Raw genomic sequence first — 57,671 nt, 5'->3', positions numbered from 1 at the left:
TCCCAACCTGTGTAGTATCAATCCAATCTGAGATCAGGTATTCGATCCTCCTGATTTCATTGATACAGCTATCGATGTTTTGTTCGGCAGTTAGAGAGTCTTTTGCAACAATCGATATGTCGAACGGTGCACCCATCAGTTGTACAGTACGGGTACGTAATGTCTGTGCTGATGTTGCGAATAAACAACCGGTAAAAATCGTCACCAGGAGAAATCTCATTTCATAAAATTAACCTTATCAAACAACGGACATCAATCATTATAAAAACATTGTCTATCCCCTTCTATGTGCTAATCATCATGTTGTCAGGTTAGTCATGTTGCCCCTATTCTAAACAACTTATCTAAGGCTTGTATTTCAGAAAATCGCCGTCGATAATCAGCAAGTTCACACCCTCTTCAGATATTGAACGATGTGAACTAAGTTCATCTGATACCACATAACTATCCCCGGCTGATAGTTCCAATGACTCACCGGTGCTTAACTCGCTTACAAATCTTCCTTGCAGGCAGTGCACGATGTGACCCTTCTGGCACCAATGATCGGCCACGTACCCCGTAGAATATTCGACTAAACGTATACGTAGCCCGGGGAACTGCATCGTCTGCCATATCGCAACACCACTTTCACCGATGTGTTCAGTTTTTGCTACACTGCTCCAATCAATTTTTTGAAATGAAATATTGCTCATAGTAATTTCAGCTTGATAATTGGATGTCTATAATTCGATGTTTATAATTCGATATCGATGGTTCCATAGCGATGATTACATAGCGATGATTACATTTTGATGATTCCACATTGACGATCGGGTTACAATCATTTTACTGTTATTTCTGTCAGCCCCGCATGTCCTTTCCCATCTTTCTTTAATTGACTTTCCGGCGTGGAAGGGTCAGCTGTCCACATCCCGTCTATGATATACTTATACAGATAGGTACCCTTCGGCAATTCGATCTTACATTCCCAACCATCTTTTGTTTTCATAAGGGGCGTTCCGAACATGTTCCAGTTGTTGAAATCACCAACAAGGTGTACTTCCGATGCCTGACTGAACCCTTTAAGCTCAAACTTCGTGTTGCCGTTCATAATCGGAACCGGGGAATTGAAATTTTTTCTCGGTAACAAATGATCAAGTTGGGCGACTGCATAAGCCATGTGCGCAATATAAACGGCATTGAACTGTTGATCTGTGGGTGGCACGTATTCGTAAACATCCATGTTGGTATGATGCAATGCATTCATGAGGTCAAGTGGATCCTGTATAAATTGAAAAGCAGGTATATTGTGAACGTCGAATATTTCGTGGTCCGTTTGATTTGCATTTTGTATCGTTAAGGTGTTATTTTCCGGAAAAACTCCGAGTAACCCTTTGAAGACCGGTTTGGCTTTTTCATTACCCATCAGGTAGAGTCCCCTGATCTTTCCTGCCCCGTTATCCAGGTTGAAGTACGCAGAAATCTTTTCTTTTTCACCTTTTGGTACAGCGGTTATGATATCGCCAACATTTTGAGAAACATAGGATGAAGATCCTGCGAAAACCTGTTCCTCTCCTCCCCAAAGTGCCAACCGGATCGTTCTCCTGGGCTTCAGACCAGATAGTCTGATAAGCCTCATGGCTTCAATCATTGCTGCGCTACCGGCTGCATTATCAGCAGCACCCGTACCTCCGTGCCAACTATCGAGATGCGCTCCGATGATTACCAGTTCATTTTTCAGTTTCGGGTCCGAACCTGCAATGTCAGCAATGAGGTTAACGTTGTATTTGGGCTCGGAATGGAATTTAACTTCCAGGTTTACTTTTAATCTCGGTTTAAATCCAAGATTGAAAAGCCTTACTATACGGCCAAAATGTTCATTTGCCATCACGAATGATGCAATCGGCCGGATGTCACTTTTCTTCATATAGGAAGGGATGTTACTGTTGCCATCAGCATGCAAAATGCCATAGGGAAAATCGCTGGGTTCCACTAAAGCCAACACGCCCTGTTCCCTGCAAAAATTGAAGAACGGTTCCTTTTGCTTTCTTCTTGAAAGCTGGCCAGCATACATTGCTTTTGTTGATCGCCTGCTATGATACCCGACGATAAGATCGTTGGGATCAGGGTTTTCCTCCGCTTGCTTCAAGGTGGCAGCTGTTAAACGCTCAGAGAAGGGTTGAGAGAAGTTGGTAACTTGCTGATAAGAAGAACCCAATAGCAATATCTTATTATTTAGTTGACCTTTTAAACTATACACGCTATCAAGGTTCTTCAGGTAGATAACCTCACCGGTTGCTTCTCCCCGGGTGGATGAAGTATATGCCAAGGGATATGCGTGGATAGGGCTAGTCACAGGGTCTGTCAACTCCATTTTATAACTAACCAACTCCCAGCCCAGGTGTCCATCATCGAAAGACTGCTTTTGAATGTTGGTTATCCCAGACTTTCTTAATTCCTCTTCAATCCATAATACGGAAGCATAATAGTTTGGCGTTCCCATCAACCTTGGCCCATATACATCGGTGAGCTGGCTAATGATTCTCATCACATGGGAATCAGCATCAGATGCTTTTTGGATACTCGCGAGGGCATCTGGATCCGGTTGTGCAAACACCCGTAGCGCTGAAATGATGAAAATAATTGCCGTCAGTGATCTTGCCATGAGTCTGATTTTAAATTAGAAACGCACTACCAGTTATTGCTGTTGTTTTCAAATAATTAAACTGACAAAGTTGTGCACGCCGTTCTCCTTATCTCAGTTGGATATGAATATGATCATCATGTCTCACAGCCTGGCAACCATGAAAGCGAATTTTTTCTGACTTTAGATTTAACCTTGCCTGCAAATGTGGCTCGATAAAAATTTTTCCAATGGTCTTCTGATCGGCGAAAAAATTTACCAGTGCCCGGGTTCTCCTTCCATCAAATGTATAATCGATGTCATTACCCTGTGGCATTATTTTTTTCATTACACTGTATTGCCAGTACCCTTGTTCTTCACAGAATGCAGCTGTATTATCTTCACCGATCGCAGGTTCTTCGCAAATTCCATAACCGATAAGTGAGGGGCACTCATTTGTTTGCTGATCATTTTTGTTGTCCGTGTAACAAAAAGCCAAGTCGAGCTTTTTGCCATCGTTATGGCTCAAATGGGGAAATAGCGGAAACTTATTCATGAACGGAAAGTTAGCATCCAGGTAATTCAATTTTGTACCAGGAAATCTTTCATTCATCTGCCTGGCTACTTCATAGGCTGTTTTACTTAGTTCCTCTTTGACATAATTGCGGTTCAGTAAACAGGTGACGATATTCAGGGGCTGGAGGTTATCTGTCGCCTTAAGTGGAAGGGCAACACGGCCAAAAGGTTTTGCAATGAAGGGCACAATGAAAATGGTTGTTAACAGGTAGATTGCCAGGAATGAACCCACTTTCAGTATCCGTTGATAAGCCCTCTTACCAGTCAATCTATTGAAAAATTTGTGGCAGAGCAAAGACAGCAGGAAGATGACACCACCTATCTGTGTAATAATAGTCAGCAACAAAAAAATCAAAACTATCAGGATCGTTTTCATACTTGTCGATGAAAGATAATCACAATCACAGTGGTCACCAACACAGAGGCCGGGGCGTCCGCCGGATATTCTATATAACCGTGTGAAATCAACACTTATGATCTTCCTGTTTTTACACTGGCGGCACGATTCTTTTGTTCTCTATGTAAAACGCAGTTATGGCAGACAACAATAATTCAATCGTCGTGGAGCCTACAAAGGAGTTTCATGTTCCTGGCGAAAAAGTATTTGATGCCGGGAATAGCGCTCCGGGTGAGCAACTAAAAAATGAAGCTGCAGAGCTCCAGCAAGAACCAGGAGAGGAAAACCAGATATCACCGGAAGGAGGGCAAGCAGCACGACCCGAAACGAAAACCGAAGGTTTGGAGTCTGGTGAGAGTGCTGAAGATCAGGCGCCACAATCAAAAGCTGAGGGAGAGCCAGAGATAAAAGACGAAAGCCCGATAACGGGTAAAGGGCCAAAACCTCTTGGCCCGAATCAACAAACCTGGGAAAATCCCAGGCCGGGCGACGAGTTAAAAAAGGAAATAGATGAACAGTTGAATAGGCTGAAGCAACTTGGCGAAAACCCGAGTGATCATAATCCCGAAACCGATAAACTGAATAAAGCGCAGGATATAGAAAGCAGGAGTGAAGGACCCGAACACTCAAAGAAATCAGAAAAAAGCACGCAGGAAGATTTCGACCCGGCTAAGCACAAATCCGACCCTCCAACACACTAACAGGAGATTATGAAGGCGGCTAATCTGTGTTTAACGACAGATCAAAAAACTGGCTTTCCACTACATATTTGTGAACCGCAAAAACCGCAGTCATCACTGCGGTTTTTTGTATAGTTATTACACTACGGGCGCCAACTTCTGCCCCAATTGTTGATAGAGATCTAAGAAATCATAGCTGTTCCAGGCCTCGGCAATTTTACCATCTGAGACCCTAATCATACACATCCCGGAAAATGTAACAGGCTTTCCGCTTTCTGTGTGTATAGCCGTCACTGTTGTGCGGCCTGATTCAATATCGTCCTGGGCTATCGCGTCTTCAACCTTTACATTTACATTATGAAACTGACTACGAAATTCATTAAAAAAAATCTTGAACCCATTCGGGCCCTTGGGCTGACTTTCAGGAACAATACCGTTGGCAGTTGCAGTTGGGCTTAACAATCTGTCAATTGCATTTTCATCATCCTTATTCCAAACTTCATCAAACCATCTGTAAAGTAGAGTTGTTTGCAGGTTACGCATAAAATAAAGTTTAATGATTGAAAGACTATTGTTTGTTGGTCCGGTTTATATTCAGTTTACCTATTTTTCTACTATCTTCCAAAAGGAGTTTTTGCTGATAATTTTGCCATCACGAAACTGCCAAAGGTCGCAGCCCCGGACATTCACACTAACTCCGGCTGTTGTCGTGCCGGTTAGTGTCCATTCAGAAACTCCGCGGTCTCCCGCCACCCAATGAATATCCTCGCCATAGTGAACGTCCGGAATGCCTTTGAACCGGCCTGCCAGTGCTTCACGCACCTGTTCCTTGCCTGCGTAACGTTTACCTATCGGATCAGGTCCGCGGGGCATATCCAGGATGCAGTCCTCTGAAAAAAATTCCATTATCGCATCAAGATCATGCCTGTTGAAGGCGTCAAGAACTTTTTTCATCGTGTCGACAGTAACGGTCATTTGTTGTGCGTTTACCTGAGGTTCTGGTGTACTGTTGCCCGGCTTATCTCTGCAGCCAAAAAATAACAGCATACCAGTAAATAGGCCAATTATTAGCTTATGAATTTTTATTGCCTTTTGAATTGATGGTTTCATTTAAGCTACAAAGTATTCGCCGAAAAAAAATCAAACCCCATGGGGGCTCAGGGCCTGCTTATTGATTTGAGGAAATTCATCTTGCCTCACGTAAGCTCCCACAGGCAATCCCATTTGTTCCATTGCTGCTATCCATTCATCATCATTGTTTGTTGAGTTAAACGTTAACGATATTGAGCCGGTATTTCGCAGGCATACGGGTAGAAGCAGAATTACAAAAAGTACCAGGAAGCAACTAATCGGGAGTCGAAGAATTATCTGAATTCAGCTTGTCTGATCGCTAAAATTCGTGGTATTGAATTTAACAAAAAAGATTGACAGATCCGGTTTTTATTTTGCCGCAGCCTGTGTTTCAAGATAAGCCTAACTGCTTTTTTATTTTAGCGGACAGCTTATCCTTAACGAGATCATATGACTGTTTCAGGTAGCGCTTCCAATCAGTTTTATTCATTTTATTGATATCGTCAATCAATACCCATTTATATTTAGCGACATAAGGAGCAGGTTTGAAACCGGGCAAACTACACATCTCCTCAAACTCTTCGTCATTCACTTTAAACGAAGCAGATGTGGGAGTCTGATCCAGCCCAACAACGCAAAACATTTTCCCACCAATTGAAAACACAAGATCATGCTCCCATTTGATGTCTTCGGTTACACCCGTCATCCCCCGGCAAATATTCTGCACGTCTTCAACATTCATAATGAATCAATTTTTTTGTGTTTAATCCCCGCGAACGGTCCGGCATGTGAAATTTACATATTCTTTATTATGGGAACAAGTTCAGTGTAATTTATTAAAAGTCGATATTTAAATGATACGAATTGAGCATTCAAGCCAGCGATATCTTTCCTTTAAAATTAAATCCTGATTACCTGTGCAACAAGGGACAGCAACCGGGAGGATCATTAATAAATAAATGGAATAAGTCTATAAGTTTTGTTTTTATAGTCTAAATATTCTGATCCAAAATGACGGATCAAAACCTTCTCCTCAATGTTTATCCGTTTGATCAACACAATGGAAATTGCTACAACTATCAATAAAAAAGATATCCAGTTGTTAAAGGTCCAACCCATTCCTACAAACGACATCAGGGGCCGTTAATATCAATGCAACGCATGCAATGTTCGCAAGATTCAGCATTTAAGTTGTTTGAAGGGTAATGTAAATGCCGCGCATCGAAGGGAATCGGCAAATGGAGGAATTACAGCGCTAATGTCCAAAAAAAAATAAATAGCCGGCCATATAAATACGGGCTATTTTAAAAGCCAGCTGACATGAGAAGTCCGGTTCCTGGCAGGAGCGTTGAATGTCACACCCTCAGATAAGGATTCTCCCTTTTCTCTACCCCGATAAACGTGACATCACCGTGTCCGCTATACACTTTGGTATGATCCGGCAAAGTCAACAGCTGCTCGCGGATGCTCCTGATCAAAGTATTAAAGTCACCTCCCGGCAAGTCGGTCCGGCCTATACTTCGCTGGAACAGCACGTCACCACTCAATACAAATTCGTCATCGGGGGAGTAAAAACTGAGATGGCCCGGAGAATGTCCCGGCGTGAATAAAACCTTAAGCCGGTCCTTCCCGATCATGATCTCATCACCGGCTTTCAACCAATGCAAGGGGCCAGTGTAGTTGTCAAATGGAATGCCCCAGCTTTTACCCGACACCGGTGCATATTCGAGCACCGGCTTCTCAAGTTCGTTCATGTACAGTTCGAGACCCCAGGTTTCAAAAACGAACTTGTTACCAAATACATGATCGAGATGACAGTGGGTGTTTAACAAATATTTAGGAAGAAGGCCATTTTTCTGTATAAAAGCTTTCAACTCATTATGTTCTGCAGGAAAATAACAACCGGGATCAACAATGACGCACTCACCCTCTCCGTTATAAACTACGTATGTATTTTCCTGTATGGGATTGAAGGTAAACTGCTTCACTGTCAACATATTCGTAACCTTTTTTAAGCTAATTTCAGATTTTACCGGTAGTCCGGATTGTTATAACTTTAAAACAATTAAAGATTGGGTATGCAATTTCAACAGTTTATGGGAAAGAGGAAAGATTTATTTGTTTTTGCTTTAGTTGTCCTATGTTTTCATTTTGAATCACTTGCTCAGGTTAATACCGTAGAATTTGGGAAAAACCGCGTACAATACAGAAAGTTCAAATGGCAATATTACCAGACGCCGAATTTCAATACCTACTTCTATGAAAACGGCCAGACCATCGCAAACTACGTCACACAGATCGCTGAAACTGAACTTCCACAAATAGAGCAGTTTGTCGAATATGGCCTGCAGCGCCGGACCAACATCGTAATTTACAATCACTTCAACGAACTGGAGCAGTCAAATATTGGTCTCAACCTCGATTGGCAAACCACGGGCGGCATTACGAAACTGGTGAATAACAAGATGATCGTTTACTTTAACAGTGATCACGAACATCTTCGTCGCCAGGTGCGCCAGGGGATAGCGCGGGTGCTGGTTGATAATATTCTTTTTGGGGATGACCTGGGTGAATTTGCTACAAACCAGGCCCTGCTCGATCTCCCAAAATGGCTCGTAGATGGATATGTCAACTACGTGGCGCTGGAATGGAACACAGAATTGGACGACCAGCTGAAATCTGCCGTTTTATCGGGTAGCTATAAAAATGTTTACCAGTTTGCGTATGCCAAACCATTGCTGGCCGGCCATGCCTTCTGGAATTATATAGCTGAAAAATACAAAAAGGAAAATGTCACCTATTTCCTTTATCTCGCCCGGGTTTATAGAAATCTGAATAGCGCTTCCAACCGGATCGCAAAAAAGAAGTTCAAGGACCTCGTCAAGGATTTCATGGCAGAGACTGAAGAAAAGTATTACCTCGATATCCGTGGCAGGAGAGATATCCCGAAAGGGACAGTTTCCATTGTTGAGGAACTGAAAAACAACCGGGACTTTATCCGATTCACTCCGAACCCTGCGCCAAGAAGCCAGACTTATGCCGTGGTTGAGTATGTAAAGGGGCAGTACTGTGTTGTTTTGTATGAAAATATGGTTGACCGGAAAGTTTTGCTGAGAACCGGTGTCAGGGTAAATGACAATGAGGTTAATCCTAACTATCCCCTGCTCGCCTGGGATCCCAAGGGGACAAGGCTCTCCTGTATATATTGGTCAGAAGGCAAGTCCAGGTTATTTGTTTATGACATGGTTCAGAAGTATAAACCAGTCAAGAACCAGGTTCTTGAGGATTTTGAACAGATACAGGATATGAAGTACATGCTGGACAACAATACCCTGTTGCTCAGTGCCGTGCGCAAAGGTCAGTCTGATATCTTTGTCTACAAGACTGAAAAGGGCACATTTGAGCAGATAACGAATGATTCTTATGCTGATCTTGATCCTACTTTTGTCGCGTTTCCAAACAGGACAGGAATATTGTTCTCTTCAAACCGCCCCAACGGTAACATCCGGGGAGGAGATACTGCCGTACCGCTTCAGCGCTACAACATTTTCCTAATAGATAACTGGAACAGGAGCGAATTCAAACAGATCTCCCAGCTCACAAATATGCGATATGGAACGGCCAGGTACCCGACTCCATACAACACTACTCACTTCACATTTATCAGTGATGACTTTGGAGTTGCCAATCGTTTCGCAGGCTTTTTCTCAACCCGCAGGGCGGGGCTTGACACCGTTTACCTGGTTGCCGACCAGGTACTTCGTAACCCTGAGCAGCGGGAGTTGGATTCGACGCTGGAAGTGTATGGTAAGAGCAAACCAGACTCTATTTTTTCGTTTTCAGTGACGCAGGATTCTGCTTACGTTTTTCCTATAACCAATTATCAAAGCGCCCTGCTGGAGACAAAAATTGCCGGAGATGCAGGCCTCGTAAGTGAAACAAGGCAACAGGGCAACCTGAAATTTCTCTATAAACTGAAGGTCGATGAAGCAGCCCTCCGAAAAAGGAATGTGAATCCGAAGCCTACCGATTACCGCAAGCGGACCATCACCGAAGATGTTATGTCAGGCGGCAGGGCGATTCAGTTCGACCAACCCTCCGCAGATACAACGGGTAAGCAAAATGCTTTTGAATCTGAATTTGAAAAAGAAGCAACGGATTCGACGCGGCCGGCAGAACCCGCAGTAACGCAGCCGGTGGAACCCGAAATCGAGTCTGTGCTGAAAAGGGCAAAACTATTCGACTATAAACTGAAATTTTCTGCCGATAACTTTTCCGGCTCTTTCAATAACGACATTCTTATCAACCGTTATGAGCCTTATACCGGCTCACTACCCGTCGTTCTTCAAAGCGGCGGAGCATTCAACGGTATGCTGAAAGCTTCGGTTTTCGATTTGTTTGAAGACATTCGTTTTACGGGCGCCCTCCGGTTACCGCTGATCAGCGGCGTGGGTAGCGGCGCATCAGTTGGTACTTCAGGCAGTGCTGCTTTTATACCGGTAAACCAGTCATTGTTTGACGGGGGCGGTGAGTGGTTCGCCAGGATTGATTATCTCAAACACCGACTCGATTACTCCGTGATTTATTACCGTAAAACTGAAATCGGTGGTGTGATTGGTGTGAATGGTACAAACCAGGTTTTTGAAGGCAAACAATTCACTAACCTCTTCCAGGGAGTTATCCGTTACCCATTCGACAGGGTCAGAAGTCTTCGCCTATCTGCGGGTCTCAGAACAGATAAGGTAGTGGTGAGAGCTACTAACTTCGATTCATCCTCACTGAAATCTCCTACTTTAAATAAACAGAATTTTGTAGTCACCCGTCTTGAATATGTATATGACAACACGATAATGAAGGCAACAAACATTATCAATGGTCTGCGTTATAAGATTTATAGTGACTTGAATGTCCAAATCAATAAACCATCGGAAGGCTTGCTTAAGCCGGGCCGTATGAATTGGAACGTCGGATTTGATGGCCGTTATTACCACCAGATCTTCCGCAATTTCATCTGGGCGGGAAGGGCAGCAGGAGATTTCTCATGGGGCAATCAAAAGACGCTGTACTATCTCGGGGGCATTGATGGATGGATGTTTCCAAAGTACAATGTAGAGCCAAGGCCATCGGAGAATAATGACTATCTCTACCAGTCGCTGGCTGTTAATATGAGAGGGTTCAACCAGAATGTTGCCAATGGCAATAATTCATTCGTGTTTAACAGCGAATTCAGGTTACCGGTGTTTTCATCGCTTTTTAATAAACCGATCAATAATGCTTTTCTCAGAAACTTCCAGTTGACACAGTTTTTTGACCTGGGAACTGCATGGACAGGGCCGGTTAAAAACATCGCACGCCCTTCCATAATTTATCCTAACGACGATGGAACGGTGCTTGTCAAATTGAAGGCCGGCGGTATCGGACCACTGGTTGGCGGTTATGGGTTTGGTGCGAGGAGTACCATCCTCGGCTATTTCCTGAAGCTTGACCTGGCCTGGGAAATGAATGGATTCTTTAAAGGAAAACCAATTCTGTATTTTGGTATGGGAATAGATTTCTAATCAACGCATCAAACTTCCTGAAAGGATTAAAACACTATAACCAAACATAAAAAGCGGCTGCCAGTTCTCAAACTGTCAGCCGCTTTTCATTTATACAATTACCTACGAAAATATCAGCCTTCACATATTAAATATCCCGGCAAATAACAATCACCTGCCAATAATTATAAAACCCACTGCTAACATCAGCAACAACTTTGACTCCACTTACCACCTCCAGTCACCCGCGATTGTAAGTGCTTCCTTCAGATTGTTATCAAGGAGAAATTGTTTTGTTTGTTCATCATTGAATTGAGCTGCCGGTAAGCTGGGCGCATTTCCCATCGCATAGATCATCATTGAACTGAATCTAACCTGGTTCACCATCCACTTTTTCTCGATGATGTCAATACCATCACAATCTGCATGATAGCAACGGCCGATGTCTTCGCTAAGTTCACCGGTTGACGTGGCAGTCGGTATGCCCTGTAACATAAATGGTTCGTGGTCGCTATGAAGCCCGGCCCTTCCGGCACCACTGCGGTTCCTGAATGAAGTATCAACGGCTTTTATTTCTTCGCCTGTTTGTTTGAAAAAGGCTTCAGCTTCCTTTCTTCCGCCCGCCGTAAAACCATTGGCATTGCCTGCCATATCAAAATTGAAGACATAACCGACCTGTTGTAATGTATTGGTTTTTTTTGCCTGGTCCACATAAGCATTGGAACCGAGTAAGCCCTGCTCTTCTCCCATAAATAATACAAACTCAATTGTGCGATCGCATTGCAGGTTCAGCTTTTTAAATGTGCGGGCCATATCTATAATCGAAAAAGATCCGATGCCATTATCAGCTGCACCTGTAGCAAGGTCCCAGCTATCAAGATGCCCACAGATCACAATCTTTTCGTTAGGAAATTTCTTTCCGGGTATTGAAGCAATAACATTCCTTGCCTTGATCTTCCCGCTGAAATTGCTCATCTCAATTTTCGCCGAAAATGTTCCGGCCTTCATCGCTTCCTTAATACGCATACCTTCCTCAAAACTGATACAAACGGCCGGGATTGGATTTAGCTTGCCCGTGACTGAAGCAGTACCGGTTAACAGAATGCCTCCTTTTACGCCATTAAATAAGATCACTCCCGTTGCACCATATTTTATAGCCAGCGCCGTTTTTTCTGAACGATGCAGATTTACCAATCCTGCTGGAGAGCCAGGCAACAATCCCAAAGAAGCAAAAACGATTTTACCTTTCGCCTTCCCCGGATCGGCAAGATATTCAGCTTCCAGGCCATTGCCCATGTCTGCCAACTCTGAGCTGATATTTACTTTGACAGGAGAATGCGCAAGCGCTACACATTTGATCTCCGAAGTTGCATTTTTAGAAGCATCAGTTAACTGAAGCCTGACTGTACCCCTGCTCCAACTTTCAACTTCAAAGGGTTGAAATCTCACATTATTATATCCATACGCTTTAAGCAGATCATATGAGTACTGTTCCGCTTTTTTACCATTTGCAGAACCAGTTAGGCGATGGCCGATCTTTTTACTCGCCCCACTCAACTTTTCATAAGCGGTGGAATTGGCGAGCACCTCATTATTTATTTGTTGAAAGACTGTCGCATTACTGGTAGACAGGTTATCTTTTAATGAGTGCTTAGCTGATGTGCCCGACAAAGAATTGCCGGTTCCAGAACCACTGATTGAGGGACTAATGTTTTGAGAATAAGCGAAGTTCGCAGCAATCGTAGCCGCGACTAACAATCCGGAGGACCTGATCAATGCCATAGCAGTTTTTGTTTTGGTAACGCTAAAAATAACCAATAATGAGCAAACGTACCCTCAATCATATCAGTTGCCGGCTAAGTTTTTTGAGCATTTTATATATAATGGTCATCATGATTGTAAAGGCAAAAATCATTGCCCATGCAGCCCGGTTATCGATGGGATTTAGCACCAGCAGCCAGATGTTTTCCACCAGGCTGAATGGATTAGAAATAATGTCCCAGCTGTTGAAACGTAGATAACGACCAAGATACACGCCAAACGAATTGAGAAACATTATTCCACCGGCAAACAGTCCTTCACGAAGCCCGGGAACTATCAACGATAGATTTTTTTCCATTTGCCTGACCGATAAAAAGCCAAGTATCATTCCATTCCAGGCAAAAGACATGAGGAGAACCAGGTCAAACCACAAGGGTATGCCTTCACGTTGGAAGAGGTGAAATAAATCAGTGATCATGTAAAAAGCATTGGGTATTAGAAGAAGCCACACAATAAACAACACTGCAAACCCAGGCTTGCCTTTCACATCATGCGCGGATGGACTAAATATTTTCAGGAGCTGGTATGGCAGATATGCCAGGAAAAGATTCCAGGGCATGAAGATGAAAACAGGTTCACCGGTGTACCAGACCCTGAAGATAACCAAAGACAAACTAAACAAGATAGCGTAGCCGAGCAGCCGGTCAATTTCAGATTTGATAAAATTTAGCCGCGTAATATACAGGAGGATGTTTAACGTTTTCAACTTATAAAAATTTGGGAATAAAAATAATGAGGGCGACCGCTACCGCTGTGATTGCAGCAATCAATACCGCCCCGGATGCAAGATCTTTGATGAACCTGATATCGGGATGGCGTTCGAGACTGATATAATCCATTACTCTTTCAATACAGGTATTGAATATCTCAGCAACCCAAACAAAGCCGATAGCAAACACTATTGCAAGCAGCTCAGTTTTAGTAACCCCTATCCAGGCTGAAAAAACCAGCACTACGATCGTAGCAACAAAATGTATCCACGAGTTGTGTTCCTTTTTGAAAAAGGCCGCGAGGCCATCAAAGGAAAATTTGAAGCTCCGGATCCTTGACCGGAAGGAAAATTTTTCATCATTCATATTGTTCGTTTAGTTTTCTGTCCTACACGCCCCAGGCAAAGTTCAATCATAACACCCTACGACGCCAGAAAGCGCTTTGACTTGCAAAGTATAAAGGCAAAAAAATTTACTTCATGCCTCGAATCATGTTTTCAAGCGCTTCGATATGGTCGCGGAAAGCTTTTTCCCCGGCCCGGGTAATCGAATAGGTGGTATTGGTTTTCCGCCCGATAAAACCCTTGTGCACCTTTATATAACCGTTTTCCTCAAGGTTTACCATATGAGAAGCCAGGTTCCCATCGGTCACCTCCATCATCTGTTTCAAATCGTTAAAACTGATTTCAGGGTTCACCATGAGTATGCTCATCACACCCATGCGGATGCGACTTTCAAAAATTTTGTTCAGATGTTCGATCGGGTTCTTCAAAACTTAAGTTTTATTAGTACTGGTGGATGCTGGCTGCTATTTCCGGTCATATTTCCACCACATGATCACTCCATAAAATATATGTAAAAACCCAAACCCAATTGTCCAGAAAATGAGGCTATATCCAGGCACCCACAGATTGATCAGCCCGAGAATTATCTCACCATACCCGAGATACCTGATTTCGCCCAAAGTATATTTGCTGCCGTTTACCAGCGCGAGCCCATAAAAAACAAGACAGGCCGGTGCCACGAAAACAGTTGCACCATGATACATAAGACCCATGATAAATATACCCCCGGCCGCCAGGGGAATCATAGTGTTTATCATCAATCTCCTTGCGGTCAGGTCCCAGACGGACAGGTTGTTTCTCCTGGCACGGCGATAAGTGAAAGCGAAAGCCAGCACCAGCGCACCCACAAACACTCCTCCCGCGATTGTCATCAGGGATTTTTCCAGTTCAAGAACCGAGCTGTTATCTGCATAAGACCCCGTACCTGCGTTAAAATCATTGATCTCCCTCCATCCCAGCCAGGCCCCCACCAAAGCGCAAATGCCGGCGGCAATCCCACTAAAGCCACTCAAAGAAATGAAACGGGATGATCGTTCCATCATTCTTTTTATGTCCTGAAGGGTATCCAGCTGCTGATTTGCTTCCATATAGAGTGCTTTGTACTGCAAAGTACAAGCTTTTTATTGGTGATTCCAAACAGATTTACAATTTCTTTCGGTAATGATCGTCAGAACAAAGGCACAGTGGGATTGTTAACATAGCATTAAAGCGCTTCAGGGTGCATACCCTGAAAGATGAAGTGCCGTATACCTAACATTAACAATCCGCTGTGCAGCGATCCGTCAGGAATGATGCTCCTCGGGCTGAAAAGGCTCTTTAACGGGCGATTTGTAAATAGGATTAACAACCATAGCGTATTTTTGAAGTATGATCGTTCGTGTCAGACAGATGTTCAGATTTTTTGCAGTTTTCATTCTCTTGATCGTTGGCATAAATGTTTCGGCACAGGTTAAAATTTTAAGGGGTGTCATTAAAGATGTGCATAGCCTGGAGCCTGTCCCCTTTGCATCCATAGAATTTAAAAAAACTTCTACCGGTAAACTCAGCGATTCAGCGGGTGCCTTTGAGTTCCGTTTTAACGAATGGCCAAAAGATACCGTCCTGGTTACTTATGTCGGTTACCAGGATTTCCTGCTGCCGATCGATTCTAATCTTGTTAAAAATGCGAAGAATAATATTATAGATATAACCATCCAGCTTGAGCGGGGGAAATATGCGGCGGAAGTAGTGGTCAGGAAAACGATTGATCGTGGATACCTCATGTGGAAGAGAATTGTCAGAAGAAAACCTTTCAATGACCGCTATCGTTTTGAAAATTTTGGATACGAACTGTATAATAAGCTCGAAGTCGACATCAAGAACCTCAAGCCCAAAAATCTTGAGAATATCCCTTTGCTGAACCTCAAAAAATTCAATTTTGTCTTCAATAATATAGATACAACAGAAGAGGGCAATCCTTATCTCCCGATCTATCTTACCGAAGCAATTTCCGACTATTATTACCAGCGTTCCCCTCAGCGCAGAAGAGAGGTGTTCAAAGGCACGAAAACTCTGGGCGTAAACAATGAAAGTGTGTCCAAGCTCCTGGGTGGTATGGATCAGAACATAAATTTCTACAACAATTTTATCCCCGTGATGGATAAAAAGTTTATCAGCCCGATCAGTGATAACGGTGATAATTATTATCGTTACAAGGTGCTGGATACGCAGATCGTGGCCGGGCGGCGGCTGATACATTTCACTTTCACTGCCAAACGACAAGGAGAAAATACTTTTGAAGGGGATTGCTGGATACATGATACAACCTTTGCCGTTCAGAAGATGAACCTGCGGCTTTCGAAGAATGCGAATATCAATTACGTTGACAAGCTAAGCCTGATCCAGGAATATAAACTGATCAATGACTCGATCTGGTTTCTTTCAAGGGATAAATTCGTGGCAGATCTCTCTGCACTGGGAGAGAAAAGTTTGTCTGCGATTGGGCGGAAAACAACTACATATGAAAAAGTTGTTGTCAACAGCCCGGCCGTAGTCGCCGAACTGGATAAGAATACCAGGATAGAAGAAACGATACTGCCTGATTCGGCAAGGTTCGTGTCTGATTCATTCTGGGTTCAATCGCGGCACGAAGATCTCACAACAAGTGAGAAAGCGCTGTACAATACCATCGACACACTGCTTAAGATGCCCGAATTCCAAACCCTTACAAAAAAAGTGAATTTCCTCACTACAGGATACCTGAATATCGGTAACTACCAGATCGGCCCATGGTTCAATTGGATATCCTACAATGTCCAGGAGGGTACAAGGGTACGTTTTGACCTCGGTACCAATAAACATTTCAGTAAAAAGATCTTACTGCATAGTTATCTCGCTTACGGATTTTATGATCAGAAATTTAAATTCCAGGTGGATGGAATGTATATGTTGAAACGCAGCCCGAGAACATATATTTATGCTTCGTGGAAAAATGATATTGATTACGGCCAGTTCTACTATGACCAGTTTACGCAGGATAACATATTTGCGCTGGCGATAAGGAAGAGTGGTGTTCCTATTAAGTTCATGATGACCAATGAACAAAAGATCAACGTTTTCAAAGAATGGAAATCCGGCTTTTCGGTGCTGGTGGAGGGTATGCACAAAACGTTTGAACCCCTGCAAAATCTGCCGCCCAAGACCAATTTTGAAGATGACCTGATAACCACTGAATTTTCAGTAAAGCTCAGGTATGCTTATCTTGAAAGATATCTGGAAAGTACATTTTACAGGTATAGTCTCGGAAGTCCGTTGCCTATAGTCGACCTCAAATACACACGGGGCATCAAGGACATATTGGGTAGTAGTTATAACTACCATAAGATCAGCGGAAGTGTTTCTGATTACTCGGATATTGCTCCGTTTGGTAGTTTGTATTACAATGTTTTTGCGGGAAAAACTTTTGGCAAGCTACCATATATGTTATTGGATGTTGCACCAGGTAATGAGATCTATTATTACAACAAATATGCATTCAACCTGATGAACAGGTATGAGTATATACAAGACCGTTATGTAGGCGTGAATATCGAACATAATTTTGGCAATGGAATATTCAGGTTTGCACCCTTTATGCGTAAGCTTAAATGGCGCCAGTTCTGGAGTGCCAAAGCACTGATGGGCAAACTAAGCGCAGAAAACGAAGAATACAATAAGGACCTTAGTGGTATATACCCTCCTTTTGAATCACTGAATGGAAAAGTCTATCTCGAATTGGGAACCGGTGTTGACAATATCTTCCGGTTTTTCAGGGTTGATTTTATCTGGCGCTTATCACCAACACCCTTACCTGAAGAGAAGGCAAAACGTTTTGGAATTTTCGGCAGTTTCCGGTTTGCGTTTTAATTATCTTTTTTAATTACCTTTTGCAATCAAAATCCGGTTGCATGTCTTCAAAGTATATAATGTCCCTGGACCAGGGAACCACAAGTTCGAGGGCAATATTGTTTGACCATTCAGGTAATATTGTAGCAGTTGCTCAGAAAGAATTTACTCAGCATTATCCGCAACCCGGCTGGGTAGAACATGATCCGGAGGAAATCTGGTCAACGCAATTCAGCGTGATGGCAGAAGTAATGGCTAAGGCCGGGATCAAGACAGATGGCGTTGCAGCCATTGGAATTACGAACCAACGCGAAACCACAATCGTGTGGGACCGGCATACCGGTCATGCCGTCTATAACGCTATTGTGTGGCAGGACAGGCGAACCGCAGCTTACTGTGATGAGTTAAAAGCGAGTGGGCACTCTCCCATGATCCAGCAAAAAACCGGTCTTGTTACAGATGCCTATTTTTCGGCGACAAAGCTTAGATGGATACTGGATAATGTAAGTGGTGCCAGGGCAAAAGCAGAAAATGGTGATCTCCTTTTTGGCACAGTAGATAGCTGGCTCGTTTGGAAGTTAACCGGGCGAAAAGTTCATGTTACTGATGTCAGCAATGCCTCCCGCACTATGTTGCTGAATATTCATACCTGTGAATGGGACCATGAGTTGCTGAAGCTTTTCAACATCCCGGTCAAAATGTTACCTGAAGTGAAGCCATCCAGCAAAACCTACGGAGTAACGGATGCCGTTGTTAACAATGCCAACATTCCGATCTCCGGTATCGCGGGTGATCAGCAGGCTGCTTTATTTGGCCAGATGTGTACAAATCCGGGGATGGTCAAAAATACATATGGCACTGGTTGCTTTATGCTGATGCATACGGGGGAAAAAGCTGTTGCTTCGAAAAACAATCTCTTGACAACAGTTGCCTGGAAACTTCATAACAAGGTAGAGTATGCGCTGGAGGGAAGCATCTTTATAGCCGGCGCGGTAGTACAATGGTTACGCGATGAATTGCAGGTACTCCGCTCTGCGGCAGAAATTGAAGCATTGGCTTCAGAAGCGAAAGACAACGATGGAATCTATTTTGTTCCTGCGTTTGCAGGGCTTGGCGCTCCTCACTGGAATCAGCATGCAAGGGGTGCTGTGTTTGGGTTGACGCGCGGTACATCAAAAAATCATATAGCATTGGCTGCCCTCGAAAGCATAGCCTACCAGACCATGGATGTTTTAAAAGCAATGGAAGCCGACTCTGGAATTTCTATCAAAGAATTAAGGGTTGATGGAGGTGCAACAATCAATAACCTCCTGATGCAATTTCAATCAGACATTCTTCGGGTTCCGGTGATACGGCCCAAAATAACCGAGACAACAGCACTCGGTGCAGCTTACCTCGCTGGTCTTGCGATAGGTTACTGGGACAGTATCCCCGAGATCCAGAAGCAATGGCAGGAGGATAAAGCATTTATACCGGCTATGCCTGAAGAACAAGTCCAACAGCTGATCAAAGGGTGGCAGCGGGCGGTTAAAGCGAGTATCGCCTGGGCAGAAGACAAATAAACATCTAATGATGTATATCGGATTATGAGCGGGTTGTGAGTAGTGAATTAACCAGTTATTTAATTTAATAATGAGAAGAGAAGATTTAATCACACAACTTGACCAATATAGTGGTACCTGGGATATCTGTATCATTGGTGGTGGTGCATCAGGGCTTGGAACCGCGGTTGATGCAGCCTCGCGCGGTTATAAAACCATTCTGCTCGAAAAGTTTGATTTTGCAAAAGGAACTTCTTCCCGTTCAACCAAGCTTGTACATGGTGGTGTGAGATATCTGCAGCAAGGCAACATAAAACTGGTAATGGATGCCCTGAAAGAAAGAGGGGTGATGAAAAAGAATGCCCCGCATCTTGTCAAAAACCAGTCATTTATTGTCCCGAATTACAAGTGGTGGGAAGGCCCGTATTATGGCCTTGGTCTTAAGGTTTATGACTGGATGAGTGGAAGTCTTGGCCTTGGGGCATCAGAATGGCTTTCTACTGAAGAGGTGCTGCAACATGCTCCCACGCTCGATCCTGACGGATTGAGAGGTGGAGTAATGTATCACGACGGCCAGTTTGACGATTCAAGACTGGCGCTTAATCTTGCCCAGACTGCTGTTGAACAGGGAGCGGTTGTCCTCAATTATTTTGATGTCACCTCCTTTATAAAATCCGGAACTGATATTGCAGGCGTAGTTGCCAATGATGTAATTGGTAACAGGTCGTATGAAATAAAAGCAAAGGTAGTTGTCAATGCGACCGGTGTTTTTTCGGATAGTATTCAGCAACTGGATGAACCTGGGAAGGAATCAACCATAACACCCAGCCAGGGAATTCATATTGTGCTTGACAAAAATTTCCTGCCCGGAACTTCGGCAATCATGATTCCAAACACAGATGATGGACGCGTGCTGTTCGCCGTTCCATGGCACCAGAAAATAATCGTCGGTACTACGGACACACTGGTTGATGATATTCTGAGTGAGCCTTTGGCAAGGGATGAAGAGATTGAATTCCTGATCACTCACGCGGCAAGATATCTTACTAAAGATCCTTCTATAGATGATGTAAGAAGCATCTATTCGGGTCTGCGTCCACTTGTAAAAAATACAGCAAAAAAAACAGCCGAGATTTCACGTGATCACTCTATCATTATTTCTGACTCCGGTCTTGTTAGTATCGTTGGCGGTAAATGGACCACTTACCGAAAGATGGCTGAAGACACAGTAAACACCGCAGCGGTCCAGGCGAGGCTTCCATACAAAGATTGCGTGACTACAGATTTAAGCATACATGGCGGCCAAAGTCACAGCACAGAAACGGGTTCAAATTACTATTACGGCGCTGATATCCCCCTGATAGAAGAACTTATGGTGCAGGACGAATCACTACGATCGCTGATACATGAGCGGCTTCCATACCGGAAAGCGGAGATTATATGGGCGGTAAGAAAAGAAATGTGTATGACCGTGGAAGATGCTTTGAGTCGTAGGACCAGGGCATTATTATTAGATGCAGCGGCGGCGGTTGAGGCAGCACCTGTGGTTGCAGCACTCATGGCTGCTGAAATGAATTATGACCAGGCATGGATTGATAAGCAGTTGCGGGAGTTCAAGGAGATTGCAGCCTCTTATCTCCCGAAAAAATGAGTTGATGTTCAGCGAGCTTGTCCGTTCTGTGCCGTTGAGTTCGATGTTATACGTTTAAGTTCGGTGCTGTGCCATTGTGTTCGATGTTGTTCGCGTAAGTTTCGTGCTGTGCCGGTAAGTTCGATACTGTTCGTTTAGGTTCCGTGCTGTGCCGGTAAGTCGATACTGTTCGTTTCGGTTCCGTGCTGTGCCGGTAAGTCGATACTGTTCGTTTAGGTTCCGTGCTGGGCCGGTAAGTCGATACTGTTCGTTTAGGTTCCGTGCTGGGCCGATAGTTTCGATCCTGTTACATTAAGTATTGCTTATTAAATTCGAAGTTTCCATATTTGTTATATAATTTCCGCACAGAAATTTACTTGCTATACGAAAAATAAAAACTTGCTTATGAGTCCCTTTCTCGGAGAATTCATTGGAACTATGTTATTGATCATTCTTGGAGATGGCGTTGTTGCAAATGTTATCCTTGACAAAACAAAAGGTTATAATGGAGGTTTGATGTCCATTACTTTTGGTTGGGGAATGGCAGTGTTTGTTGGCGTCTTTACTTCTGTTAACCTTGGCGGCGGGGGTCATTTAAATCCGGCGGTGACGCTTTCCATGGCTTACCTGGGCAAGCTTGACTCATCGCTTGTAATGCCCTATCTCGGGGGACAGTTCCTCGGTGCCTTTGTTGGCGCTGTGATCGTTTGGGCAAGTTACCGTCAACATTTTGATGCCACCACGAATGCGGATACTAAACTGGGAGTATTCTGTACTTCACCTTCAATAAGAAACACTTTAAACAACATCGTAAGTGAAGTTGTGGGCACTTTTGTGCTGGTCCTGGGGGCTTTGTTGCTGATCAAACCCGAAACTAAACTGGGAACATTGGATGCCCTTCCCGTTGCCTTGTTGGTAATAGGTATTGGATTGTCACTCGGTGGGCCCACGGGTTATGCAATCAATCCTGCCCGTGATTTTTCTCCAAGGCTTGCACATTTTATTCTTCCGATCCGTGGTAAAAGAGACAGCGACTGGGCCTATGCCTGGATACCCGTCGTGGCACCAATAGTCGGCGCCTTCATAGCAGCTTTCTTATTTCAACTCATAACTCACTCATAACTCATAACCCATCACTCATAACTTCCTTACCCCTTCCTGTATTACGCCACAGGCTTTTCTTATTTCTTTTTTGGAGATCGTGAGCGGAGGCGCGATGCGCATACAATTTGGTGCAAACAGAAACCAATCCGTCAACACGCCATTTGCAATACAGGTGTCGATCACCTTTTTGTTTGTTTCAAAGCTATCGAATTCCAGTGCCATCAGTAATCCGGCGGACCGCAATGTGCATCCTTCGAGATTACCAATCAGTTTGTGAAACAGGGAACGCTTGCTTTCAATTTTTTTTACAAGTTCCTTGTCTGACAATACTCCGAAAGCTGCCAGGCCCGCCGCACAACTTACGGGATGACCGCCAAAAGTGGTGATATGCCCGAGCACCGGATTAAGTGTGAAATGGTCCATCAGCTTTTTATCTGCAATCACGGCGCCTAATGGCATGCCTCCGCCAAGTGCTTTACCCAATAAAATCACATCAGGAATAACACCATATTTTTCAAAACCCCAGACCGTTCCGGTTCTTCCAAAACCTGTCTGGATCTCATCCATGATCATCAATGCACCTGTCTGATTACATTTTTCCCGGATGGCTTTGAGCCAGTTTATTTCGGGTTCAATAACTCCTTTTTCTGCCTGGACAGTTTCGAGGATTACGCAGGCTGTGGAAGTTGTAATTGATTCAATAGCGGATCCCGCGTTATATTCTTCGTGTAATATTCCGGGTAGTAATGGCCTGTATGCATTCCGCCAGTATTCATCGCCGATTATGCTCAGCGCGCCCTGAGTGGAGCCATGATAGCTTTGATTGAAAGCCACGATCTGCGTGCGCCCCGTTACCCGCTTGGCAAGTTTCATGGCTCCTTCTGTTGCTTCCGCCCCCGAGTTTGTGAAATACACTGCATTCAGGCTTAATGGCAGGTGGTCCGTTAAGAGCTTCGCATACCGGACCTGCGGACTTTCAATCATTTCCCCATAAACTAATAAATGCAGGTATGCATCAACCTGTTTTTTTATGGCCTTTGTTACCTTCGGATGGCGGTGCCCGACATTGCAAACACTTATTCCGGCTATCAGATCTATATATTTATTTCCATCGGCATCCCACATCAAACTACCTTTTGCCTTCACGATTTCCAGGCCGATTGGCGCCGGTGAAGTCTGCGCTACGTGCTTTAGAAATAATTCTCTTTGATTCATCCGTTCTGTTTTAGTTTTCCCTTGTGGCCCGAACCTTCGTACGCCTGCCCGGCCGTCAAATTTCCGCAAAGATGTTTAAAGCGCTGCTTTAATTTTCTCTTCGTTCAGGTCATGGCCCGATTTTATCAGATATTTGCTTTTCAAGTAAACTCATTTCCCGGATGGCCACAATACTTCATGTCGAAAATGTTTATCCTCAATTTGGCTCGAACTGTTTTCTTGCTCCGAACGCAACCATAGTGGGCGATGTAGTTACTGGTGACGATTGCAGCATCTGGTTCAACGCAGTGGTAAGGGGAGATGTTAACAGCATCAGGATTGGCAACAAGGTAAATATCCAGGACGGCGCGGTCATTCACTGTACATTTAAAAAAACGCAGGCGATCATCGGGAACAATGTTTCAATTGGTCATAACGCTATTGTCCATGGTTGTATCGTGGCAGACAATGTGTTGATCGGTATGGGAGCCATCGTTATGGATAATGCACAGATAGGCAGTAATTCCATTATAGCGGCCGGTGCCGTCGTGCTGGAGGGTACAATTGTTGAACCGGGAAGTATATATGCCGGGGTTCCCGCAAAAAAAGTTAAAGATGTTTCGGAAGCGCATATCAGTGGCGAAATCAACAGGATAGCTGAAAATTACCTCCGGTATTCAGACTGGTTCCGCGACCAGGTTAACAGTGAACACTTGTAACTTCCAATTAATCTTTATAGTTTTATCTGTCGCTAATCTCAAAGACAATTTATGAAAACAACCGGCCTGACCCTCTTTTTCATCGTTTTTGCAGTTGTGTTGATTTTCGGGTCTTCCTGTAGTCCGAAATATGGTTGTCCCAGTGGCGCTGTTGGCGCAGAACAACTTTTAAGTGGCGAAAAGGTCAAAAAGCAAAAAAAATTCAAGGCTTAACCCATCAAACTCCCTCCCCAAAAAGAAATCACACCCCTTTATAATCACCCTAAATCCTACCATTATGAGCCTAACCCTCCGTACCGATTTTGGTTGCACGGAAGCCATTATCGATGATGATTGCGGCCTTAAAAGATTTTACGAAGTTGCCAACATTCTTTCTGATGATCTCGAGATCAAATTCCAAAACAAAGAAGACGACTTTGACACCCTCACCTGGGACTTTCACTTTAAAGGATCGACGCTTACCTTACATTACAACATTTACACGGGCATCTCTCTTTACCCACGCAAATTCCGCGAGGCACCCCGGAGAGAAAATGACGCTGTAATTGAAGTTGCAAACTTTCTTGAGAACAAGCTGATGGTACATTCTCTTCGCCGTTATGCCTCATAACGTATCGGCAATAAGAGACTAGTAGCCTTTCTCATCAATGGATTCGAGAATGTTATAATAGCTTACATATCTTTCTTCGGAAATACGGCCCTCTTCCAGGGCCTTTTTTATTGCACAACCAGGTTCATCAGTGTGAAGGCAGTTATTAAACTGGCAGTCGCCGATAAGCACCCGCATTTCGGGGTAGTAATGCGACAATTCCTGTTTAGAGATATCGACGATCCCAAATTCACGCAATCCGGGGGTGTCGATGATTTTTCCACCCACCGGGATATCAAACATCTCTGCGAAAGTGGTTGTGTGCATCCCCTTTCCACTCCAGTCGCTCACCTCCCTGGTCTTAAGTCCGAGTTCCGGGAAGATGGTATTAATAAAGGACGACTTACCTACCCCGGAATGGCCACTCATAAGCGTGACTTTTCCTGCAAGCGCCGCGCGGGCTTCGTCGGTTCCTATGTTGTTGGGTATTGACATCAGTATCACTTTATATCCTACCGATTCATAAATAGACTGAAGCTGTTCAAATCTTTCCATTTCTTTTTTCCGGTACAGGTCTGCCTTATTGAAGATGATGATGGCCGGCACATGATAGGCTTCACAGGTCACCAGGAAACGATCTATAAATCCCTGCGATGTTTTCGGATCTTTCAATGTTGCGAAAAGAATTGACTGATCAAGGTTGGCAGCAACAATATGATGCTGATACTTATTATGTGGTGACTGGCGGTTGATATAATTTTTTCGTGGAAGGATCTCCGTGATGGTGACCGAATGTTCCAGTTCATTCTCCATCTCAATGTTGATTTTATCCCCCACAGCAATCGGGTTCGTGGATGTTATTCCATCGAGCTTGAAAACTCCCTTCATCCTGGCATTGAAAATCTTACCATCTTCGGTCTTGGTTACATACCAGCTTCCGGTTGATTTATATATCGTTGCTTTCATCACTCGTTTTTGTTGCTCTCACCCTACCCGTAAATTTGAACATGTCATGGAAATTTCTTCAGAACTGTAAGCCTCAACACCATTTCCAGCACCAGCAAAAATATCGCAGCCAGCGCAAACGGGTAGAAGCGCTCTGTAAATCTTCTAAGCGCTGTAATTTCAACCTTTGATTTCTCGAGCTTATCTATCTCCTGGTAAATATTCCGCAGGCTCGAGTTGTCACGTGCCCTGAAATATAAGCCACCGGTTTGTTCAGCGATATCCCTCAGCAAAGGTTCATTAATCGTTACTTTTTGCCGTTGCACTACAACAGTGCCTCCGCTACCCTGTACAGGAGTCTGGGCATACCCATCACCTCCTACACCAATGGTGTAAACCTTGATACCATAAGATTTTGCGATTTCCCGGGCAGCAGTCGGGTCTATCAGGCCACCCTGGTTATCTCCATCCGTGAGCAATATGATAATCTTCGATTTGTTTGCACTGCCTTTCAGTCTTTCTACACTGGTGGTGATTCCATCACCGATAGCCGTACCATCTGCCAGGATGCTGCTTTGAGCACTGAAAATTTGATTTTTAAGTATGGCCTTATCGGTGGTAATCGGTGAAACGGTAAAGCTTTCTCCTGCGAAGATCACCAGTCCGATGCGATCTGTCGCCCTATTCTCTACAAATTCCGCGGCAACCTGTTTCGAGGCTTCCAGGCGGTTCGGCGAAAAATCCTGCGCCAGCATGGAACCACTCACATCCATGCACAGTACAATATCGATTCCCTCACCGCTCTTCAATTCCTCATCATTACGTGTTTGCGGCCTTGCCAATGCAACGACCAGGCAAATCAGTGCAAGCATTCTCAAAACAAAAGGAGCATGTCGCAGGAAGTTTTTCCATGACCTGTTATCCCGAAATGACTGTAATGATGACACCCTTAGTTTCGCCTGTAACCCACTTGTTTTGACAAGGTACCAGTAGATCATCAATGGCAATAACAACAGCAACCCAAATAAATAGGGATAAGCAAACTCTATATTTTTAAACCAGTCGTATACCAAAATGTTTTTTATTATCTCCGGATATTAAATCCGGGGTTATTGGTTATTATGAATCCCGTTGTCATTAAACCTTTATTCCCGGACATCATCATGCAATCGCCCTTGGCTTATTTTTTTCAGGGGAATCTTTACTTGTTCCGGCTGAAGCGTTGACGGGAGCGTTTAAATTGTTCAGGGTTTTAATTGATGTATTGATCACTTCCCAGTTTTGTTCGTTATCGGATTGTGCCGGCTGATACCTTGCAAACTTCACAAAATCACTCATCCTCAGGGTTTGGGCAAGCTCATTGAAGCGCTCCTTACTCATCCCGGACTGCCTCAATTGAAGTATCAGCTCATTATTGGTTTTTTCAAGTGATGTGATATCCATGGTACGATTTACGTACACACGGAAGATGTCATTCAGTTCAGTGTAATAATTTTTTACCGCGGCTGGCTGGCTCCAGTCCATTTGTTTAAGTTTTGCCAAAGCATCCATAGCCTGCTCGTAGGGCGGTAACAGAGGAGTCGCAGTAATTTTGCCTGCTTCACTTGTTTTTTTCTTTCGCATCAACCAGATGATCACTGCAATCGCTAATAATGTTATCGCCCCGATGATCCAGGGCACAAGGTCAGTGCTGTTGTTCTCTACCTCTTCTATGGCTTTGATGTCTTTATATTCCGCTGCAGGATCAAAGTTTTTATAGGCAACATCTATGATGAGACTGTCAGTAAGATAAATCCTGTCTCCTACCTTCATCTCAAGAGGCGGAAACAAAACGCTGCCTGAGTCAAAGCTGGTGATAACAACAGTCTGCTCCAGCTTCTTGTTATCAACATTCTCGATAGTGTCCAGTTTTCCTTTACTAATGAACTCAAAGCGTGGAATGGTATCAAGGGCAAACCAGGTTACTGGTTCACCAAGCGGAGCATAAGCCTGCAGGGTCAAAGTGATAGGTTCCCCTATCAATATCTTATCACGGTCCACCGAAGCCTTAACACTTACCTGGCTATAGGTGGAGAAGACCGTAAAGAACAATAACGAAACTGTTATTATATGTTTGAGGGAAAAATTCATGTACTACTTATTCCTGCCGATAAAAAACTTCTTTAACACTTTCACATAGTCTTCGTCCGTCGCTATATGTAACAGATCCGATCCGGATTTCAGAAAAACAGTTTTGCAGTATTCGGTATGTTGAAAGAAAGCGGATTGATACTGTTGGCGCACCGAAGCATCGCTGGTGTCAACAAACGCCGTTTTTCCCGTTTCTGCATCCTGAACCTCTACCAGTCCTATGTCAGGAAGGCGCATTTCCATTTTGTCATATACTTTTATTCCGACGATATCATGCTTCTTGCCGGCAACCTTCAGGGCATCTTCAAAACTGCTATCCAGGAAATCACTTAAAACAAAGGTGATTGACCGCTCACGCGTTGAATTATTAAAACGACGCAACGCCTCACCAAGGCTTGTACCTTTTCGTTTAGGCATGGAAGTTAGCATCGACCTTACCATATACAAAACATGATCACGTCCTTTTTTTGGAGGTATAAACAATTCAACTTTATCAGTGAAAAGAATAACTCCTACTTTGTCATTGTTACTGATCGCGGAAAATGCCAGCACTGCGCCAATTTCTGTAACCAGGTCCTTTTTCCTCGCATGGGTTGTACCAAACATGGAGCTGGCACTAACATCTACGAGCAGCATTACGGTTAATTCTCTTTCTTCTTCAAATACCTTGCTGAAGGGATGATTGAACCTTGCAGACACGTTCCAGTCAATAAACCTGATGTCATCACCATGATGGTATTCCCTGACTTCCTTAAACAACATACCCCGGCCCTTAAAAGCGCTGTGATACTCACCCGTAAATATATGACGCGTAAGTTTTTTGCTTTTTATTTCAAGCTCACGAACTTTTTTTAATATTTCAGCGGTTGTCAGCATTATTGGTAAATCCGATAGTCAGTATTTTTAGTAATCCGGTAATCAGCATTTCTGGTAAACCCGATAGTGTGCATTTCTGGTATATCAGGTCGTCTGTTGCTATTAAATCCGGTAGTCTGCATTTTTTTACATCGCGTTACCGATTTCATCATTGTCGTTTATGGAACCTGGATAACCTTTAGAATCTCATCGATCACATTTTCAACGCTTACATTTTCAGCTTCGGCTTCATAGGTAAGTCCAAGGCGATGACGAAGAACTTCTTTCGAGATACTTCTTACATCTTCAGGGATAACAAATCCTCTCTTATTCAGGAACGCCTGCGCTTTGGCCGCCAGTGCAAGGTTGATGCTTGCACGAGGCGAGCCACCATAACTGATCAGGGGCTTTAGTTTCTCCAGCTTGTATTTCTCCGGGTATCTTGTCGCGAAAACAATGTCGAGAATATAATTTTCAACTTTTTCATCCATATACACGGCTCTCACCAATTCTTTCGCCTGGTTTATTTCCTGGACCGAAACAACCTGGCCAACCTCCGGTCCTCTGATGCCCTGCACATTTTGCCGGATAATCATTTGCTCTTCCAGTTTGGACGGATAATCCACTATCACTTTCATGATAAACCTGTCTTGCTGTGCCTCAGGTAACGGATATGTGCCTTCCTGCTCAAGTGGGTTCTGTGTGGCCAGGACCAGGAAAGGTTCGTCCAGTTTGTAGGTTCTTTCGCCGATGGTAACCTGCCTTTCCTGCATTGCCTCAAGTAAAGCACTCTGGACCTTCGCCGGTGCCCGGTTAATTTCATCCGCGAGGATAAAATTGGCAAAAATAGGACCCTGCCGAACGATAAATTCGTTTTTTGATTGATTATAGATCATTGTTCCTATCACATCCGCAGGTAAAAGATCAGGAGTGAACTGGATCCGGCTGAACTTAGCGTGGATCGCCTGGGCCAGTGATTTTATTGCCAGTGTTTTCGCAAGTCCCGGTACCCCTTCAAGCAACACGTGTCCATTACTCAGCAGTCCGATCAGCAGGCGATCAAGCATGCCATGCTGACCTACTATCACCCTTCCCACCTCATCACGGAGACGGTCAATGAAAACACTTTGATACTGGATCTTGTCATTTAACTGACGGATATCATCGGCTGTAAGAACCATACTTGGAATTTATGCTTATTTATAATTTCGTCTTCGGATAGGAAAACCTGACAGGGACGCAAAATACAAACAAAGCCAATGCCAATGACGGCTTCAGTAGATAAAAGGCTCATAAAAAGCGATTTGAGTGCAAATGAGCACTAACTTTCCACTTTAATCGCCCAACGAACACAATAAAAGAGCCGTCTGGCAGTTAAAAAGGATTGAATCCCCTGTTATAAAAAACTTTTTATGAAAAAATGGTTTACCCGGTCTGCAGTGATACTTTTATCTGCAAGTATATGTCTCACCGCCTGTGACAAAAACGATGATAACGACGAAAAAGCCAAAACCAACACCGACAAGCTCACCCTGGCCGCCTGGAAATATGATAAGGCTTCACTTGATGTTAATAAAGATGGCACCGGTGATGTCCCGGTTCCCGATTCTGAAATTGAAGCTTGCGAGCGGGACAACCTGATTACATTCAAGGCTGATAACACTGGTACTGTAGATGAGGGGCCAACCAAATGCGCCTCCTCAGATCCGCAGTCCACTGGATTTCTCTGGACATTCAAAACTAACGAGACCGTCATCAATTTTCCTACAGCGATTCTTGCCGGGGTTGATGGTGATGTTACCATCGTATCACTGACTGAAACTTCACTGGTTCTCAAAAGAGAAGTTGATGGTGTTCCTGTCTTCATTTCGCCATCGGGAACAGCCAACATTATCCTTACGCTTAAGCACTAGACCCGCGCGATCTACTATGATTTGCATGGCTGGAAGTCCGGATGCAGATACTAATTGCAGATGCAGTCATTAAATAACAAGTCCCTGATTCAACAAGTACCGGACGGTCTTATTGAGCCAGGGACTTTAAATTTCTATTAAGACAAATATTTCCCGACAATTGGCATCCTCCTTCCTACTCCGAAAGCTTTGCAACTGACCCGTATGATAGGACAAAATTGATTTCTTTTGTACTCGTTGGTGTTCACCAGCTTCAATGTTTTATTCACCACAGCTTCATCTATGCCCATGGCAATGATATCTTTTGGTCCCTGTCTTTTTTCTATATACTGGTATAGAATTTTGTCGAGGATTGAATAATCCGGAAGGCTGTCACTGTCCTTTTGGTTTGGTCTTAATTCGGCAGATGGTGCCTTTTCGATAATATGCGCAGGGATGATCTCTTTGTTTTTATTGATAAAACGGGCAAGTGCATAAACCTGTGTTTTGTAGACATCACCCAAAACACTAAGGCCACCCGCCATATCACCATATAATGTTCCGTAACCTGTTGCCAGTTCACTTTTATTTGAAGTATTCAAAAGAATATAGCCAAACTTGTTGGCTATGGCCATTAGTAGGTTCCCGCGGGTGCGGCTTTGCAAATTTTCTTCGGCCACACTAAACGGCAGATCCTTGAAAGCCGGCTTTAAGGCGGCCATCAGTGAATCATAAACTCCCTTGATTTCTATTATCTCATAAGGGTTGTTGAGGCGCTGACTAAGCAATTCCGCATCTGATATTGAATGAGATGTTGAATACTGTGATGGCAATAATACCGCACGTACATTTTCATGACCTATCGCCTCGACTGCCAAAGCAAGCGTCACTGCACTGTCGATGCCACCTGATGAACCAAGTATTGCCTTCGTGAACCCAAGTTTGCTGAAATAATCGCGTATCCCCAGAACGAGTGCCTGGTGGATCTCCGCAATATTCTTTTCCGCAATCATATATTCCATGATCCGGTCAGGATCGTTCAGTTTGAACACACGCATCTCTTTATCGAACTGACGGTCAGGGTTAAGCGAACCGCTGGTGCTTCCGCTATCCTTGACAAAATCGTCAGAATCATAAACGGTGTAATCTTCCTGGAAATAAGCCAGCTCTTTAACTATCGTTCCATGGGCGTTCATCACCAGGCTTCCACCATCAAAAACGATCTCGGTTTGTGAACCCACAGCATTACAATAAAATATGGGTAGTTTGTACTTCAAAACATTCGCGCGGATTATTTCTTTCCGGTCATCATCATGATCATAGTCGAATGGTGATGCAGAAATATTGATCATCAGGTCCGGCGATTGCTCCATGAGGATGTCCATCGGGCAGATCCGGTATAGTGGATTATCCCCAAGGTTCCAGATATCTTCACATATGGTAAGCGCAATCTTTTTGCCTTTAAATGGAATTACGTTCCACTGGTACGCAGGTTCGAAATAGCGGTTTTCATCGAAGACATCATAAGTTGGCAATAACGTTTTCTGAGTTGTTGCCAGTACTTCTTTTTCGTAAAGAAACCATGCAGCATTAAACAGGCTTTTACCTTCGCTGATAGTATTTCTTTGCGGCGCACCAACTATTACTGCGATAGTATCAGCATGCTGTTTGATCTCATTTATCGCTTCGTCACATTTATTGATAAAGTCTTCAAATTCCAGGAAGTCGCGCGGAGGGTACCCACAAACAGACAGCTCTGTAAACATGATAATATCAGCACCATCATTTTTTGCTTTTTTTATCGCTTCAATTGCCTTTCTTGTGTTTGATTCAAAATTGCCGATGTGATAATTTTGCTGTGCTAATGCTATCTTCATAGTTCAAAATTAAGTCAAAATATAAACGGGTGATCTTAAAAAAATATGCCATTCACCGAAACAATTCAACCTATGAGAACCTGCAAAAACCACCTTTTGTTTCTTAACCAGATCACAAGACCTAAGCTTCGACAGGTAATAATTGCCACCATCTTTGCGATTAGCCTGGCGGCCTGCAGCGGATCAGATGCGCCGGATGTTTCCGACATAGAAGTGAACCTGGAACTGCAGCGCTTCGAACAGGATTTTTTCACCCTCGATACCAATGATCTTGAAGGTGGTCTTGCTAAGCTTCAGGCAAAATATCCTGTGTTCCTTGCTGATTTTATTCAAAAAGTCCTTGGGCTCCCACCGTTAAACAGCGGCCAGCCGGAGACGCGGACCCTCATCACCAAGTTTCTTTCAGATTACCGGCCCATCAAGGATTCAACTGACAAGGTTTTTAAAAATTTTGAAGAGCCAAAGGAGGCAATTTTACAGGGACTGAAATATGTGAAGCATTATTTTCCACAGTATAAGACACCGGAGAAGCTCATCACATTTATTGGTCCATTGGACGCATATTTTGAAGGCTCGACGGCTGGCTATGGTGATGCACTTACCACTGACGCATTGATCATAGGCCTGCAGCTACACCTGGGCAGTAACTTTTCCGTCTACAGATCGGAAATGGGACAGGCTTTATTCCCGGCTTACATTTCGAGAAAATTTTCGCCGGAATACATACCTGTAAATGCCATGAAAAATATTGTCGATGATATCTATCCAGACAATACTGTAGGCAAGTCACTGGTTGAAAAAATGGTCGACAAAGGAAAGCGACTGTACCTGTTGGACAGATTTATGCCACAGACAGAAGACACTCTTAAAATTGGTTACACGGAAAAACAATTAAAGGGCTCCTATGACAACGAAGGTTTGATCTGGAACTTCATTCTTACGAACAGTCTGGCATACAATACAGACCCCTCAATAATTAAAGGATACATTGGGGAAGCGCCGAATACAGCAGAGCTTGGAGAAGGTTCTCCCGGCTATATCGGGCTGTTTATCGGGAGGCAAATAGTAAGAAAATACATGGAGAAATATCCAGCTACAACCTTACCCGAATTGATTAAACTTGATCCGAAGAAATTATTTGAACTGAGTAAATACCGGCCGGGATAATGAATTAAACCGGGGTCACGATTAAAATTGTCCTGCAAGGTTTCCAGGAACATCGGGCTTCCTGCCCAGTTGGCGCATGAACCGGAAATGTGACGCGACAGCCTGTGACATCGTTGGAAACTCAACATAATTTATACCGTGTTTCTCACAGCTTTCACGAACTATCTTACTTATTGCAGGGTAGTGAACGTGGCTTACACGCGGAAATAAGTGGTGTTCAATCTGGAAATTGAGACCACCCACAAACCAGGAAATTACTTTATTTGTTGGTGCGAAGTTGGCAGTAGTTCTCACCTGGTGAATGGCCCATTCATTCTCAACAATTTTATCATCGATGCCAGCAGCTTCAAATTCTGTATGCTCAACAACGTGAGCAAGCTGGAACACAATGGCAAGTGTAAATCCAAGAACCACATGCATACAGGCAAATCCAATCGCCCATGGTCCCCAGCCTACAGCCATCACAGGTATCACAATATAGAAAAGAACATACATTGCCTTACTGAACCAGAACGTGAAGTGATCCTGGAAAGTCATCTTTTGCAACTGGGTAGTGTATACTTTACCAGAGAAATACTTGTTAAGATCCATCATAAAAACCCAGGCGAAAGAGGAGATTGCATAAACCAGTACTACATAGATATGCTGGAACCGGTGAGCAGGTACCCATTTTTGAGTTGAACACTGACGCATAAGCGGGCTCTTGGCAATATCATCATCAATGCCATCAACATTCGTATATGTATGATGAATAATGTTATGTTTGAATTTCCAGATGAAAGCATTACCGCCCAGGGCATTCAAAGTCAGGCCAAGGGTATCATTAACCCATTTCTTACTAGAGTAACTGCCATGACACGCATCATGCATGATATTGAAGCCAATGCTTGCAAGGATAAATCCGAGGAGGCAGGATAAGGCTACACCAAGCAAGGGTGGTATGGATACCGTTAATAAGACTATGTAGATGGTAACCGCTGCCGGGATAAGTGTGGCAGCTTTCAAATACAAACTGAAGTTCCCGGTCTTCTGAATTTTGTTTTCGACGAAATAATTATCAACTGAACGTTTAAGCTCGTTGAAGAAAACCTTGTTTTTGTTGTTGAAGCTAAACTTTGACATTGGATGTTATATGTATTTCACTACGGCAATTTTGATACTGACTACCGTGAATATACGAAGATAACGAATTACTCCAGTGCTTGGTGTTCGTACGATGGAAATTAACGTTTTACAATCTTTTCCCTCAACAAACCGCGGGTCTCATGTAACTCAGAAATGTCCCTGAATGAATCTTTGGGAACCAGGAAAAACGACCTTGAATCGAAGTAGAGATGAAAGAAGTATGGGGTTTCAACAAAGTGGCTGAACTTGGCCCATGTCCAATCCTGTACACCTCTTTCCGTTTCAAGCCTTACACCCTGGGGCTCAAAGTGCATGATGAACTGGTCCCGGAATGTTGCAGAGTTCCTGTAAATACTGGCAGGAAGTATCCGCCATATAACAAGCATGAGTACAAACCATAAGACAGAAAAGATGAGGAAAGATATGGCCTGGATCAGCTTGAGATAAAAAAGTACTGCAGAGGCAATTGCAAACACATTAATAAAAATCAACAGAAGTTTAATCTCTTTCCGATTGATGAAATGATATCTCAGGCCTTGTAATACTTGTTTTTTCTCATATCCGAATTGTACCGTCATCTTTTGATTGGACATTTTTGAATTATGGTTCAAAATACCAATATTTCAGGCAAATTCGGGTGAAGGCTCATCAAACAGTAAAAAATGAACTAAAATGGCCTGCCTGCCAATTACCTATGAACGGGAAACAATGACAGGATGATTCCTGGAAAACAAGTGCTGGAAAAACAATCGATTGAAAATGAACTGTGTTCAGGCGCGGGTTTTCGGTTGCATTATCTTACCCATTTCCCACATTTTGCCTTTCCATTGGCGGCCTGCATAGGTGAGATATATCTGCTGCAGGAAGTAAAAACGATTGAAAGAACTACAAGGATCAGAACGAGTTTAGATTTCATAATGGGTGTTTGTGTACGGATTGGGTTGTTTAGTTTCCAGGGATGTTAAAAAGTCCGGATAATCTTTGTTGAGAAAAGTATGCCAATTTTGAAAATATCGTACACTTCCTGACACGATGCGCAGATTTACATTTCGCACCGTATTTATACTGACAGAAAACTAGTGATATATAACTTTAATTTCAGACATATCCATTATTTTGACATGACGAATTAAACGGCCCGTCGAACATGAAATTGTATATAGCAGTAGAAACAAGCCAAAAAAAAAGTCCGCCCATAAATATAAGCGGACTTTACTAATAACCATAACCGTCCAAGTTATACGTTGAATATTTTCTCTGATCAGCTGCAGCCCATGCTATTGCCGCAGTTGAGACATTTATAGCACGTACCGCTTCTTATTGTAATATGTCCGCAGGTATTACATGCCGGGGCATCGCTTTGCATACTCCTTGCTGCTGCATTTACAGCGCTCATGCTCCCGGAACCATCCATCTTAGAGGCATTCACTGAAGGTCTTGCCACAGGAGCTTTTGGTTTGTTCTCACCCGCAGCCGGTAACATAGATTTCAAGATCCGCACATCGCTCAGGGGCGGTGTTTTTTTATCTCCCTCGCCCCCGGGGTGGTTGATTGCCGATGGTTGGTTCTCATCCCAGTCTTCATCACCTGTATTACCAATCTCCGGTTTGTCAAGCACATGGACCAGGTCAGTTCTGCCGAGATACTCATAAGCCAGGGCCCTGAAAATAAAGTCCACGATAGAAGTTGTGCTTTTGATGTTTGGGTGATCTACCATTCCCGAAGGCTCAAACCGCGTAAAGACAAACTTCTCAACAAACTCTTCCATCGGTACACCATATTGCAGGCCAATAGAGATTGAAATAGCAAAACAATTAAGCATGCTTCTCATTGTGGCTCCTTCCTTCGCCATATCAATAAAGATCTCTCCCACGGTTCCATCATTATATTCTCCCGTCCGAAGGAATATGGCCTGGCCATTGATCTTCGCTTTTTGTGTAAAGCCGCGTCGTTTTGCCGGAAGCGTTCTTCTTTCGACGATCCTTGCCAATTCACGCTTCAGTTTTGTATCCGGGGATGATTGCACTCTTTTTGTCACTTCTTCAAGCAGTTCACTTACAGACAGCTTACTCATGTCCACAATGTTGCTCTCAGCCGGCAGGTTCTCTTCAGCAGTGACCTCTTCGGTCTTTTTCTTTTTGTCTGATTTATTGCTAAGCGGCTGGGACAACTTTGATCCATCACGGTAAAGCGCACACGCTTTGAGACCGAGCTGCCAGCTCAACATATATGAATCGGCAATCTCCTCTACGTTAGCTTCATTAGGCAGGTTTATCGTTTTAGATATTGCACCGCTGATAAAAGGTTGAGCTGCGGCCATCATACGGATATGACCATGCGCATGTATAAATCGCTCACCTTTTTTACCGCATTTGTTAGCACAATCAAATACAGTAAGATGTTCATCCTTCAGATAAGGTGCACCTTCAACGGTCATGGTGCCGCATACATAATCATTGGCGGCTTCCATTTGCTCTTCAGTAAAACCGAGTGCATCAAGAAGGCTCCACTCGAAGTTGAAATATTGTTCAGGTTTGAACCCGAGACGTTGCAGACATTCCTCACCCAGGTTATAAACGTTGAACACAAATCCGATTTCAAACGCCGTATTAACTGCAGAATCAAGCTTCTTGATTTCTTCGGCAATAAAGCCTTTTTCACTCAGCGTCTGATGATTTATGTAAGGGGCTCCCTGGAAAGTTCCGGTACCCACCGCATATTTAATAATGGCATCTGATTCTTTGTCAGTATAACCAAGGTTTTTGAGCGCGGATGGCACCGATTGGTTGATGATCTTAAAATAGCCACCACCTGAAAGCTTTTTGAATTTCACAAGCGCAAAATCCGGTTCTACTCCTGTTGTATCACAATCCATTACAAGGCCTATAGTACCGGTTGGGGCGATAACGGTAGTTTGTGCGTTCCGGTAGCCATGCTTTTCACCAAGTTGAACCGCTTCATCCCAGGCTTTGGTCGCGGCCTTAAGCAGATAGTCCGGACAGTATTTTGCCTTGATGCCCTGGGGTTTTACGCTTAGGTTTTCATATTCGTCTGCGTCATAAGCGGCCAGCCTGTGATTGCGCATTACACGCATCATATGCTCTTTATTGGCTTCATAACCCGGGAAAGGTCCGAGGATCGAGGCCAGTTCCGCAGACGTCTTATAGGAGATGCCAGTCATAATAGCTGAGATCGCCCCGGCAATTCCTCTTGCTTCTTCACTATCATATGCAATTCCCATTACCATCAGCATCGAACCAAGATTGGCGTATCCAAGTCCGAGTGTGCGGTAATCATAGCTTAACTGGGCTACTTCTTTGGAAGGGAATTGGGCCATCAGCACTGAAATTTCGAGAACAGTGGTCCATAACCGGCAGGTATAAGCGAAACCATCGACATCGAAATTGTTTGTCGCCTGATCATAAAATCTTCTGAGGTTTACAGAGGCGAGGTTACAGGCCGTATTATCGAGGAACATGTATTCACTGCATGGGTTTGAAGCACGGATCTCACCACCTTCAGGACAGGTATGCCACTCGTTTATTGTTGTATTATATTGGGTGCCAGGATCTGCACAACGCCATGCAGCATAGGAAATTTTGTTCCACACTTCTTTTGCCGGAACTTTCTTCATTATTCGGCCATCACTCCTTGCCTTCAACTCCCAATCTTCATTTTTTTCGAGTTTCTCAAAAAACTCATTTGGGATCCTTACCGAATTGTTCGAGTTCTGCCCTGAAACAGTTTTATATGCATCGCCCTCATAATCGCTCGAATAACCTGCGTTAATAAGTGCCGCTACTTTCTTTTCTTCTTCTACCTTCCAGTTGATAAATTCAAGGATTTCCGGATGGTCCAGATCAAGACAAACCATTTTTGCTGCGCGCCTTGTTGTACCACCACTTTTGATAGCACCTGCCGCACGGTCGCCGATCTTCAAAAAACTCATCAATCCGCTGGATGTTCCGCCACCACTCAGTTTTTCATTCTCACCCCGGATGTTGGAATAATTCGTACCTACACCAGATCCATATTTGAAGATCCTGGCTTCGCGGACCCAAAGGTCCATAATACCACCCTCATTTACGAGGTCATCATCCACTGATAAAATAAAACATGCATGAGGCTGCGGGCGTTCATAGGCAGAGGTCGACTTTTTTAACTGTCCATCCAGTTGATCAACATAATAGTGCCCCTGCGGCTTACCTTTGATCCCGTAACTTTCATGCAGGCCGGTATTAAACCACTGCGGGCTATTCGGAACGCAAGCCTGGTTGAGTATACAATAAACCAGTTCTTCATAAAAGATCTGAGCATCACCTGCACTTCTGAAATAGTTGTAACGCTCACCCCACACCTTCCAGCAATTTGCCATCCGATGAGCAACCTGTTTGGCGGAAGTTTCCCTGCCTAAAACTCCATCAGCCTGGGGCACTCCTGCCTTCCTGAAATATTTTTGCGCAAGAATATCTGTTGCAATCTGGCTCCATGATTTTGGGACCTCAACATTTGTCATTTCAAACACAACTTCTCCGCTTGGATTCCTGATAACCGATGTACGATAGTCATACTCAAACTGATCAAACACGTTCGTGCCCTCGATTGTAAAGCGGCGGCTGAATTGCAAGCCTGGTTCAGATTGCTTCTTGTTAGCCATACTAAAATTTATTTAGATGATGAATATTCGGATTATTTGGTTTATCAGGGAGGGTGAACGAAAATATCTTTCTGGCATCAGAATTCCGTGTTGTAAATATGCACAGACTGTGGATAAAGGATTTTCAAAATAAGGTATGCAGCCATGGGTTTGAATTACCGTCCGGGGCGCTTTTGACTGGATTTTCTCATAGCCTCAAAATCGCGAAAAACCACTTAGTAAACATACCTGCCAAAAAGGTAAAAAATACTTAATCTGCCTGCACCATCCTGGTCCGGACCAATAGCTTCTGACCAATCTGATAACAGATACATTAATTTAATGTTATCCTTTTATCAATTATTTTCGCGGGCAATAGAAGGATTTATGACCAGGTTAAGGATTAATCGCATTTTTTTATTCGCCGGAGCCCTGTTGCTCGGAAACGCCTGCATCTCGCAGACAACCTTCAATGGTTGGGTGGCAGCCAATAACATGTTCCGGTTCGGCAGGCAATTCAGTGTTCACCTTGATGTACAGGCCCGCAGCACCGATCAGCTGGAACATTTGAATACATTTATTTTTCGCCCGGGACTCAACTGGCATTTCAGGAAAAACATGATCGCAACGGCCGGATATGGATATATACACTCGCGGCGCGTGATGTCGGGGGTCGCCGGTTATGTACCTGAACACAGGATCTGGCAGCAATTAATAGTAAATCATAATGCAGGTTTTGTACCCATCCAACATCGTTTCAGGCTTGAACAAAGGTTCATCTCAACGACTGAGATAGAGAACGGTGAACTCGAAACCCGCGGAAACAGCTTCGCCAACAGGTTCAGGTACTTCAACAGGGCCATCATCTCTTTTAAAGGTTCGAAACCATTCGTTAAAGGACCATTTGGGGCTATACAGAATGAAGTGTTTGTAAATATCGGCGATAAATCCCCGGTGAACGGCAAGTTCTTTGATCAAAACCGCTTCTACCTGGCGCTGGGTTACAGGCTAAATCCAAAATTCGATCTGGAGGCCGGTTATATGAATCAATATGTATCCGGATCAAATGATAATATAAGCAGGGCTCATATCCTTCAACTTGCTACTTATCTTCGATTATAGTATATTTCAATCGATTACGTATATGATGCAGAAGGGCAAAACTTAAGAACCTTTCGAAAAGTTTTCGCATTTTTGCAATAGCACCAACTGAAAGTGAATGAAGCAAGGCATTTATCAATCTTTACTGGATAAAAAATCTAAGGGACAAAAGTCTTTCGCTGTACTTATTGACCCTGATAAGGTTGATGAAAGCCTGATTGAAGAATTGGTGATGCTTTCAATGGAAGCAAAGGTTGATTATTTGTTCATCGGCGGAAGCCTGGTGATCAGCAATCAGCTGGATGAGGTTGTGAAACAGGTCAAAAACAGTTGTGACATTCCCACCATCCTTTTCCCGGGCAGTCCAAGCCAGATTTCTTCTTATGCTGATGCATTGCTCTACCTTTCGGTCATTTCCGGGAGGAACCCGGAGCTGCTTATCGGTCAGCACGTAATCTCCGCCCCTTTTGTAAGGCAGAGCGGGCTTGAGCTGATGTCAACCGGCTATATGGTTATAGATGGCGGGGCACCGACCACTGTATCTTACATAAGCAATACGATTCCCATTCCCGCAGATAAAAACGAGATTGCCATGTGCACTGCCATGGCCGGTGAGATGTTAGGCATGAAACTCATCTACATGGATGCAGGCAGTGGTGCACGGCGTCCGATAACAGAAAGCATGATTGCAAAAGTCTCCGGTGTCATTGAGGTACCGCTTGTTGTAGGTGGAGGTATAAATGATCCTGAAAAAGCTTACCTGAATTGCCGGGCAGGCGCCGATGTAATTGTAATAGGCAATGCCATTGAGAAAGACGCCTCACTCATAAAGGAAATGAGTGCAGCTATCCATAGTTCCCCGCATGTAAGATTTGAAAATCTTTAACAACAACGCACCAGCGCTTCCCGTCCATTCTGATTCATTTCTACCCACTCCCCATGATTCCACAATTACATGGCGATTATAGACGTTATTAAATAACCGGATGCATTATTTTAGGGAGACGATTTTTGATAGAGATATTAATGCCCATGATTGAAAATACAGTTACCGATTAAAAACATCTGCATGCGGTTAGTGGTACTTGTTTGTATAACGGTATTGTGTAGTGGTTGTTTCAGTGGATTTGTAATGACTGATAAGGAAATCAATAATCATTACAAAAACAAATCTGTTAAGCCCACTTATTTCACAATAAAAAATGATTCGGTCAGTTTGTTTTGCGCAACTACCGGTTCAGATACGCTTCCTCCTTTGCTGCTGGTGCATGGTGCACCCGGTGCATGGTACGGCAGCCGCAACCTGCTTGATGATACTATCGTTCAAAAGCAATATCATATTATAGCTGTGGATCGTCCTGGCTATAACAAATCCAGATTTAAAGGAAAACGTGGCGCTGTTACATCAATTGAAACACAGGCCGTTGCTATTCATGAGGCATTGAAACTGAATAAATCTTCAAAGACCGGTGTTGTGATGGGATCTTCGTTCGGGGGACCGATTGCCGCCAAGATTGCAATCATGTATCCTGACAGGTTCCACCAGTTAGTTATGCTCGCCCCTGCCATAGACCCCGAAGCGGAAAAGTACTGGTGGTTTCATCTCTTCATCCGAGGTGGGCTTGTAAGGGCAATGATGCCCAGGTTTGTAAACAATGCCACGGACGAAAAATTTGCCCATGCTGAAGAGCTAAGGAAGCTCTTGCCGGAATGGAGTAAGCTTTCGATCCCGGTCACTATGGTCCAGGGCGGGGAGGACAATATAGTGTACCCATCGAACATCGACTTTGCTAAAAAAGCCTTGCTGGGCAAGCCCGCTGAATTTGTGTTCCTTCCTGCTTCGGGTCACATGATAAGATCTCAAAATCCCGATGTTGTGAGATCGATCGTTTTGAAAGCAAGGCGTTTTGCAAAGCTCCGGATATTCAAGTCAAACCGCAAAACGGAGACTTCTAACTTCCAGTAATTGGAGTCTTAACATATATTTTACACCACAGAGACAAATAAATTCGACAAAAACAGGTAAAAACCTGAAAATTTTATTTTCTTTGCATAGTAAAAATTAATTCGGTAGCGTTTATTCTCAGGTAATGATAAAAAACCTTTACATATCAAATGCGGATTCAGCAAATATTGCTGAGTTACTGCGTGGGGTTTTTCCTGTACACCTCTGTACAGTTTTTCCTTTCCAGCCTATCCCCTTTTGGGTACGACGTTGATACACTCCAGCACCCATAGTGTCCCCTGTTAAATCGGAACTATGAATCCCGTCAAAACGGGAAAAAACCATTTATCGTGGTACGGCTATTGCCGGCATTATTCAACTCGCGTTTATTTTTAGTAAAATGGACACTCAACAGGAACAATTTCAAATCCTTATAGCTAACGAATCTCACACCGGATTCGGGCAAATCATCTGTGACGAAATGGCGTCGTCTGCACAGGCTCGTGGAACCGGCATAGCCAAAAGAAGCCCTGAATATATCCAGGCAAAAATGAGGGAAGGCAAAGCAGTAATAGCTTTCAATGCTGACGGCGTATGGGCAGGGTTTTGTTATATCGAAACCTGGAGTCATGGCGAATATGTAGCCAATTCGGGCCTTATCGTTGCTCCTGCATTCCGCAAAAGTGGATTGGCAAAAAAGATCAAAAAGAAAATATTCGAGTTAAGCCGCAAGACTTATCCCGATTCCAAAATTTTCGGGCTTACAACCGGGCTGGCTGTGATGAAAATTAATTCAGAGCTCGGTTATGAACCCGTCACCTATTCCGAGCTTACGCAGGATGAGGCTTTCTGGGCCGGTTGTAAAAGCTGTGTCAATTATGAGATCCTCATGAGTAAGGATCGCAAGAACTGTATGTGCACGGCAATGCTGTATGATCCTAAAGATCATTATGAACCTGAAGAGACTATCCAGGATTTCAAGAAACATTCTTCCCTATACGAACGCTTCATGCGTATAAAACAGTGGAAATTGCTTAAGCCTTTACTCCGAAGGGATAAGGACAGCAAGAAGGCAGACAAATCAAAGTCACTGCTTCATTTCTTTTTCCATTTTTAACCGTTGACCTACAGAACACCTGATTTTTTCAGGTCGTTAGCTGTTCAGCGTAATCTGAATCGTACTTTTGCTATCGTTTAATGCTTTAGCAGATCTTTGTTCATTATTTTAAATCAATCATGTTCCATGGGTAATAAAGTTGTATTGGCTTACAGCGGCGGGTTAGATACTACATACTGTGCTATCTATCTGCGCAAAATCAAAAATCTTGAAGTACATGCTCTCACAGTGAATACCGGCGGCTTCAGTGCCGATGAGATCAGCAGTATTGAAAAACGCGCTAAAGAACTTGGTGTAGCCTCTTTCACCTGTGTAGATGTTACGAAAGATTATTATGATTCCTGTATCCGGTACCTGGTTTATGGAAATGTTTTGAAAAATGCGACGTATCCCCTAAGTGTAAGCGCAGAAAGGATGGTGCAGGCAATTGCTGTTGCAAAACATGTGCTGGCAACCGACGCATCTTATGTTGCCCACGGCAGCACAGGTGCCGGTAATGACCAGGTAAGATTTGATATGGTATTCCAGAGCATGTTACCTGGTGTTGAAATTCTTACTCCTATCCGGGATATGCAGCTGAGCCGTGAGGCAGAAATTACTTTCCTCAGGGAGCATGGTGTCGATATGAATTTTCATAAAGCACAATACAGTATCAACAAAGGTTTGTGGGGTACATCGGTGGGTGGCAAAGAAACCTTAACAAGCAGGGAATATCTGCCGGAAGAAGCCTGGCCCACACAGGTCACTGAATCCGGTGCCCGGAACATAGAGCTGGTTTTTGAAAAAGGTGAACTAAAGGGAGTGGATGGAAAAACATACGCTCATCCCGTTGAAGCCATTCAGTACCTGCAATCAATTGCCCAGCCTTATGGTGTCGGCAGAGATATTCATGTCGGTGATACAATCATAGGTATAAAAGGCCGGGTTGGATTTGAGGCAGCCGCACCCCTGATCATTATCAAGGCGCATCACCTCCTTGAAAAACATACGTTGACAAAACACCAGCTGTACTGGAAGGAACAACTAAGCACCTGGTACGGCAACTGGTTACATGAAGGACAGATGCTTGACCCGACGATGCGGAATATAGAAAAGTTCCTTGCTGACACCCAGGAAACTGTAAGCGGCAAAGTGTTTGTCACTGTTCAGCCGTATCGGTTCACCGTTACCGGTATAGAATCCCCACACGACCTGATGAGTAATAAGTTTGGAAGCTATGGGGAGATGAACAAAGGATTTACGGGCGATGATGTAAAGGGTTTTGCGAGGATCTTCGGCAACCAGGCAGCAATTTATCACAAAGTCAATACTACAGAGAATGATTAAAGTTGGCATAGTCGGAGGTGCAGGCTATACAGGCGGGGAATTGCTGAGACTGCTCATAAATCATCCCGAAGCAAATATTCTTTTTGTACACAGTACCAGTAATGCAGGCAACACCATTGCCAGTGTGCATAGTGATCTTGCAGGTGAAACATCGTTGATCTTTTCTGACAAACTAAATGATGATATTGAAGTGCTTTTCCTTTGTGTAGGACACGGAGACGCAAAAAAGTTTCTTGAGAAGAACGCAGTCGGGAAGCATGTCAGGATCATTGATCTCTCACAGGACTTCAGGCTGAAAGATAACAGCGCAATAAGTGTTACAGGTTCTTCGGGCGACAATAATGAACGGAAATTTATCTATGGTCTTCCGGAATTAAATAAAGAGGAGATCAGGCGCGCATTCAATATTGCTAACCCCGGCTGTTTCGCTACTGCATTGCAACTTGGCCTTTTACCTTTGGCTAAAGCGGGTTTGTTGAAAGATGTTTATACAACCGGGATCACCGGCTCGACGGGAGCAGGCCAGGGTCTGAGTTCAACTTCTCATTTCTCCTGGCGGGCGAATAATATCCAGGCATACAAAACACTAACCCATCAGCATCTTAAGGAGATCGGCCAGTCGCTTACTCAGCTAAATGATAAAGCGGAGATCGACATCAGTTTTGTTCCCTGGCGGGGAGATTTCACCCGTGGAATATTTATCAGCTCACAACTAAAATGCGGACTTTCACAGGATGAGTTAGATGAGTTGTATCAATCATTTTATAGTGATCATCCATTCACCATCATGAGCAAGGAACCAATACATCTAAAGCAGGTTGTGAACACGAATAAATGTTTTATCCAGGTTGAAAAAGTAGGTGATAAGTTGGTGGTTCACTCGATCATAGATAACCTGTTGAAGGGCGCCAGTGGCCAGGCGGTGCAAAACATGAACCTTATGTTTGGTATCGATGAAACCACAGGGTTGCGATTAAAGGCAACCTATTTTTAAGTAAAACAGCTTTCAACCTTTTAATTTTGATTTATGAAACTATTCGACGTTTATCCTATTAACGATATCACGATAACAAAAGCCAGGGGTTCAAATGTATGGGACGATAAGGGTACACAATACCTTGATCTTTATGGTGGTCATGCAGTGATCTCTATAGGCCATACACATCCGCATTATGTTGAAAGGCTGACCGGCCAGTTGAGCCAGGTTGGCTTTTATTCCAACTCGATACATATTCCATTGCAGGAGGAACTTGCGTCAAAACTCGGCAAAGTTTCAGGCAAAGAAGACTACCAGCTATTTCTTTGCAACTCCGGGGCTGAAGCAAATGAGAATGCATTGAAGCTTGCTTCATTCTATAACAACCGGAAAAAAATTGTTGCATTCAGAAAAGCATTCCATGGTCGTACATCACTGGCTGTAAGCGTTACCGACAATCCAAAGATCGTTGCCCCTGTGAATCAGAATGAGAACGTGATATTTTTGCCTTTTAACGATGAATCATCGCTGGACGCAATCTTCAGGGCGCAGGGTGATCAGATCTGTGCGGTGATCATTGAAGGAATCCAGGGTGTTGGCGGTATTAACGTAGCCAGCGATACTTTCTTACAAAGTATCCGCCGGAACTGTGATAAATACAATTCAGTATTTATAGCTGATAGTGTGCAATGTGGTTATGGGAGAAGCGGGAAATTCTTTTCACAGGATTTCAGCGGAGTTAGCGCAGATATCTATTCAATGGCAAAGGGTATGGGCAATGGGTTTCCCGTAGCCGGCATTATAATAGCCCCTCACATAAAACCGGTTCCACTGATGCTGGGAACTACATTCGGCGGCAATCATCTGGCCTGTGCTGCCGCTCTTGCAGTACTGGAAGTGATAGAATCTGAAAATCTGATGGAGAATGCGGTAAGCGTGGGTGCATACCTCATGGACGGATTGAAAGAGGTTCCATTCTTACAGAATATCAGGGGAAGAGGGTTGATGATCGGATTCGATGTACCCGAGAGCCTGAAGGATCTGAAAAAGAACCTGCTTTTCAAACATCATATATTTACCGGTGAGGCAAAGCCTAATGTAATCCGGCTTCTACCTTCACTCGCCCTTACCAAAGCGGATGCTGATATTTTTCTTGAAGCGATCCGGACCGAAATTGAAGCCCTCGCTCCATCAACTCAACAAGCATATAATTAATGAAAAATTTCATCTCTGTTAATGATGTTTCAAATATTGACGGGCTTGTTGCAAAAGCCCTGATGTATAAAGCAGATCCATTTAGCGATATCTCCCTGGGAACAAACAAACGGATCGGTTGCCTTTTTCTTAATCCAAGTATGCGTACGCGTTTAAGCACCCAGGTTGCTGCTCAGAATCTTGGCATGGAATCTATTGTGTTTAACGTTGATAAAGATGGCTGGGCACTGGAATTTGAAGAAGAAGCCATCATGAGCGGAAATAAGGTAGAGCATGTAAAGGATGCGGCCCCCATCATGGGAAAATATTTTGATATCCTGGCCATCAGGACATTTCCGGGATTGAAAAACAGGGAAGAAGATTACAGTGAATTATACATTAACCAGTTTACTAAGTATGCAGGGATCCCGGTAATAAGCCTTGAAAGTGCTACCCTGCATCCATTGCAGAGTCTTACCGATATCATTACCATCCGGGAATCTATGCGGAACTGGACGGGTCAGGACCGAAAGCCTAAGATTGTGATGACCTGGGCTCCGCATGTAAAGGCGCTGCCGCAATGTGTGGCAAACAGTTTCGCCCAGTGGGTGAATGCCTGGGGCCAGGCAGATTTTGTTATTGCTCATCCGGAAGATTATGAACTTGATGAAAAGTTTACCAAAGGTGCAACCATAACAAATGACCAGGACGAAGCGCTAAAGGATGCAGACTTTGTTTATGTTAAAAACTGGAGCACCTATACCGACTATGGCAGGATCTATTGCAATGACCCCGGGTGGATGCTCACCAATGAGAAACTTGAACTGACCAATAATGCCAAAGTGATGCATTGCCTGCCGGTGCGCCGCAATGTTGAATTGAGTGACGAAATCCTCGACGGACCAAACAGTATAGTAACACTAGAGGCTTCGAACAGGGTTTGGGCAGCCCAGGCAGTGATCAGTGAAATACTTAAGGAAAAGTAAACAGGTTGGCAGCATAAAAGATGTGTGATAGACATGGAGGCGGATTGTAGTAAATGCAATAAAAATTCATGGAGAAGTTATTTGTAATAAAAATTGGTGGAAATATCGTTGACGACGAGGTTGCCTTATCAGCGTTCCTGGATTTGTTTGCCGGTGTAGCTGGCAAAAAGATACTTGTGCATGGCGGAGGAAAGGTCGCGACCAGGCTGGCACAGGATCTGAACGTGCCACAACAATTAGTTGATGGCCGCCGGATTACTGATGCAGCAACACTCAGGATAGTGACAATGGTTTATGCGGGGCTGATCAACAAAAATATCGTGGCCCAGTTGCAATCAAAAGGATCCAATGCTATAGGCATCACTGGTGCTGATGGCAATGCTATTACTGCCCATAAGAGACAACACGCTTCACTCGACTATGGTTTTGCAGGAGATGTTGACAGCATAAATGCTCCAATGATCTCGGGCCTGCTTGAACAGGGACTTGACCTTGTATTTGCGCCTATCACTCATGATAATAAAGGACAACTGTTAAATACAAACGCCGATACTATCGCCCAGGAATTGGCCCGTGGATTGAGTAGAAAATATGAAGTACACCTGATCTATTCGTTTGAAAAAGCCGGGGTCCTCGGTGATGCAAATGACGATACCACAGTAATAAAAAAGATAGATCCTGCAACCTATGCATCGCTGAAAGAAAAACAGGTCATCTTTGCAGGAATGATTCCCAAGCTTGACAATGCTTTTGAAGCAATCAGGAGTGGAGTGAGCAAGGTAATTATTGGTAAGGGAGAGCAACTTGCCGAACTAATAACCGGCTCTGCCGGTACAACCATTACGGATGCCGCATGACCGGATTGACATATTACAGGCTGATGCAGTAAGCTTGCTGAAAGAGCTTATTTCCACTCCGTCATTCAGCAAAGAGGAAGATCAGACTGCAGGAATTCTATGTCGTTTTCTGGGCGAACGTGAAGTGATTCATTACCGGAATCAAAATAATGTTTACGCCTTCAACAAACATTATGATAAAGCAAAACCTTCTGTTTTGCTTAATTCGCATCATGACACCGTAAAACCAAACAAGGCCTATACACTGGATCCATTTACACCGGTTGTAAAAGAGGGAAAACTTTTTGGCCTCGGCTCGAACGATGCCGGCGGCTGCCTTGTTTCTCTTATAGCTACGTTTCTGTATTATTATCATCGTGATGACCTGCCTTTCAATCTGGTGCTTGCTGCCAGCGCTGAAGAAGAGATAAGCGGATTCAATGGAATTGAACTGCTGATAAAGGACCTGGGTCCGATCAGCTTCGGTATAGTTGGTGAACCCACGCAGATGCATATGGCGATCGCTGAAAAGGGATTGCTGGTACTGGATGTCTATGCTGAAGGTAAAGCAGGCCATGCTGCGCGCGAAGAAGGTGAAAATGCGATCTACAAAACGCTCAAAGACATGCAGTGGTTCAGCACCTACCGCTTTCCGAAAAACTCCGATCTCCTGGGCCCGGTGAAGATGAGCGTGACCGTTATTGAAACTGAAAACAAGGCTCACAATGTGGTGCCTTCCAGTTGTCATTTCGTAGTAGATGTAAGAGTTAATGAGCTGTATAGTTTTGAAGAAGTGCTGGACATTATTAAATCACATACCAGTTGTACAGTAACACCCCGCAGCCTGAGAATGCGTTCGTCATATATATCGCTTGATCATCCGATCGTGAAAGCGGGGATAAAATTAGGGCGCAACTACTACGGCTCACCAACAACTTCCGACAAAGCACTAATGCCATTCAACACCCTCAAAATGGGTCCCGGCGATTCAGCACGCAGTCACACAGCAGATGAATATATATTTATCGAAGAAATCAATAGTGGCATCGAACTCTACATTCAATTTTTAAATGAGCTGATATGAAATTATGGAGCAAAGAAAAAACAAGCACATCTGAACTAATCGAAAAGTTCACAGTAGGCCGGGATAAAGAGTTTGACATCCTGCTTGCTGAACACGACGCGCTTGGTTCCATCGCTCATGTCAAAATGCTTGGCGAGGTTGGCCTCATGAAAAAAGAAGATGCAGACACAGCTGTCACCGGGCTTGAAGAAATTTTAACAAACATAAGGGCCGGGGGTTTTGTAATTGAAGATGGAGTGGAAGATGTGCATTCCCAGATCGAGTTTTTGCTGACCAAAAATATCGGCGAAGCAGGCAAACAGATCCATAGCGGAAGGAGCCGGAACGACCAGGTTGCTGTTGCGATCAAATTATATTTAAGGGCAGAGCTTCTCAAGATCAAAGACGCAACTACCTCATTATTCAATCTATTGATAGAACAAAGTGAAAATTTAAAGGACAAATTATTGCCCGGGTATACTCACCTGCAGATCGCCATGCCTTCTTCTTTTGGACTTTGGTTTGGCGCCTATGCCGAGAGCCTGGCAGACGATATGGAAATGCTTGCAGCTGCGTATTCAGTCGCAAATAAAAATCCACTGGGGAGCGGTGCGGGCTATGGCTCATCTTTCCCGTTGAACAGAACAATGACGACTCAACTGCTCAACTTCGGGGCGATGAACTATAATTCAGTGTATGCGCAGATGAGCCGTGGAAAAACCGAAAAAATAGTTGCAACCGGTATTTCTTCAGTAGCTGCTACACTCAGCAAATTATCAATGGATGCCTGTCTCTATATTAACCAGAACTTCGGATTTATCTCATTCCCGCCTGAGCTCACTACCGGCAGCAGCATTATGCCGCACAAAAAAAACCCCGACGTTTTTGAATTGATCAGGGCGAAATGCAATCGTATCCAATCCACCCCAAATGAGCTTACCCTATTGATCAATAACCTGCCTTCAGGATATCATCGTGATATGCAGCTGACAAAAGAAATTCTGTTTCCTGCAATAGAAGAACTTAAATCATGCCTGGAAATTATACAGTTGATGTTATCAAACATCACCGTCAGGGATCATATCCTGGACGATGAAAAGTATCGCTACCTGTTCAGTGTTGAAGCAGTAAATGAACTGGTGAATAAAGGCATCTCATTCCGCGATGCCTACAAAGAAATAGGCAACCAGATTGACAGCGGAAACTTTCAATATGATTACAGGCAACAACTGCATCATACCCATGAAGGGAGTATCGGGAATCTTTCAAATGACAAGATCAGGCTACAGATGGAAAAAGCTGTGCAAAAATTTAACTAAACAAACCACGATCATAGCTCATAACTCAATAACATATAACTCATCACTCATCACTCATCACTCATAACTCCTTAGCCTCTATCTCAACTCCGATGTGTTAACCCTTGTTGGCGTGTCCTTGCCTGCAACGATACTTGTAGAGCTGATAGCTATAGCCTTTATGATTTCGGCCATGTTTTTCATATCCAGTGTTTCTATCTCATCATCCAGTGTGTGATAGAATTTTTCGGAATCCATCTTGGAAGTAGAGATAGTATGTGCCGCTACACCCTGGCGCGCGAGGGTTGCATTATCTGAACGATAGAATAGTTGCTGTGCGGGATATGGATCGGGATAAAATTTGAACGCAGTTCCGGCAAGGTTCTTTTCAAGAATCTTTCCAAGGTCCGTTTTTTCATACCCGGTGATAAAGGCAGAGTTTTTACCCCATTTGCTTTCAGTTCCAATCATTTCAATATTAAACATAGCCACCACCTTGGAGGAATCGAATTGCCCCGAAAAATGTCTTGAACCGAATCCACCCACTTCTTCCGCCGTAAATGCAACGAATATGATTGTCCGTGCATTGTCTTTTTTCTTTGCAAAATAGTTTGCAAGCATGATGACGGCTGTGGTTCCCGCCGCATCATCATTTGCACCGTTATAGATTGAGTCACCGTTCGCATCTGGTTTGGTTACACCAAGATGATCGTAATGCGCTGAAAAAATGACAAACTCTTCTGGTTTTGTTTTGCCAGGTATCATGCCCACAACATTTTTCAGGGGCATCTGTTCGGTCTTCTTATTAAGCGTCAAAGCAAATGTCGATGGAACCGTGGAACCGGAAAGAAATACGAGGTTCGATTTCATAGCGGGATTAATACGCCTCGCCTGTCGGATGCTGTTGAAGATCTGCGCATGTGCGGTATCCACCATCACAAGAAAATTTCCAGCCGACTGTTGTAATCTGCGCAATACTACCTGGGGGGTATCAGTGGCTTTTATGGTTATTTTCTCAACAGTTGAATCGTTTGTAAGGGTATACGTTTCGCGGGCTGATAAGAATGCGACCTTATTTCCATCAACCGCAGAACCGTCTATCGAACCTGAAATGATGAAGTCTGTCTGTGGTACGGTAAACTCCTGCAAATAAGAACCTTTTATGGGTTGTATGCCGGATTTGCGAAACTCGTCAGCAATATATATCGCAGCCTTATCTATGCCTGCACCAAATGTTCTCCTGCCCTGCATTTCATCGGAAGACAACTTCCTTTCAATCTCTTCAACAGCTTTTGCGTTTATTATTTTATCTATTTGCTGGGCGGCGATCTCGGAGCCCAGGCTGAGGACGCTGATAATAATAAGAATACTTTTTCTCATGATGTTTATTGAAATGTTTTGATGTTAAGGGTTTAGCCAGGTGAAAATGTTCATTCAACGACTGATCGATAAGATAAGTGATCATGGTCATTGTCCCATGATTGTCACATCCTGGTTGAGTAAGGAATAAGAATACTGATGCTACATTCAGCGGCAATGATTCAAGTTACAGGTACGGGTAGCCGCTTATATACGAAACTATAAACTCATCATCTCTTTAAACTTAACGGTCTGGCGGCGACTGACTTCAATTTTTTCTCCGCCTTTTAATTCAAGGAGCAGACCCCCGTTGAAATAAGGTTCGATCTTCTCTATCAAACGAAGGTTGATAATGTGTTTCCGGTTGGCCCTGAAAAAGGTTTTTTCGTCAAGCCTCTCTTCAAGTGAATTCAGTGATTTTAGTATCAGTGGTTTGTTTGGACCAAAATAAACCTTCGCATAGTTACCAACGCTTTCGAATAACCGAATTTCCGAGAGTTTCACAAACCAGCAACGCTCACCATCCTTCACAAATACCTGGTCATTTTCACTAAGAATCGAACGATTCACGTTCGGGTTGATTTGCATCGAACCATTGTCCTTTTCGTCCTGCATATGCAGCTTCTGGATTGCATCGGCAAGCCGTTTTGGTTCCACCGGTTTCAGCAGGTAATCCAGTGCATTAACCTCAAAAGCTTTCAGGGCATATTCATCGTAAGCTGTTGTGAAAATAACGTTGGGTATACGATGCAGTTCAGATAGCATATCAAACCCGGTTTTTCCCGGCATCTGGATGTCAAGGAAAATGAGTTCCGGATTCATATTTTCTATACGCTCGATACCTTCACCGGCATTAGCTGCCTCGGCAACGACTTCTATTTCCGGGAAGTCAAGTAATAATTTTCTTAATTCGTTTCTGGCTAATCTTTCGTCATCAATTATTATAGCTCTGATCATACCTGTAACTATTTTTGGCAACGGGAATCAATACTCGAACTTCCACCAGTTCCGCATTTACCTGGCGGATAGCAAAATTAGCTTTTTCCCCAAACAAAAGATGAAGCCTGTTTTTTGTACTGGAGAGACCGAATCCGTCGCCCGCACTACCGTAGCCGTTAAGATGGCCAGTATTCTGAATGATCAGTTCATGGAAGTCATCGCGAAACTCAGAGATTACTTTAACGATTCCGCCATTTATCTGTTTGCCAATTCCGTGTTTGATGGCATTTTCGACCAGCGTTTGCAACATCATCGGGGGGATGGGCTGATCAAGTGTATCCTCATCAATCTCGTATTCTATTTGTAACCGGTCCTCAAACCTGATATGCTCGAGCGCGAGATAGTCCTTAACAATATTCAACTCCTTTTCGAAAGGGACTGTTTCCAGTTTTTCGGCCTGCATGGAACTGCGCAGGATATTACTGAGTTCGGTGATTGCATTACGTGCCCGGCCGGGGTTTTCATCGATCAGTGCCCTGATACTATTCAAGGCGTTGAATATGAAATGCGGATTGATATGAGATTTGATGGTTTTGAGTTCCAGCTCTTTTACAAGGGCCTCCAGCTTTAGCGTATCGAGTTGCTGGCGCCTGTTGGTTTCAATATAATGATAGAAATAATAGATTAGTACCCATGGTATAACGAGGAATCCGCTGCTAAGTATGTTTGCAATAAAACGGGTGGTGATATCAAGCCTGTTTTCGCTGGTCAGGTTGAACATTTCTATACCCGCCATAACCAGCAAACTATTGATAACGCAGGTTATGAGGATAGCAAAAACCAACCTCGAAAAGATCTGTTCATTGGGAAGCAACATCCATTTTTTGCGTTTGATGTATTCCCGCAGGAAATGGGTACTGAGTATTCCACCCCCGATCATAACGAGTATCTTCTGAATCCGTTCTAAATTGATTTCCTCCTTGAAGATGAAGACATACAATAGGGCTGACAGACCCGCAAGGCCAGCCCAACCCAGTATCTGGCATAGCCAATAATTGGATATTTTCTTGAGAATACTCATATGTATCCTACAAAACTAGGGTTTACGCCGGGAGCACCCGGCTTAATTGTTATATGTGGCATAAAGTGACTGTCAGGTTTCGGGAGTATGATCAGCGTCGCAGCCTCAAAATATACTATTTTCTTAAAAATCAACGTTCTACTGCGAACTACAACCATTTTCGGTTGTAATCCTAAGATATAGCTTTTGTGTCAAAAGGTATAAAAACAGTATTTTTGCCTCATAAAATCAAAGAATGAACATCAACCCCGGGCCTTTACTTCAAACGGTGAATTCACCGGCGGACCTTCGAAAACTCAGCAAAGAACAGCTCATCCAGCTTTGTGACGAATTAAGGCAGTATATCATTGATGTGGTTAGTGTTCATGGTGGTCATTTCGGAGCCAGCCTCGGGGTGGTTGAACTTACAGTTGCACTTCATTACATCCTTGATACCCCCACTGATCAGCTTGTCTGGGACGTAGGTCACCAGGCTTACGGACACAAGATCCTTACCGGGCGGAGAGACAACTTCTATACAAACCGGAAATACAATGGACTGAGCGGCTTCCCCAAGAGGTCGGAATCAGAATATGACACTTTTGGCGTCGGGCATTCTTCTACGTCCATCAGCGCTGCACTCGGCATGGCCATCGCTGCGAAATATAAAGGAGAGAGCCGCAAGGCAGTTGCCGTGATTGGCGACGGAGCCATGACCGCGGGTCTTGCCTTTGAAGGAATGAACCACGCTGGTGTAGCTGATACTGATCTGCTGATTATCCTGAACGATAATTGCATGAGCATTGATCAGAACGTCGGCGCGCTCAAAGAATATCTGACAGACATTACCACTTCTCCTACCTACAATAAATTTAAAGATGATATCTGGAAGGCGCTGGGGAAACTGCCGGTAGGCGGCAACTTCAGCCGTGGCATGGCCAGTAAACTGGAACAGTCGATCAAGGGCTTTATCAATAAAAGCAGCAATCTTTTCGAGGCACTACAGATCCGGTATTTCGGACCGATAGACGGTCATAATATCACCAACCTCGTTGACACACTCAAAGATCTCAAGGATATTCCCGGCCCCAAGCTACTACATGTCGTTACCGTAAAAGGAAAGGGTTATGCCCTGGCCGAAAAGGAACAAACAATATGGCACGCCCCGGGTCTTTTTGATAAGATCACCGGTGAAATCTTTAAAAAGAAGTTTGACATTCCACAGCCGCCGAAGTACCAGGATGTTTTCGGTCACACAATTATTGAATTGGCCGAAAAAAACGACAAAATTTTCGGAATAACACCAGCTATGCCGTCAGGCTCGTCCCTTAAATTTATGATGGATAAGATGCCTGACCGTGCATTTGATGTTGGCATATGTGAGCAACATGCAGTTACGGTGAGTGCCGGCATGGCTACACAGGGACTTCGTGTATTCTGCAATATCTATTCGTCATTTATGCAAAGGGCGTTTGACCAGGTCGTGCACGATGTGGCCATCCAACAGCTGCCCGTGATTTTCTGCCTTGATCGGGCAGGGCTTGTCGGGGAAGACGGACCTACACATCATGGAGCATATGATATCGCATACCTGAGGTCAATTCCAAATATGGTCATCAGCGCGCCTATGAACGAAAGTGAATTGCGTAACCTGATGTATACGGCCCAGTTACCTTCGAATAACTATCCTTTTGTTATCCGTTATCCGAGGGGCGAGGGTGTAATGCCGGAATGGAAAACGCCTTTTGAAGAGATCGCGGTCGGAACCGGAAGAAAGTTAAAGGATGGATCAGGGGTGGCGGTACTTTCGATTGGTCATCCTGGCAATTTCGTAGCCTCTGCACTCAGGGAGCTTAGAACGGATGGCCTGACCCCCGCCCATTTCGATATGCGTTTTGTAAAACCGCTGGATGAGAAGATGTTGCATGAGGTGTTCTCCAACTTCAATAAGGTTGTTACTGTTGAAGATGGAACTGTAGTTGGTGGCTTTGGTTCAGCGATCCTGGAATTTATGGCCCAACATAACTATAAGGCTGATCTAAAGATTCTGGGCATCCCCGACCGGCTTGTGGAACACGGCACACTTAAGCAATTACATGCTGAATGCGGGTTTGATGCTGCCGGTATCGCAAACACGATACGCGAAATGATGAAAGATTCAGTAAAGATTGAGCTATTCCAATAAGCAATTGTCCTGCAATCACCAGTTTGGTTTAAAAATCATCCAGGTAGGTTACATCCAGGTAGATTATAGATGATCCATTTGGATTGGTGATGATCTGCCGGGATTGTAGATAATCTGACTGGATTGTAGATGATCTGCCGGGACTATAAATGGATCAACGCTTATAAATGTATCAAGGCTTATAAGTGATTACCTGGATCTGCAGATGATTAATTTGGATTGATAATTACCACGTCTTCTTCGCGGTTCTCATTAAATTCTACAATGAAATTATTCCGGCCCTCCCCGGTTATGATAGTCATGTATTTTCCCTGGACCAGTTCCAGCATCGAAAGAAACAGGAAAATCGCATGAATCCTGTCCTGGCATGGTTCGAAGATCTTATCAAAAGACATCACTTTTTCTCTCTTGACAGTTTCCAGCATGTGCTGCCGGCTGCCCTCCATCGTATAGTTGTAGTTAACAACCGTATGGACAGGTTTCAGTTTCTGCTGCTCCAGCCGTTTGATCACCTTCTCGAAGGTTTTCATCAGCTTAAATAAGGTTATCGCCTGGATTTCAGTCCCTTCCCCGCTCTCTTCGCCTATAAGAGCAAGCTCCGCCTGGGTATTGCCCCTCCTGACCATCAGCATACGCATGGCTTCCATCTCGGCCATCTTCGCAGAGGCTTCCTTGAAACGCTTGTATTCCATGATCTTGTCAATCAGTTCCTGCCGGGGGTCGATTTCATTTCCTTGCGGATCAATTTCCTTGCGGGGTAACAAAAGCTTTGCTTTTATACGCATCAATGTAGACACAAAAAGGATGAATTCACTCGACAGTTCAATGTTGAGCTTTTCCTGTGTATGTATGTAATCCAGGAAGTCTTTAATGATCTTTGTGATCGGGATATTGTATATATCCAGCTCATCCCGCTCTATAAAAAACAACAGGAGATCGAAAGGACCCTCAAACTGGGGTAATACAATCTGGTATGATGACTGATTCAATTCAGAGATATTTAGTAAGCGTTCAGGACAAACCTACACCAATTCTGATCAGGATAAAAAACACTTAACTAACAATTTCAACGGGTGATTGTGGAATAAATTTTCCTCCGCCAGCGGCTTTTATTAAAAACTTACAGAAAGTCCGACAGCAAGGAGTGACCTTAACTGGATAGCTGCAGAAGTCTTTTTATCCCCAAACTGACGCACGTCATCATCATAAATCAGGTCGAAGTTATAAGTGACATTCAGAATTTTGTTGACTTTCATAACGATGAGATTGGTCCAGAATAC

The 57,671-nt window shown here is 43.8% G+C and carries 51 protein-coding genes (1 of these 51 running past the window's edge); 23 read left to right on the top strand and 28 right to left on the bottom strand.

Annotation, left to right across the window (positions count from 1 at the left end; translation table 11 throughout):
* The 4 genes from ACX0G7_RS13210 to ACX0G7_RS13195 form a co-directional block, all read right to left on the bottom strand.
* Positions 1-220 carry the beginning of an FAD:protein FMN transferase gene (locus tag ACX0G7_RS13210; RefSeq protein WP_458923958.1) on the bottom strand. The gene continues 773 nt to the left of window position 1, outside the view, so only the first 220 of its 993 coding nucleotides appear in the window; its start codon is at positions 218-220; its stop codon lies beyond the left edge, outside the window.
* A gap of 124 nt (positions 221-344) precedes the next feature.
* Positions 345-692, bottom strand: a complete 348-nt coding sequence (locus ACX0G7_RS13205) for a DHCW motif cupin fold protein (protein WP_458923957.1) — start codon at positions 690-692, stop codon at positions 345-347.
* Positions 693-820: 128 nt separating this feature from the next.
* The gene (locus ACX0G7_RS13200) at positions 821-2,644 is read right to left on the bottom strand and encodes a M20/M25/M40 family metallo-hydrolase (protein ID WP_458923956.1); all 1,824 of its coding nucleotides are present in this window, start codon (positions 2,642-2,644) and stop codon (positions 821-823) included.
* An 88-nt stretch (positions 2,645-2,732) separates the two neighbouring features.
* Positions 2,733-3,554, bottom strand: a complete 822-nt coding sequence (locus ACX0G7_RS13195) for a hypothetical protein (protein WP_458923955.1) — start codon at positions 3,552-3,554, stop codon at positions 2,733-2,735.
* Positions 3,555-3,712: 158 nt separating this feature from the next.
* On the opposite strand from ACX0G7_RS13195, the gene ACX0G7_RS13190 reads away from it, so the two are divergent.
* Positions 3,713-4,276, top strand: a complete 564-nt coding sequence (locus ACX0G7_RS13190; protein WP_458923954.1) for a hypothetical protein — start codon at positions 3,713-3,715, stop codon at positions 4,274-4,276.
* Between the two features lie 117 nt (positions 4,277-4,393).
* On the opposite strand, the gene ACX0G7_RS13185 is transcribed toward ACX0G7_RS13190, so the two are convergent.
* From ACX0G7_RS13185 to ACX0G7_RS13170, 4 genes are all read right to left on the bottom strand, one after another.
* Complete coding sequence (locus ACX0G7_RS13185) at positions 4,394-4,798, bottom strand: ester cyclase (protein WP_458923953.1); 405 nt, start codon at positions 4,796-4,798, stop codon at positions 4,394-4,396.
* 60 nt (positions 4,799-4,858) lie between these two features.
* Positions 4,859-5,230 carry a nuclear transport factor 2 family protein gene (locus ACX0G7_RS13180; RefSeq protein WP_458923952.1) on the bottom strand — a complete coding sequence of 124 codons (372 nt, stop codon included), beginning with the start codon at positions 5,228-5,230 and terminating at the stop codon, positions 4,859-4,861.
* Between the two features lie 487 nt (positions 5,231-5,717).
* Positions 5,718-6,068, bottom strand: a complete 351-nt coding sequence (locus ACX0G7_RS13175; protein WP_458923951.1) for an MmcQ/YjbR family DNA-binding protein — start codon at positions 6,066-6,068, stop codon at positions 5,718-5,720.
* 613 nt (positions 6,069-6,681) lie between these two features.
* Positions 6,682-7,323 carry an MBL fold metallo-hydrolase gene (locus ACX0G7_RS13170; protein WP_458923950.1) on the bottom strand — a complete coding sequence of 214 codons (642 nt, stop codon included), beginning with the start codon at positions 7,321-7,323 and terminating at the stop codon, positions 6,682-6,684.
* An 81-nt stretch (positions 7,324-7,404) separates the two neighbouring features.
* Here ACX0G7_RS13170 and ACX0G7_RS13165 point away from each other — a divergent pair, with 81 nt between their 5' ends.
* Entirely contained in the window at positions 7,405-10,884 is a 3,480-nt protein-coding gene (locus ACX0G7_RS13165; protein ID WP_458923949.1) for a hypothetical protein, read from the top strand.
* A 207-nt stretch (positions 10,885-11,091) separates the two neighbouring features.
* Here ACX0G7_RS13165 and ACX0G7_RS13160 read toward each other — a convergent pair whose 3' ends face one another.
* The 5 genes from ACX0G7_RS13160 to ACX0G7_RS13140 all read right to left on the bottom strand — a co-directional run bounded on the left by ACX0G7_RS13160 (position 11,092) and on the right by ACX0G7_RS13140 (position 14,826).
* A complete protein-coding gene (locus ACX0G7_RS13160) occupies positions 11,092-12,645 on the bottom strand; it encodes a M28 family peptidase (protein WP_458923948.1) in 1,554 nt (517 codons plus the stop codon).
* Positions 12,646-12,703: 58 nt separating this feature from the next.
* On the bottom strand, positions 12,704-13,390 hold the full coding sequence (locus tag ACX0G7_RS13155; RefSeq protein ID WP_458923947.1) for a DUF1361 domain-containing protein: 687 nt from the start codon (positions 13,388-13,390) through the stop codon (positions 12,704-12,706).
* 1 nt (position 13,391) lies between these two features.
* On the bottom strand, positions 13,392-13,760 hold the full coding sequence (locus ACX0G7_RS13150; protein ID WP_458923946.1) for a diacylglycerol kinase: 369 nt from the start codon (positions 13,758-13,760) through the stop codon (positions 13,392-13,394).
* A 106-nt stretch (positions 13,761-13,866) separates the two neighbouring features.
* Entirely contained in the window at positions 13,867-14,166 is a 300-nt protein-coding gene (locus ACX0G7_RS13145; protein WP_458923945.1) for a winged helix-turn-helix domain-containing protein, read from the bottom strand.
* Between the two features lie 36 nt (positions 14,167-14,202).
* On the bottom strand, positions 14,203-14,826 hold the full coding sequence (locus ACX0G7_RS13140) for a hypothetical protein (RefSeq protein ID WP_458923944.1): 624 nt from the start codon (positions 14,824-14,826) through the stop codon (positions 14,203-14,205).
* A gap of 280 nt (positions 14,827-15,106) precedes the next feature.
* Here ACX0G7_RS13140 and ACX0G7_RS13135 point away from each other — a divergent pair, with 280 nt between their 5' ends.
* From ACX0G7_RS13135 to ACX0G7_RS13120, 4 genes are all read left to right on the top strand, one after another.
* Positions 15,107-17,623, top strand: coding sequence for a DUF5686 family protein (locus ACX0G7_RS13135; protein WP_458923943.1), 2,517 nt, complete (start codon positions 15,107-15,109; stop codon positions 17,621-17,623).
* Positions 17,624-17,664: 41 nt separating this feature from the next.
* Entirely contained in the window at positions 17,665-19,164 is a 1,500-nt protein-coding gene (glpK, locus tag ACX0G7_RS13130) for a glycerol kinase GlpK (RefSeq protein WP_458923942.1), read from the top strand.
* A 70-nt stretch (positions 19,165-19,234) separates the two neighbouring features.
* Positions 19,235-20,794 (top strand): glycerol-3-phosphate dehydrogenase/oxidase, encoded by a 1,560-nt coding sequence (locus ACX0G7_RS13125; RefSeq protein ID WP_458923941.1) that lies wholly within the window; start codon positions 19,235-19,237, stop codon positions 20,792-20,794.
* Positions 20,795-21,178: 384 nt separating this feature from the next.
* Entirely contained in the window at positions 21,179-21,895 is a 717-nt protein-coding gene (locus ACX0G7_RS13120) for an MIP/aquaporin family protein (protein ID WP_458923940.1), read from the top strand.
* A gap of 15 nt (positions 21,896-21,910) precedes the next feature.
* On the opposite strand, the gene ACX0G7_RS13115 is transcribed toward ACX0G7_RS13120, so the two are convergent.
* A complete protein-coding gene (locus ACX0G7_RS13115) occupies positions 21,911-23,092 on the bottom strand; it encodes an aspartate aminotransferase family protein (protein WP_458923939.1) in 1,182 nt (393 codons plus the stop codon).
* Positions 23,093-23,253: 161 nt separating this feature from the next.
* Here ACX0G7_RS13115 and ACX0G7_RS13110 point away from each other — a divergent pair, with 161 nt between their 5' ends.
* The 3 genes from ACX0G7_RS13110 to ACX0G7_RS13100 all read left to right on the top strand — a co-directional run bounded on the left by ACX0G7_RS13110 (position 23,254) and on the right by ACX0G7_RS13100 (position 24,400).
* A complete protein-coding gene (locus ACX0G7_RS13110) occupies positions 23,254-23,790 on the top strand; it encodes a gamma carbonic anhydrase family protein (protein WP_458923938.1) in 537 nt (178 codons plus the stop codon).
* Positions 23,791-23,841: 51 nt separating this feature from the next.
* Positions 23,842-24,003 (top strand): hypothetical protein, encoded by a 162-nt coding sequence (locus ACX0G7_RS13105; RefSeq protein WP_458923937.1) that lies wholly within the window; start codon positions 23,842-23,844, stop codon positions 24,001-24,003.
* Positions 24,004-24,067: 64 nt separating this feature from the next.
* Positions 24,068-24,400, top strand: a complete 333-nt coding sequence (locus ACX0G7_RS13100; protein ID WP_458923936.1) for a DUF3630 family protein — start codon at positions 24,068-24,070, stop codon at positions 24,398-24,400.
* Between the two features lie 18 nt (positions 24,401-24,418).
* Here the strand turns inward: ACX0G7_RS13100 and rsgA are convergent, their stop codons facing one another.
* The 5 genes from rsgA to ACX0G7_RS13075 all read right to left on the bottom strand — a co-directional run bounded on the left by rsgA (position 24,419) and on the right by ACX0G7_RS13075 (position 29,490).
* Positions 24,419-25,345, bottom strand: a complete 927-nt coding sequence (rsgA, locus tag ACX0G7_RS13095; protein ID WP_458923935.1) for a ribosome small subunit-dependent GTPase A — start codon at positions 25,343-25,345, stop codon at positions 24,419-24,421.
* A gap of 44 nt (positions 25,346-25,389) precedes the next feature.
* Positions 25,390-26,397, bottom strand: a complete 1,008-nt coding sequence (locus tag ACX0G7_RS13090) for a vWA domain-containing protein (RefSeq protein WP_458923934.1) — start codon at positions 26,395-26,397, stop codon at positions 25,390-25,392.
* Between the two features lie 88 nt (positions 26,398-26,485).
* On the bottom strand, positions 26,486-27,454 hold the full coding sequence (locus ACX0G7_RS13085; RefSeq protein ID WP_458923933.1) for a hypothetical protein: 969 nt from the start codon (positions 27,452-27,454) through the stop codon (positions 26,486-26,488).
* 3 nt (positions 27,455-27,457) lie between these two features.
* Complete coding sequence (locus tag ACX0G7_RS13080) at positions 27,458-28,330, bottom strand: DUF58 domain-containing protein (RefSeq protein ID WP_458923932.1); 873 nt, start codon at positions 28,328-28,330, stop codon at positions 27,458-27,460.
* A 158-nt stretch (positions 28,331-28,488) separates the two neighbouring features.
* Positions 28,489-29,490 carry an AAA family ATPase gene (locus ACX0G7_RS13075; protein ID WP_458923931.1) on the bottom strand — a complete coding sequence of 334 codons (1,002 nt, stop codon included), beginning with the start codon at positions 29,488-29,490 and terminating at the stop codon, positions 28,489-28,491.
* Between the two features lie 231 nt (positions 29,491-29,721).
* On the opposite strand from ACX0G7_RS13075, the gene ACX0G7_RS13070 reads away from it, so the two are divergent.
* The gene (locus ACX0G7_RS13070; protein ID WP_458923930.1) at positions 29,722-30,222 is read left to right on the top strand and encodes a lipocalin family protein; all 501 of its coding nucleotides are present in this window, start codon (positions 29,722-29,724) and stop codon (positions 30,220-30,222) included.
* 137 nt (positions 30,223-30,359) lie between these two features.
* Here the strand turns inward: ACX0G7_RS13070 and ACX0G7_RS13065 are convergent, their stop codons facing one another.
* On the bottom strand, positions 30,360-32,078 hold the full coding sequence (locus ACX0G7_RS13065; RefSeq protein ID WP_458923929.1) for an NAD+ synthase: 1,719 nt from the start codon (positions 32,076-32,078) through the stop codon (positions 30,360-30,362).
* Between the two features lie 72 nt (positions 32,079-32,150).
* On the opposite strand from ACX0G7_RS13065, the gene gldB reads away from it, so the two are divergent.
* Positions 32,151-33,245, top strand: a complete 1,095-nt coding sequence (gene gldB, locus ACX0G7_RS13060; RefSeq protein ID WP_458923928.1) for a gliding motility lipoprotein GldB — start codon at positions 32,151-32,153, stop codon at positions 33,243-33,245.
* A 21-nt stretch (positions 33,246-33,266) separates the two neighbouring features.
* Here the strand turns inward: gldB and ACX0G7_RS13055 are convergent, their stop codons facing one another.
* The 4 genes from ACX0G7_RS13055 to ACX0G7_RS13040 form a co-directional block, all read right to left on the bottom strand.
* Positions 33,267-34,367 carry a fatty acid desaturase family protein gene (locus tag ACX0G7_RS13055; protein ID WP_458923927.1) on the bottom strand — a complete coding sequence of 367 codons (1,101 nt, stop codon included), beginning with the start codon at positions 34,365-34,367 and terminating at the stop codon, positions 33,267-33,269.
* Positions 34,368-34,468: 101 nt separating this feature from the next.
* Positions 34,469-34,948, bottom strand: a complete 480-nt coding sequence (locus ACX0G7_RS13050) for a YcxB family protein (protein WP_458923926.1) — start codon at positions 34,946-34,948, stop codon at positions 34,469-34,471.
* A 215-nt stretch (positions 34,949-35,163) separates the two neighbouring features.
* Positions 35,164-35,286, bottom strand: coding sequence for a hypothetical protein (locus ACX0G7_RS13045; protein ID WP_458923925.1), 123 nt, complete (start codon positions 35,284-35,286; stop codon positions 35,164-35,166).
* Positions 35,287-35,631: 345 nt separating this feature from the next.
* On the bottom strand, positions 35,632-39,027 hold the full coding sequence (locus ACX0G7_RS13040) for a vitamin B12-dependent ribonucleotide reductase (RefSeq protein ID WP_458923924.1): 3,396 nt from the start codon (positions 39,025-39,027) through the stop codon (positions 35,632-35,634).
* A 366-nt stretch (positions 39,028-39,393) separates the two neighbouring features.
* On the opposite strand from ACX0G7_RS13040, the gene ACX0G7_RS13035 reads away from it, so the two are divergent.
* The 11 genes from ACX0G7_RS13035 (at position 39,394) to argH (ending at position 50,869) form a co-directional block, all read left to right on the top strand.
* Positions 39,394-40,128: a DUF2490 domain-containing protein gene (locus tag ACX0G7_RS13035; RefSeq protein WP_458923923.1), complete on the top strand. Its 735-nt coding sequence runs from the start codon at positions 39,394-39,396 to the stop codon at positions 40,126-40,128.
* Between the two features lie 97 nt (positions 40,129-40,225).
* The gene (locus tag ACX0G7_RS13030; RefSeq protein ID WP_458923922.1) at positions 40,226-40,993 is read left to right on the top strand and encodes a phosphoglycerol geranylgeranyltransferase; all 768 of its coding nucleotides are present in this window, start codon (positions 40,226-40,228) and stop codon (positions 40,991-40,993) included.
* A 183-nt stretch (positions 40,994-41,176) separates the two neighbouring features.
* Complete coding sequence (locus tag ACX0G7_RS13025) at positions 41,177-42,073, top strand: alpha/beta fold hydrolase (protein WP_458923921.1); 897 nt, start codon at positions 41,177-41,179, stop codon at positions 42,071-42,073.
* 379 nt (positions 42,074-42,452) lie between these two features.
* Positions 42,453-43,169, top strand: coding sequence for a GNAT family N-acetyltransferase (locus ACX0G7_RS13020; RefSeq protein WP_458923920.1), 717 nt, complete (start codon positions 42,453-42,455; stop codon positions 43,167-43,169).
* A 126-nt stretch (positions 43,170-43,295) separates the two neighbouring features.
* Positions 43,296-44,495 (top strand): argininosuccinate synthase, encoded by a 1,200-nt coding sequence (locus tag ACX0G7_RS13015; protein ID WP_458923919.1) that lies wholly within the window; start codon positions 43,296-43,298, stop codon positions 44,493-44,495.
* Positions 44,488-45,489, top strand: coding sequence for an N-acetyl-gamma-glutamyl-phosphate reductase (gene argC / locus ACX0G7_RS13010; protein ID WP_458923918.1), 1,002 nt, complete (start codon positions 44,488-44,490; stop codon positions 45,487-45,489). Before ACX0G7_RS13015 ends, argC begins: the two co-directional genes overlap by 8 nt.
* A gap of 33 nt (positions 45,490-45,522) precedes the next feature.
* On the top strand, positions 45,523-46,686 hold the full coding sequence (locus ACX0G7_RS13005) for an aspartate aminotransferase family protein (protein ID WP_458923917.1): 1,164 nt from the start codon (positions 45,523-45,525) through the stop codon (positions 46,684-46,686).
* On the top strand, positions 46,686-47,651 hold the full coding sequence (locus ACX0G7_RS13000) for a Rossmann-fold NAD(P)-binding domain-containing protein (protein WP_458923916.1): 966 nt from the start codon (positions 46,686-46,688) through the stop codon (positions 47,649-47,651). Before ACX0G7_RS13005 ends, ACX0G7_RS13000 begins: the two co-directional genes overlap by 1 nt.
* A 68-nt stretch (positions 47,652-47,719) precedes the next feature.
* Positions 47,720-48,508 carry an acetylglutamate kinase gene (gene argB, locus ACX0G7_RS12995; protein WP_458923915.1) on the top strand — a complete coding sequence of 263 codons (789 nt, stop codon included), beginning with the start codon at positions 47,720-47,722 and terminating at the stop codon, positions 48,506-48,508.
* Positions 48,498-49,571: a M20 family metallo-hydrolase gene (locus ACX0G7_RS12990; protein ID WP_458923914.1), complete on the top strand. Its 1,074-nt coding sequence runs from the start codon at positions 48,498-48,500 to the stop codon at positions 49,569-49,571. Before argB ends, ACX0G7_RS12990 begins: the two co-directional genes overlap by 11 nt.
* Positions 49,568-50,869 (top strand): argininosuccinate lyase, encoded by a 1,302-nt coding sequence (argH, locus tag ACX0G7_RS12985; protein ID WP_458923913.1) that lies wholly within the window; start codon positions 49,568-49,570, stop codon positions 50,867-50,869. Before ACX0G7_RS12990 ends, argH begins: the two co-directional genes overlap by 4 nt.
* Positions 50,870-50,947: 78 nt before the next feature.
* On the opposite strand, the gene ACX0G7_RS12980 is transcribed toward argH, so the two are convergent.
* The 3 genes from ACX0G7_RS12980 to ACX0G7_RS12970 all read right to left on the bottom strand — a co-directional run bounded on the left by ACX0G7_RS12980 (position 50,948) and on the right by ACX0G7_RS12970 (position 54,227).
* On the bottom strand, positions 50,948-52,228 hold the full coding sequence (locus ACX0G7_RS12980; RefSeq protein WP_458923912.1) for a M28 family peptidase: 1,281 nt from the start codon (positions 52,226-52,228) through the stop codon (positions 50,948-50,950).
* Positions 52,229-52,426: 198 nt separating this feature from the next.
* A complete protein-coding gene (locus ACX0G7_RS12975) occupies positions 52,427-53,164 on the bottom strand; it encodes a LytR/AlgR family response regulator transcription factor (protein ID WP_458923911.1) in 738 nt (245 codons plus the stop codon).
* A complete protein-coding gene (locus tag ACX0G7_RS12970; protein WP_458923910.1) occupies positions 53,142-54,227 on the bottom strand; it encodes a sensor histidine kinase in 1,086 nt (361 codons plus the stop codon). The genes ACX0G7_RS12975 and ACX0G7_RS12970 overlap by 23 nt, the downstream gene beginning before the upstream one ends.
* A 235-nt stretch (positions 54,228-54,462) precedes the next feature.
* On the opposite strand from ACX0G7_RS12970, the gene dxs reads away from it, so the two are divergent.
* The gene (gene dxs, locus ACX0G7_RS12965) at positions 54,463-56,391 is read left to right on the top strand and encodes a 1-deoxy-D-xylulose-5-phosphate synthase (protein WP_458923909.1); all 1,929 of its coding nucleotides are present in this window, start codon (positions 54,463-54,465) and stop codon (positions 56,389-56,391) included.
* A gap of 209 nt (positions 56,392-56,600) precedes the next feature.
* On the opposite strand, the gene ACX0G7_RS12960 is transcribed toward dxs, so the two are convergent.
* Entirely contained in the window at positions 56,601-57,380 is a 780-nt protein-coding gene (locus ACX0G7_RS12960) for a segregation and condensation protein A (protein WP_458923908.1), read from the bottom strand.
* Positions 57,381-57,671: the final 291 nt, after the last annotated feature.

It is taken from the genome of Flavitalea antarctica (genome assembly GCF_054461535.1).
The sequence above is the reverse complement of the archived record's forward strand: the minus strand, read 5'-3'. Positions and strand labels throughout refer to the sequence as shown.

What these genes read in the sequence shown, in the direction of transcription:
- ACX0G7_RS13105 (WP_458923937.1), top strand. Translation starts at nt 23,842, where the DNA reads ATGAAAACAACCGGCCTGACCCTCTTTTTCATCGTTTTTGCAGTTGTG.
- ACX0G7_RS13125 (WP_458923941.1), top strand. Translation starts at nt 19,235, where the DNA reads ATGAGAAGAGAAGATTTAATCACACAACTTGACCAATATAGTGGTACC.
- ACX0G7_RS13030 (WP_458923922.1), top strand. Translation starts at nt 40,226, where the DNA reads ATGAAGCAAGGCATTTATCAATCTTTACTGGATAAAAAATCTAAGGGA.
- ACX0G7_RS13180 (WP_458923952.1), bottom strand. Translation starts at nt 5,230, where the DNA reads ATGACCGTTACTGTCGACACGATGAAAAAAGTTCTTGACGCCTTCAAC.
- ACX0G7_RS13035 (WP_458923923.1), top strand. Translation starts at nt 39,394, where the DNA reads ATGACCAGGTTAAGGATTAATCGCATTTTTTTATTCGCCGGAGCCCTG.
- ACX0G7_RS13075 (WP_458923931.1), bottom strand. Translation starts at nt 29,490, where the DNA reads ATGGTTCTTACAGCCGATGATATCCGTCAGTTAAATGACAAGATCCAG.
- ACX0G7_RS13185 (WP_458923953.1), bottom strand. Translation starts at nt 4,798, where the DNA reads ATGCGTAACCTGCAAACAACTCTACTTTACAGATGGTTTGATGAAGTT.
- ACX0G7_RS13110 (WP_458923938.1), top strand. Translation starts at nt 23,254, where the DNA reads ATGGCCACAATACTTCATGTCGAAAATGTTTATCCTCAATTTGGCTCG.
- argB (WP_458923915.1), top strand. Translation starts at nt 47,720, where the DNA reads ATGGAGAAGTTATTTGTAATAAAAATTGGTGGAAATATCGTTGACGAC.
- ACX0G7_RS13100 (WP_458923936.1), top strand. Translation starts at nt 24,068, where the DNA reads ATGAGCCTAACCCTCCGTACCGATTTTGGTTGCACGGAAGCCATTATC.
- ACX0G7_RS13160 (WP_458923948.1), bottom strand. Translation starts at nt 12,645, where the DNA reads ATGGCATTGATCAGGTCCTCCGGATTGTTAGTCGCGGCTACGATTGCT.
- argC (WP_458923918.1), top strand. Translation starts at nt 44,488, where the DNA reads ATGATTAAAGTTGGCATAGTCGGAGGTGCAGGCTATACAGGCGGGGAA.
- ACX0G7_RS13200 (WP_458923956.1), bottom strand. Translation starts at nt 2,644, where the DNA reads ATGGCAAGATCACTGACGGCAATTATTTTCATCATTTCAGCGCTACGG.
- ACX0G7_RS13070 (WP_458923930.1), top strand. Translation starts at nt 29,722, where the DNA reads ATGAAAAAATGGTTTACCCGGTCTGCAGTGATACTTTTATCTGCAAGT.
- ACX0G7_RS13080 (WP_458923932.1), bottom strand. Translation starts at nt 28,330, where the DNA reads ATGCTGACAACCGCTGAAATATTAAAAAAAGTTCGTGAGCTTGAAATA.
- ACX0G7_RS13040 (WP_458923924.1), bottom strand. Translation starts at nt 39,027, where the DNA reads ATGGCTAACAAGAAGCAATCTGAACCAGGCTTGCAATTCAGCCGCCGC.
- ACX0G7_RS13050 (WP_458923926.1), bottom strand. Translation starts at nt 34,948, where the DNA reads ATGACGGTACAATTCGGATATGAGAAAAAACAAGTATTACAAGGCCTG.
- gldB (WP_458923928.1), top strand. Translation starts at nt 32,151, where the DNA reads ATGAGAACCTGCAAAAACCACCTTTTGTTTCTTAACCAGATCACAAGA.
- ACX0G7_RS13025 (WP_458923921.1), top strand. Translation starts at nt 41,177, where the DNA reads ATGCGGTTAGTGGTACTTGTTTGTATAACGGTATTGTGTAGTGGTTGT.
- ACX0G7_RS13135 (WP_458923943.1), top strand. Translation starts at nt 15,107, where the DNA reads ATGATCGTTCGTGTCAGACAGATGTTCAGATTTTTTGCAGTTTTCATT.
- ACX0G7_RS13045 (WP_458923925.1), bottom strand. Translation starts at nt 35,286, where the DNA reads ATGAAATCTAAACTCGTTCTGATCCTTGTAGTTCTTTCAATCGTTTTT.
- ACX0G7_RS13175 (WP_458923951.1), bottom strand. Translation starts at nt 6,068, where the DNA reads ATGAATGTTGAAGACGTGCAGAATATTTGCCGGGGGATGACGGGTGTA.
- ACX0G7_RS13170 (WP_458923950.1), bottom strand. Translation starts at nt 7,323, where the DNA reads ATGTTGACAGTGAAGCAGTTTACCTTCAATCCCATACAGGAAAATACA.
- ACX0G7_RS12990 (WP_458923914.1), top strand. Translation starts at nt 48,498, where the DNA reads ATGCCGCATGACCGGATTGACATATTACAGGCTGATGCAGTAAGCTTG.
- dxs (WP_458923909.1), top strand. Translation starts at nt 54,463, where the DNA reads ATGAACATCAACCCCGGGCCTTTACTTCAAACGGTGAATTCACCGGCG.
- ACX0G7_RS13150 (WP_458923946.1), bottom strand. Translation starts at nt 13,760, where the DNA reads ATGAATGATGAAAAATTTTCCTTCCGGTCAAGGATCCGGAGCTTCAAA.
- ACX0G7_RS13065 (WP_458923929.1), bottom strand. Translation starts at nt 32,078, where the DNA reads ATGAAGATAGCATTAGCACAGCAAAATTATCACATCGGCAATTTTGAA.
- ACX0G7_RS13140 (WP_458923944.1), bottom strand. Translation starts at nt 14,826, where the DNA reads ATGGAAGCAAATCAGCAGCTGGATACCCTTCAGGACATAAAAAGAATG.
- ACX0G7_RS13020 (WP_458923920.1), top strand. Translation starts at nt 42,453, where the DNA reads ATGGACACTCAACAGGAACAATTTCAAATCCTTATAGCTAACGAATCT.
- ACX0G7_RS12970 (WP_458923910.1), bottom strand. Translation starts at nt 54,227, where the DNA reads ATGAGTATTCTCAAGAAAATATCCAATTATTGGCTATGCCAGATACTG.
- ACX0G7_RS12980 (WP_458923912.1), bottom strand. Translation starts at nt 52,228, where the DNA reads ATGAGAAAAAGTATTCTTATTATTATCAGCGTCCTCAGCCTGGGCTCC.
- ACX0G7_RS13000 (WP_458923916.1), top strand. Translation starts at nt 46,686, where the DNA reads ATGAAAAATTTCATCTCTGTTAATGATGTTTCAAATATTGACGGGCTT.
- glpK (WP_458923942.1), top strand. Translation starts at nt 17,665, where the DNA reads ATGTCTTCAAAGTATATAATGTCCCTGGACCAGGGAACCACAAGTTCG.
- ACX0G7_RS13015 (WP_458923919.1), top strand. Translation starts at nt 43,296, where the DNA reads ATGGGTAATAAAGTTGTATTGGCTTACAGCGGCGGGTTAGATACTACA.
- ACX0G7_RS13190 (WP_458923954.1), top strand. Translation starts at nt 3,713, where the DNA reads ATGGCAGACAACAATAATTCAATCGTCGTGGAGCCTACAAAGGAGTTT.
- ACX0G7_RS13055 (WP_458923927.1), bottom strand. Translation starts at nt 34,367, where the DNA reads ATGTCAAAGTTTAGCTTCAACAACAAAAACAAGGTTTTCTTCAACGAG.
- ACX0G7_RS12975 (WP_458923911.1), bottom strand. Translation starts at nt 53,164, where the DNA reads ATGATCAGAGCTATAATAATTGATGACGAAAGATTAGCCAGAAACGAA.
- ACX0G7_RS13205 (WP_458923957.1), bottom strand. Translation starts at nt 692, where the DNA reads ATGAGCAATATTTCATTTCAAAAAATTGATTGGAGCAGTGTAGCAAAA.
- ACX0G7_RS13005 (WP_458923917.1), top strand. Translation starts at nt 45,523, where the DNA reads ATGAAACTATTCGACGTTTATCCTATTAACGATATCACGATAACAAAA.
- argH (WP_458923913.1), top strand. Translation starts at nt 49,568, where the DNA reads ATGAAATTATGGAGCAAAGAAAAAACAAGCACATCTGAACTAATCGAA.
- rsgA (WP_458923935.1), bottom strand. Translation starts at nt 25,345, where the DNA reads ATGAAAGCAACGATATATAAATCAACCGGAAGCTGGTATGTAACCAAG.
- ACX0G7_RS13165 (WP_458923949.1), top strand. Translation starts at nt 7,405, where the DNA reads ATGCAATTTCAACAGTTTATGGGAAAGAGGAAAGATTTATTTGTTTTT.
- ACX0G7_RS13195 (WP_458923955.1), bottom strand. Translation starts at nt 3,554, where the DNA reads ATGAAAACGATCCTGATAGTTTTGATTTTTTTGTTGCTGACTATTATT.
- ACX0G7_RS13120 (WP_458923940.1), top strand. Translation starts at nt 21,179, where the DNA reads ATGAGTCCCTTTCTCGGAGAATTCATTGGAACTATGTTATTGATCATT.
- ACX0G7_RS13115 (WP_458923939.1), bottom strand. Translation starts at nt 23,092, where the DNA reads ATGAATCAAAGAGAATTATTTCTAAAGCACGTAGCGCAGACTTCACCG.
- ACX0G7_RS13085 (WP_458923933.1), bottom strand. Translation starts at nt 27,454, where the DNA reads ATGAATTTTTCCCTCAAACATATAATAACAGTTTCGTTATTGTTCTTT.